The organism is Streptomyces sp. CA-278952, from assembly GCF_028747205.1.
In the GTDB taxonomy this organism is placed as follows: Bacteria; Actinomycetota; Actinomycetes; order Streptomycetales; family Streptomycetaceae; genus Streptomyces.
Genome location: NZ_CP112880.1, coordinates 4,625,348 through 4,683,018, shown reverse-complemented (window position 1 = coordinate 4,683,018; position 57,671 = coordinate 4,625,348). Strand labels below are relative to the sequence as shown.

The window sequence follows — 57,671 nt, the reverse complement described above, 5'->3', positions numbered from 1 at the left end:
ATCGACAACCGCCGCTGCGCTCCGTCGGCTGTGTTGCCGACGACGATCAGGTCGTCTACGGCACTGAAATGACTGTCCTGAAAGCGCACTTCCACCGGCGTCACTTCGTCGCCCAAAGCCGGTACTGGATCGCCTAGGAGAAGGTGAGCCAGTAGGACAGCACCGAAACGGTGCTCCAAGACCGTGCCACCGCCACCAGTCGAGTACGGGCTGGCCACCTGTTCCGCTCCGTCGCGCCCCACCATCTCTGCATCATATGGCGCACCACTGACATCGCAGACGGGTACGGCGATAGGAGGGAGTCCCGCCTTAGTCGACAGCCACCCCACGGTAGGGGCGCCCTCTCGGGCTGGAGAACGGCTGGTCACACGACCGAATGCGTGCGCGATGCGTGCGCGGACGGAGCGGCATACGGTGTCAGGGAGTACGGGCGGGCGTAAGGCCCGGTGGCGCTGACCTGCACGGACAGCACCACCCGGCATGGATGATCACCCCCGATCACGGATTCGACCCCACTCCTAAAGCGGGTGTCGCAGGTTCGAATCCTGCCGGGGGCACAACGCGTTACCACTCTGACCTGGGGTTTCCCCCCGGGGAGGGGTTCCTGCTCGGCCCCGGACCTCTCATCCGGGGCCGTTCCCGTGTCCGGCCGGGATGCGGCGGTGGATGTCCGTCACCAGGTCGCGCATCGCCAGGCGGAAGATCTCGGCCTGGTGGTCGCCCAGGAACGAGGTGTGCCCGAACACCTCCAGGACGACGAGGCCGTGCATGTGGCCCCATCCGCTGAGGAGGAGCGCGGTCGCCTGCGGGGGCAGGGCCGCCAGGCCGTCCGGTGACAGCTGTTCCAGATGGGCGCGGAACGGGGGCGACAGCGTGAGTGTGTCCGCCGCGGCCAGTTGCTCCGGGGTGAAGTCGCCGAACAGGACGCGCTGAAAGACCGCGCTCATCTGCTGCAGCGCCCGGGTGGTCGGGCCGCCGACGGGTGCCGCATAGCTCCGCAGGGGTGTCCCGTACAGGAGTTGGAACCGCTCGGGGTGGGAGACGGCCCACTGGCGGTAGCCCTCGGCCGCGATCACGAAGCGCGGTAGGGACGGGTCGGGCGGGGTGGTGTCGGTGGTGTCGGCGGCGGTCTGTACGGCGGTGGCCAGGTCCTCGTACGCCTGGGCTATGAGCACCGTGACCAGGGCGTTCCGGTCGGGGAAGTAGTGGTAGAGCGCCTGCACGCTCATGCCGAGGCTCCGGGCCACCGCGCGCAGGGACAGGGCGGCGGAGCCGTGCTCGGTGATGTGGAGCTCGGCGGCTTTCACTATCTCCTGGGTGGCGACGGCCCGGCGTCGCTGTCGCAGGGAGGGCGGAGCCGACGGCTGTTCGTCTGCGGGCATGCGGCCGAGCCTACGGCGGACCCGGCCGTACCGGGAGGCCTTGGCGATCGCCGCCCGGAAGTCCTGCGTGCTGTGCGAAAAATTTGACGGTGTCAGGTAAATCTCGCACTGCTCAACAACTCGCACTCTCACTAACGTCGTTCACGGCGACGAAGCGTGCGACACCGCGCCCCTCCCTGGTGGAGAAGGGCTCCGCGGGCACTGCACCGGCTCCCCTGTGCACCGGGCAGACACACGTCGTTCTCACCGTTGGAGGCAAAGGAGATGTGGCGTGTTTGAACGCTTGGCCGAACTGGCGATTCGCCGTTCCCGGTCGGTACTCGTCGTGGCCGCTGTGGCCTTGGTGCTCATGGGCGCGGTCGGCGCGGGCGCGTTCGGCAAGTTGCTCGGCGGGGGCTTCGACGACCCGGCGTCCCCCTCCTCCCGGGCCGCGGTGGTCATCGACGAGAAGTTCGGGGGAGAGACGAACTTGGTGCTGCTGGTCAGTGCCGCCGACGGCTCCGTCGACTCCCCCTCCGTACGGCGGAGCGGGCAGAGCCTGGTCGCCGGCCTCAAGGAGGAGAAGGGGCTGACCAATGTCGTCTCGTACTGGGACAGCGGCAGCCCGGACCTCCGTTCCGAGGACGGCCGGGAAGCCATGGTGCTCGCCCATGTGACGGGCGACGAGACGCGGCAGCAGGAAAACGCCCAACAGGTCATCGACGACTACACCGGTGCACAGGACGGTGGCCTCACGGTCCGGGCCGGAGGCGGCGCGGCCGTGGGCAGCGATCTGTCGGGTCAGGTGGTCGACGATCTGATCCTGGCCGAGGCCATCGCCATACCGCTCACCCTCGTCCTGCTCCTGTTCGTCTTCGGCAGCGTGGTCGCGGCCCTGCTGCCGCTGGTCATCGCCGTCATTGCCATCCTCGGCTCGTTCGCCCAGCTCTCCCTCCTGGGCAGTGTCACCGATGTCGCCAACACCGCGACCAACCTCACCACCGCCCTGGGTCTCGGACTCGGCATCGACTACGCCCTGTTGCTGGTCAGCCGCTTCCGCGAGCAGCTGTCGGCCGGTGCGAGCGTGGACGACGCCGTCCGGGCCACGGTGAGCACCGCGGGCCGCACCGTCGCGTTCTCCGCCGCGACCGTGGCGGCGGCCCTCGGGTCACTCCTGGTGTTCCCCCAGTACTTCCTGCGCTCGTTCGGATTCGCGGGAGTCGGTGTCGTCGCCGTCGCCGCCGTCAGCACGTTGTTCGTGATGCCGGCGCTGTTCGTCGTCCTGGGGCACCGCGTCAACAGCGGCCGGCTGCCGTGGGCGAAGCGGGGGCGCGTCGATGAGCGGACACCCTTGTGGGGGCGGCTGGCCCGCACCGTCATGCGACGGCCCGCGATCACCGCCCTGCCCGCGCTCGCCGTGCTGCTGCTCGCGGCGAGCCCGCTGCTCGGCATCACCTTCGGCACCCCGGACGAGCGTGTGCTGCCCGAGGGCGCCGAGAGCCGCCAGGTCGCCACGGCGCTGCGGGAGAACTTCGACGGCAGCGAGGAGTCGGCCCTCCATGTGGTCATCGACCAGCCGGTGGCCGAGACCCCACTGGCGTCGTACGCGGCCGGTCTGTCCGGGCTCGACGGTGTCGTACGCGTCGATACCGGTGCGGGAAGCTACGCCGGGGGAGAGCCCACCGCCACCGGCCCCGGGAACCCCGCCCTCGGCCGGCCCGACGGGCAGCGGATCACCGTGGTGAGCGCTCTGCAACCGAAGTCGGACGCGGCGCAGAGCCTGGTGAAGGAGGTACGTGCGACCGATCCGCCCGCCGGGGCGGCGAGTCCGCTGGTGGGTGGCACCGATGCCGAACTGGTCGACTCCAAGACCTCCATCGGCGACCGGCTGCCCATCGCCGTGGCCCTGATCGTCGTCACCACCTTCGTCCTGCTCTTCCTCTTCACCGGCAGCGTGGTGCAGCCGCTGCGGGCCCTGGCCCTCAACATCGTCAGCCTGGCGGCGACCCTCGGCGTGATGACCTGGATCTTCCAGGACGGCGCCCTCTCCTCCCTGCTCGGCTTCACGGCGCAGCCGATGGAGATGTCGATGACCGTCCTGATGTTCTGCATCGCCTTCGGTCTCTCCATGGACTACGAGGTGTTCGTCACCAGCCGGATCAAGGAACTCCACGATCTCGGCGAGGACAACGAGTCCGCCGTGACCCACGGCCTCGGCCGCACCGGGCGCATCGTCAGCGCGGCGGCGCTTCTGCTCGCGGTGAGCTTCTTCGCCTTCGGCACGGCGGAGATCAGCTTCATGCAGATGTTCGGCCTGGGCAGCGGGCTGGCCATCCTCATCGACGCCATAGCCGTACGCGGTGTGCTCGTCCCCGCCGCGATGCGTCTGCTCGGCCGATCGGCCTGGTACGCGCCCGGCCCCCTGCGGAGGTTCCACGACCGGTTCGGGCTCAGTGAGGGCGCGCCGGGGGCGGTTCCGGCACCCGCACCCGCCGTGAACGCGCCGCGCGTCCCGCGTGTCAAGGACTCGACGGGGGTCTGACCCGCGTACGGGAGTGGTCGGTGAGGATCTCGGCGATCACGTGCGCCGCGATCCTCGCCATCACCGGGTTCGTTTCCCGGTAGTGCGCGAGCTCCATCAGGGCGATGGAGAGCGCCCAGCCCCGCCCCCGCCGCCAGGTGGCGTCGTCGGCCGCGACCGCCGTACGGAACGTCTCCCTGGCCCCGGATGTCAGCAGGTACCAGGCCGCGATCAGGTCGACGGCGGGATCGGCGACACCGGTGCAGCCGAAGTCGATGACCGCGGTGAGGCGGTCCCCCGCGACCAGGACGTTGCCCGGCTGGAGGTCCCCGTGCACCCAGACGGGCCGGCCCGTGAAGGGCTCCGCGGCCAGGGCCTCGTGCCAGGCGGCGGTGGCGCTCGCCCGGTCCAGGACCCCGCCCAGGGCCGCGAGCGCCTCAGTCGTCTCCGTATCGCGGGAGGCCAGAGGTTCGCTGCGGTAGGCGGGCGGGGCGTCCGCCGGGTCGATCCGGCGCAGCGCCAGCACGAACTCCGCCAGATCGGCCGCGAGCAGTTCGGAGACCGAAGAGCCGTCGCCAGGACTCGGGTTCGTCCCGTCCAGCCAGGTGCAGACCGACCAGGGCCGGGGAAAGGCCTCGTCCGGAACCCCCTGGGCCAGCGGGAGGGGTACGGGGAAGGGCAGCCGCGATGCCAGCAGGGGCAGCCACCGGTGCTCCGTCGCCACATCCGCCGCACTGCCCTCGGTACGGGGCAGCCGTACGGCCTTGTCGGCGCCCAGGCGGTAGATCGCGTTCGCGGTCCCGGTCGCACCGGCCGCCTTCACGGGCAGGTCCGCCCAGTGCGGGAACTGGGCGGCGATCAGGCCGCGTACGAGCGACGGTTCGATGATCATGCGCCGATCGAACCAGGTGGCCCCGCGCGCGCACAACGGGTCCGTCCCCCGCCGTCCCGGAGAAAAGCCGGTGCGGTGCGGCGTCCCCGTACGGGAGGATCTGCGGCCATGACCCGCCCGCCGCGCACCCTCGTCCTCCCGCCCCGGCTCACCGCCTCCGCCCGGACGCTGCGTGCCGCCGCGCTGCGGCGCGGGCTGCGCACCGTGGAGGCGACGGCCTCCGCCGTACCGGAGGGGCTGGGTGGTCCGGGGTGGGCAGCGCTCCCGGGGCTCCCGGTGCTCCCGTGGCCGACCGCGTCCACCGCCGGCACCGGTAGCACCGGGAGAGCTGCCAGCACCGGGGGCACCGAGGGCACCCCGAGCGCCGAGGGCACCGACAGCACCGGGGGCACCCCGTATGCCGGAGGCACCGACAGCACCCCGAGCGGCGGAGGAACCCACCGCGCTGAGGGCGAAGGACACGCCGTGCATCTGCACGCCGGGCCCTCCTTCGCCGACGTCGTGGCCCCCGCGCTCGGGATCGCCCTCCTGGAGGCCCCCGCGGACTGGCTCGCACGGCTCCCCCGGGCGCTCACCCGGCGGGAGATCCGGGCGATGCCGATCGACGAGGCGTACCGGCTGCGACGCCCCGCCTTCGTCAAGTCACCCAACGACAAGAGCGTTTCGGCGCTCGTGTACGCGGACGGGTCCCGGCTGCCCGGACCGGATGCCGTGGACCCGGCGACCGTGGTGCTGGTGAGCGACGTGATGACGTTCGCCGTCGAGTACCGGCTCCACGTGCTCGACGGGGCCGTCCACGCGGCCGGCCAGTACGCCGAGTCCGGCCGGCTCCGGCTCGGGTCGGCGGACGGCGACGCGCTCACCTTCGGGCGGGAGGTCCTCACGGCGGCCGGGGAGACGCTGCCGTCCGCGATCGTCGTCGACGTCGGCCGGGACGACGAGGGCCGATGGGCCGTGATCGAAGCCAACGCCGCCTGGGCGAGCGGGTGTTACTCGGCCGACGCGGACCGGGTCCTCGACACGGTCCTCCGCTCCGCCGGCCCCGTCACGGAGCTGTCGCCGCACGACCGCGGCTTCGTGCGGTAGCCCGGAGGACCGGTCGGCCTCGCGGGGGCGCACAGCCGCGCGGCCGCCCAGCAATTGGCCGCCCAGCAATCAGACGCTCAGCAATCAGCCGCTCAGCGTCACTGCACCGAACGGAACACCAACGGTCAGCTCAGTTCTTCGGGGCAGGGCGTGCCCGGCTGGAGCTGGTAGGGGGCCGCCAGCCGGTACACGCCCGGTCGCGGCGCGAGCAGTTCGGTCCACTCGTCGCCGTACGGGCCCTCCTCGACCTTGTTCAGGCAGCCGTTGGTGTTGAGATAGGTCTTCGGCGCGGTCTCGTCCGCCTCCGACCGCGCCTTCGACTCCTCGGTCTCCAGCGGGCGCTTCACGCTCTTGCCCTCCTCGTCGACGAGGGCGAGCCAGCGCGTGTACGGGATGCGGATCAGCACCCGTCCCGCCGACTTCACGGTGATCGTCAGTTCGTCCGCGCCGGCCCGCTCCACCGTCGCGGGCGGGTCGGCGAGCGGCACCGGGTCCAGGACCCGGAAGAGCTTCCAGTTCGCGTCGCCCCAGATCTCGCGCAGGTACGGCTGCCCCTGCTCGACCAGCTCCGCCTCCTGGATCGCCCCGTTGTCCGGCCGGTCCTCCGGCAGCACCACGTAGTGCACGGCCCAGCGGTCCAGCCACTCCCGGTAGTTCACCGGGTCGAGCGTGTCGTCGTAGAAGAGCGGGTTGCGCTTCATGTCCGCCTGGCGGTTCCAGCCGCGCGCCAGGTTGACGTACGGGGCGAGCGCCGATGACTCGCGGTGACTGCTCGCCGGCACCACCTCGACCCGGCCGCGCTCCGCCTCCACCTGCTGGAGCTGGTTGATCAGCGGGGCCAGTTCCCGGTTCCAGGACGCGGCGGGCGCGGTCCGGACGATGTCGTCGACGCCCTTGAACCCGATCCAGAAGTTGAGGCCCACGAAGGCCAGGACCAGGGCGTACCAGCGACGGCTGCGCGGCGCCGCGTACGGCAGGGCGGCGAGCAGCGCCACCCCGGCGAACAGCATCGCCATGCGCGTGATGTTCGACCCGATCTGCGAGTCGATGACGTACGTGAGCAGCGTGCCGATCCCGTAGACGGCGGCGGCGGTGCGGACCGTGCTCCAGTCGCGCGGTACGAGGACGTACACGAGGGCCGCGAAGAGGAAGGGCAGCGACAGCGTCCCGAGCGACATCGGCTGCGTACCGGAGAACGGGAACAGCCAGGCGGACAGCCCCACCACGGCGACCGGTGCGAGCCCGATCGCGTACGCGCCGGGGCGTCGTTTGTGGAGGAACAGCGCTGCCGCGACGACGCCCAGGAAGAGTCCGGCTACGGGGCTGGACGCGGTGGCGAGCGCGGCGAGCGGGGCCGCGACGCCGGCCTTGGCCCACCGCTTGTACCGCCAGCGGTAGGGCCAGCAGAACACCGCGGCCACCGCGCCGACGGCGAACATCATGCCGAGCCCGAAGGTCACCCGGCCCGACAGTGCGTTGCACAGGAACGCGAAGACCCCGGCGAGCGAGCAGGCCAGCGGATTGCGCACGGCCGGGACCCGCACGAGGATCAGCGCGGTCAGCGCGGAGGAGACCGTGCCGACGATCATCATCGTCGTACGGACGCCGAGCAGCGACATCAGGTAGGGCGAGACCACGCTGTACGAGACGGGGTGCATGCCCCCGTACCAGGCCAGGTTGTACGCCGTGCCGGGGTGCCGGCCCACGAACTCGGCCCAGGCGTCCTGCGCGGCGATGTCGCCGCCCGTGTTGGCGAGGAAGAAGAACCAGAGGAGGTGGCCGACGGCGGCGGCGGCCGTCGCGATGGTGACGGGGTGCCGCAGCAGGCGACGGGCCCTGGCCGGCGACGGCTCGGAGACTGCGGGCCCCTCTGCGGGACCCGCGAGCCCTGGAGTCCCGGAAGTCCCGGCGGCCGTGGAGGGATCACCGGCCGCTGTGGAGGGATCGGAGGAATCACGGGAATCCGGGACACGGGGGGACGGCACGCGAACGTGCAGCGTTTCGCCCCCGGCCCCTGTGGTCTCGTCCGCCTCGCGGCCGGGCTTCGGCTCCGCGGTGGTCACTACGGCTCTCCCCGTCCTCCGCCGGCCCCGTACCTCTGCAAGGACGCGTCCCAGCGTCCCTGAGTTGTCCGGGGACGCTAACACGTACCGCCTGCACGTATCTCTGTCATATACGCCATATACAGGGAGGGGCGGCCCACAGCGTCGTCCGCCCCTCCCCGCTCCGGTGACTCAGCCGATCCTGGCCAGCTTGTCGCCGAAGGCCGGCTCGGTCAGATCGCTCTGCAGCACCACCGGTGCCGTGACCTTTCCGGTGCCGGTGCCCACGGTCACCATGCCGACCTCGCTCCCGGACTTCGCGGCGTGATCGATGCCCTCGCCGTTGTCCGTGACCTTCAGCTCGACCTCCAGGCCGGACCAGCCGACCGCCTTGAGGTTCTTGGTGGCGATCACCGGGGTCTGTCCGCCGAACCCGTTGTTCACGTACCCGACGACATCACCCTTCTTCACCACCGTCGTCGAGGTCGCGGCCTCCTGTGCGTCCTTGATCAGCTTCAGGCTGTTCTGGAGGGACAGCTCCAGACTGTCGTAGACCCGGCCCGTGCCGGCCTGCTGGCCCATGACCGCTCCGTAGATCCACAGCATCTTGCCGTCGACCTTGGTGTTCGCGGACCAGAGCAGGTTGCCGCCCGCCGGGGTGGAGGACCCCGTCTTGATGCCGCTCACGCCGGGCTGCAACAGGAGGTTGTTGTTGTTGTAGATCTTGCCGTCTATGCCCTCGATCTCGATCTCGGGCATGTCCACGATCTTCCTGAAGACCTCGTTGCGCATGACCGCCTGCGCCAGCTTCAGCTGGTCGGTGGCGGTGGAGACCGTGGTCTTCTCCAGCCCGCTCGGGTCCGTGTACGTCGACCCGGTCATGCCGAGCTCCTTGGCCGCGTCGTTCATCTTGCCGATGAACGCGTCCTCGGAACCGGCGTCCCAGCGCGCGAGCAGCCGAGCCGCGTTGTTGCCCGAGGGGATCATCAGCAGCTGGAGCATCTGCCGCTGGCTGAGCTTCTGGCCCTTGGTCAGCGGGGCCGTCGACTCGTCGGGCCGCTTGGACTCGTCCTCGGCCTTCTGGTCGACGGTGATCGTCTCGCCCTCCTCGTCACCCTTGAGGGGGTGCTCCTGGAGGATCACGTAGGCGGTCATGACCTTCGCGACGCTGGCGATCGGGGCCGGCTTCTGCGCGCCCTCGGAACCGAGCGACCCGACGCCGTCGACCATCACGGCCGACTGCCCCTGGCCCGGCCAGGACAGCTTCGTCTCGCCGCCCTCGAAGGTGTACGTCGGCTTCGCCGTGAGCTCCAGCGAGGGCTCCGGCAGCGGGCGCATCACCTGCACGATCGCAAAGACGATCAGCAGGAGGAGCACCAGCGGGGTCCAGATCTTGACCCGCCGGACGGCGGTCCGGGCCGGGGTCTCCGGGGGCGGCGGGGTGTTCGTCAGCTCGGCGAGCAGGTCGAGGGGAGGCCTCGGCGGCAGCGGCTGCTGCCGGGTCCGCTCGGCTGCCGCCCAGGACGGGGCGGCGGGTGGCGGGGAGGCGGCCTCCGGGGTGCGCACGGGCGCCTCGGATCCGGTACCGGGTCCGGGCTCCGGCTTGCGGGGCGCGGGGGCGGACCGTACGTCGTCGGAGCGCAGCGGCACGAACGTGCTCGTGCGCTCCACCTCGCTCTCGGGCTTGTTCCCGGGCTTGTTCCCGGGCTTGTTCCCGGGCTTGTTCCCGGGCTTGTTCTCGCTCTTGCCGCCGGGCAGGTCCTCGCTCGGCGGGAGCTTCAGCGCGGTCGTCGCCTGGTCGACCCGGTCGGCCGCACCGACCGGCTTGACCGCCTCGACCGGCTTGACCGCCTTGAAGATGGCGGTGGGCTGATCGATTCCTCGCAGGTCGGAGGCGTCGGACGCGCTGTCCGGCTCGGCGTCGGCCTTCGGTCCGGGCTTGGAGGTGGGCGTGGAATCGGGCGCGGCGGTGGGCGTGGATACGGGCGTGGGGCCGGCCTTCGCCGTGTCGTCGGGCTCGCCCTTCGACCCCGGCTCGGCGTCGTCCCCGTCCGCCTCGGGCTCCGCCTCCGCCTCCGCGTCCGGCTCTGCTGTCGCAGAACGTTCGTCCTCGGCGTCGGAGTCCGCGTCGTCCTCGTTGTCCGCCGCCGGTTTGTCCTCGGCATCGGCATCGGCCTCGACCTCGGCATCGACCCACGCGGCCACTGCGGCACGCAGCCGGCCGTCCCCGGGCTCGGCATCGGGCTCGGCCGACGCCTCCAAGGGGGACGCTTCCGCGCCGGACGCCTCCGTGCCCGTGTCCGGGCTCGTGCCGCCCTCTGCGACTCCCGTGCCCTCCGAAGACCTACCGGCCTCCCCAGGGGCCGTGGAGGCCGCCACAGGCTCACGCTCCGGCTCGACCTCGGGCCCGGATGCGTTCTCCGGCTCACGCACCGCGGCAGAGGATTCCGCCCCGGGCTCGCGCCGAACGGCGTCCTCCGGAAGCCGGGGACGGAAGACAGCGGTCGCCGTGTCGGACGTGGCGCCCGGACTCACGCCCGTATCCGCGTTCCCGCCCGCATCCGCATCCGCGTCCGTGTCCGCGCCGGGGTCACGGAACACGGCGAAGCGCGGGTCGCGTTCCTCCGCAGCCGTCCCCGACGACTTCTGCTGCTCCGTTTTGTCGGGGGACTCGCCCGCCACCGATGCCTCCTCCATGCGCTGCGGGGTCACCCCGCGCTGTCCGAACCATCTACCAGTGTCCTGTGTGAACCCCTGGCCGAGCTGCTAGACGAGAACGACATACCTACTGGTTCCCTTGCAAAGCAGGCAGGCGCTCTCGACAGACCAATGTGAGAGGGGTCACCCTGTCAGACATCCACGCGGGGAGGCATGGATGGGCAGGAGCCGCAGAACAATCCCGGAGGAGCTTTTGCTGCTCGCTCTGGACCCGACCACGGGTACCACAGCGCAGCCGCAGTCGCTCGACCTCGGCCTGGCCGGGGCACAGCTAGTGGAGCTGGCTCTGGCAGGACGGATAGCCCCTGACGGGGATCGTATCGCCGTGGTGATGCCACGGCCGACAGGAGATCCGACTCTGGACTCCGCACTGGAGCTGCTGCGCCGTCGTGGCAGCCCGGTTCGGGCGGTCCACTGGATCGGCGGGCCCCGCCTGGGGCTGCGCCAGATCTATCTCGCCCATCTGGAGCGGTGCGGCATGGTTCATGCCGTGGCGGGCCAGATGTGCGGAGTGCTGCCGACGACTCGCTACCAAGCGACGGAGACGGCGATCAGCCGGGACATAAGGAACCGGCTGGACAGCGCGATCCGTACCGGCGTACCGCCGGACCCGCGGACCGCGGCGCTCGCCGCACTGGCCCACGCGGTCGGACTCGGCAAGCATCTGTACCCCGGGAACGAGGGGCGCTCTTCGCGCTCCCGGCTCCGGGACCTGATCAGGCACGACCCGATGGGCGGACTCGTGGCGCACGCCGTGATGGACGTCCAGAACGGAGTGGCCGTCCAGCCACGCCGTACGCAGCAGGCAGCGGGCGTTCCGTTGCAGCAGCAAGCACAGGCCCGTCGCGGCAGCATGGCGCACACCGCCGCGAGCTGACCGCACGGACCTGGGAACAGCACAACGCCGTACCGTCGTCCGTCGTCACAGGGCCCGGTCCGGGAGCCGCACCACGCACGGGGCAGCCGGTAGTCACCACCACCGGCTGCCCCGTGCGCTTGCGCGCCCTCCCGCACTCCGGTGCGTACGCCCCCGCGCCCCGCGTGTGGCCGTTTCCCAGCGCGGCCGGGGCAAGGGGTGGCAATCTGCTGAGCAGTAGATACGCACAGCTACATAGCCGGAGGTGCCGTTTCCGTGCCGTCCAACGTCAATCCCACTGTCAGGCGACGCAGGCTGGGCCAGGAATTGCGCCGCCTGCGCGAACTCAAAGGCATGACGGCCGAAGAAGTGGCGGAGCGGCTGCTGGTCTCGCAGTCGAAGATCAGCCGCCTGGAGAACGGCCGCCGGTCCATCAGCCAGCGCGATGTACGCGACCTCTGCGGGGTGTACGAGGTCGAGGACCACCGCATCGTCGACTCGCTGATGCAGATGGCGAAGGACTCCCGTCAGCAGGGCTGGTGGCACGCCTTCGGCGACATCCCGTACAGCGTCTACATCGGTCTGGAGACCGACGCGGAGTCGCTGCGGGTCTACGAGCCCCAGATGGTCCCGGGCCTGCTCCAGACCCGGGCGTACGCCGAGGCGTTGATCAGCGGCGCGCTGCCCGAGGCCCCTGCTTCGGACATCGAGAAGCGGGTCAACGTACGGTCGCGACGGCAGGACCGGGTCAACGCGCCGGAGAACCCGCTGCGGCTGTGGGCCGTGATCGACGAGTCGGCTCTGCGCCGGGTGGTCGGCGACAAGCAGGTGATGATCGAGCAGCTGGAGCACCTCGTCGAGCAGTCCCACCTGCCGCACGTCACCGTGCAGGTCCTGCCGTTCGACATGGGCGCGCACCCGGGCATCAACGGCCAGTACGCGATCCTGGAGTTCCCGGACGCCGCGGACTCCAGCGTCGTCTACATCGAGGGCGTCACGAGCGATCTCTACCTGGAGAAGGCGAACGACGTGCAGCGCTACAGCGTGATGTACGAACACCTGCGGGCGCAGGCGCTGAACGTGGAGCAGACCCGGGAGTTCATCAGCAAGATCGCGAAGTCGTACACGAGTTGACGCGTCGGAGCCGACGCGTCGTGGATAAGCCATTCAGGGAGTGAGTGGGCGGCGGGATGATACACCGCCGCCCACGCGCCACGGAAGGCTTACCGGAGAAAGACCATCCGGACGAGTGAACGGCCATCTCATGGGCGGGGCTTGGCGAGTAGCGTCGATCACGCCAATCGGAATCAGGTTGGTGCGACCCACCCAACTCTCTGAACCGGAGTGAACATGGCAATTCTTCAGGGTGCTACGGACAAGTGGACGAAGTCGTCGTACTCCGGGGGCAACGGCGCGTGCGTCGAGGTCAAGTCCCCGGTCGCGCTGTCCATCGCCGTACGTGACTCGAAGGCCCCCGAGGGCCCCTCGCTCACCTTCGTCCCCGGTGCGTGGAACACCTTCGTGCGCGACGTCGCCACGGGCACGGTCAACGCCTGACCTCGCACGACCGCACCACCACGCAACACCGCACCACCACGCAACACCGCACCACCACGCAACACCGCACCACCTCTCAACACCGCAGCACCTCTCAACACCGCAGCACCGCACCACGCACCACCGCAGCACCGCACCACCTGATGGAGCCCTCTCGACCGGTTCGCCGTCCTGGCCGAGGGGGCTCGGCACGATCCGGGGCCGTTCCGCGGCGTCACCGCAGCCGGTCGACGTACCGGTCCGTCCCCGGCACGGTCGGCACGAACGGCGCGACCAGCTCGACCCGCCCGAGACCCGTCTCCGCGACCGCCGCGTCCAGGCCGGTGAAGCATTCCTCCCAGCGACTCCGCGGATCCTCCTGGAGGAACCACAGCAGCGTCAGCCGGGTGTCGACCCCCTCGACCTGCTTCACGTACGTCATCCGGTCGCCGGGCAGGGGCGTCGGCCGGAACACCGTGACCATGGCCGCGGGCGACCCCTTCAGCCGCTTCGGGAGATGGCGCGAGCGCAGCCATTCCAGCAGCTCCGCCCGCTGTTCGGGCCCCTGCGCGTCGACGACCTGGAGGACGAGGCCCGCGTACGGGTGGTCGAGCGCGTGGAAGTCCCGGGGGCCGGCGGCCCCGTCGCGGTAGACGGTGGCCTCGTGGTCCTGGAAGGCCGTGAACACGTGGGTCCGCTCCTGGTAGACCCGGCCGTCCCGGTTCAGCCGCTGGTTGATGGCGACGGTCCACTTCATGTGGTCGTCGTAGCGCCCCTCGGTCACCCAGTACGTCGACAGGTAGCACCCCGCGCCGACCGGCCGGGCCACCGCCGACTCCTCCGGGTACCGCAGCTCCTGGAGGTCCTTGGTGGCCACCCAGCGCCGCCCGGCGAACATCCACGGCATCGCCGTCGCACCCGCGTAGTAGTGGTCGTCCTCGTACCAGCGGTTGTACGCGTACTCATGGCCCGGATGCGGCTCGACCATGGTGATCAGGGCGTGCCCCGGGCGCACCCCGTACGGACCCGCCCCCGCCAGCTCCGCGTACCGCGCGCTCCCCGTACCGCCGCCGCTCCCCGTGCCACCACTCCCCCTGCCGCTGCTCCCCGTACCGCCGCCATCGGCCATCACCCTGCCCGCCTTCCTCTTCCGTTCTCTTCCGCCCTCTTCCATCGGCTCCCGCATCCCCCTACTCTGACGGCCCGTCAGATGAACTGCCAGGGCCGGGAGGCGCCGATGTTGCTCGCGGGGAAGACCGTCATCGTGTCGGGCGTCGGACCGGGGCTCGGGCACCGGGTCGCTTCGAGCGTCGTCCGGGACGGCGGGCGTGCGGTGCTCGGGGCGCGCACGGCGGCGAACCTGGCCAGGTCGGCGGCGGAGATCGACCCCGAGGGCCGGCACACGGCCCACCTGTCGACCGACATCACGGACGAGGCGCGGTGCGAGGCGCTGGCGGCCCTGGCGGTGGAGCGGTTCGGGGGAATCGACGCGGTGGTCCATGTCGCCGCCTGGGACAGCTACTTCGGCGGGCTCCAGGACGCGGACTTCACCACGTGGCAGTCGGTCATCGACGTGAACCTCCTGGGCACGCTGCGGATGACCCGGGCCTGCCTGCCCGCCCTCAAGGAGCGGGGCGGCTCGGTGGTGGTGATCGGTACGCAGTCCGCGGTGGCCGCACCCTCCCAGGTGTGGCAGGCGGCGTACGCGGCGTCCAAGGGGGCGCTCACCTCGGCGATGTACTCGCTCGCCCGGGAGCTGGGCCCGTACCGGATCCGGGTCAACACGGTGCTGCCGGGCTGGATGTGGGGGCCGCCGGTACAGGCGTACGTCCAGCTCACCGCGGGCTCCGAGGGCGTACCGGAGTCCGAGGTGCTGGCCCGGCTCACCGAGCGGATGGCGCTGCCGGAGCTGGCCACGGACGGGGATGTGGCGGACGCGGTCGCCTTCCTGGCCTCCGACCGGGCCCGGGCGATCACCGGCCAGTCACTGCTGGTCAACGCGGGCGAGCTGATGCGCTGACGCACGCGCCACCCAGCGCGCACGGACGCCCCGGACCCCGCCCTCCTCGTCTCCTCGTCTCCTCGCACCCGAGGCGCCCTCCCTCTCGACTTCTCGGCCGCACGGGACCCGCATCCCGTGCGGCCTTCGCGCGTTGCCGCGTACTCCCTGATCTTCTCTGTACAGCCTGACGAAGTGCCCGCCCATCGTGTGGCCGTGGTCACGTTCGCGACAACGCCCCACAAGGTCAAGAACAAGTAAAATCGTTCGCCTTGCTGACCTACGTTCACATCCATGACTGGCCTTCAGTCTTGACCGAGTACCCTCACAGGGGGTTCAATCCCCGAAGTCCCCGCTCCCGCAAGGGGACGCCGCTGAACGGCCGTACCGACGAAGTGCGCTCCCGTTCACAAGGCGGACCCCTGGAGGGGGACATGAACAGTCTCGACTGGGCTGTACTCATCGGCTACTTCGGCGTGATGGTCGCGATCGGGCTCTGGTCGCACAAGCGCGTGGACAACGTCAGCGACTTCTTCACCGCCGGCGGCAAGATGCCGTGGTGGCTGTCGGGCATCTCGCACCACATGTCCGGCTACAGCGCGGTGATGTTCACCGGCTACGCCGGCATCGCGTACCAGTACGGGATCACGTCCTTCGTGACCTGGTCACTGCCCATCGCCATCGGCATCTTCATCGGCGCGAAGCTCTTCGCGCCCCGGCTGAACCGGCTGCGCTCGCGGCTCCACGTCGCCTCGCCGCTGGAGTACCTCAAGAACCGCTACAACATCCAGACCCAGCAGGCGCTCGCCTGGTCGGGGCTGCTGCTGAAGATCGTGGACGTCGGCGCCAAGTGGGCCGCCATCGCGACCCTGTTGTCCGTCTTCACCGGCCTCTCCATCACCGAGGGCATTCTGATCACCGGGGTCGTCACCGGGATCTACTGCACCGTCGGCGGGTTGTGGGCGGACGCCCTCACCGAACTGGGCCAGTTCATCATCCAGTTGTTCGCCGGGCTGGCGATGCTGTTCGCCGTGATGAGCGAGCTCGACGGCTTCGCCACCCTGTGGACGGTCTGGGACGATCTCCCGGAAGGACACGCGGACCCGACCGCCGGCCCGTACACGGTGACGTTCCTGATGGCGTTCCTGTTCATCAAGACGTTCGAGTACAACGGCGGCATGTGGAACCAGGCCCAGCGGTACATGGCGACCGACTCGGCCGCCTCCGCCACCCGGTCCGCACGGCTGTCGGCGATCCTGTGGTTCGTCTGGCCGCTGGTGCTGTTCTTCCCGATGTGGGTCGCCCCGCTGCTGGTCGACGCGCAGAAGCCGGACGCCTCCGACAGCTACGCCCTGATGACCGAACAGCTGCTGCCCCACGGCCTGTTGGGCCTGGTCATCGTCGGCTTCTTCTCCCACACGATGGCCATGTGCTCCTCCGACGCCAACGCCATCGCGGCCGTCTTCACCCGGGACATCGCCCCGACGCTCTCGAAGGCGGCGCGCGGCTGGAACGAGCGTGCCGGGCTGATCGCGGCCCGCTGGACCACCGTGGCCTTCCTCGCGCTGTCGATGGCCATCGCGACGCAGATCAACTCCCCCGCGTTCAAGGACATCATCACCGTCGTGATCAAGTGGGTCGCCGGGCTGATGGGCCCGATCGCGATCCCGTTCATGCTGGGCCTGCTGCGCCCGTTCCGGAAGTCCGGGCCGACGGCGGCGCTGGTCAGCTGGGCCTCGGGCCTGTTCGCCTTCTGGCTGGTCAACTACCCGATCCACTGGGCCGTCGAGGGCGGGGTGCCGCTCCAGTACCAGGTGTCCGTGCCGCTCGCCGTCTCGCTCGTGCTCTACATTTTGATCGGCTACCTGAAGCCGGAGGACACCCCGGAGCGCGACGCGCTGCTGACCCGGATCAACGAGGGGGACGGGGACGACGACGGGGACGGTACGGCGACGGCCGCCGTGATCCCCGCCCAGGACGGAGGCCCGGCCCCCGCCCCTCGGCCGCGCGGGTAGTCGGCCTGCCCCGCCCCTCAGCCGCGCGGGTAGCGGGCCAGCCAGCCCGGGGCGACGGCGGCCGGACTGTGCAGGGCGGGGCCCTGGGTCATCTCCATCGCGAAGTCGTCGGCCAGTTCGAGGAGCGTGGCCCGCCCCTCCAACTCCACGAGCCAGGCCGGCGGCAGCGCGGTCTCGCCGTGCAGCGCCCCGAGCAGCGCCCCGCAGACCGACCCGGTGGCGCGGGAGGGGCCGCTGTGGTTCACCGCGAGCCGCAGCCCGTGCCGGACGTCCTCGCTGACCAGCGCGCAGTACACGGCGACGGCGAGGACCTCCTCGGCGGCATCGCTCGCGCCCAGCGTCTCGATCAGGGCCGGGCCCGGGATGCCCTGCCGCACAGAGCCGAGGGCCTGCCGCAGGGCCTCGGTCACCGGCTCGTGGCCGGGGCGCTCGGCGAGCAGGGCCAGCACGTGCTGCACGGCCCCGTCCAGGCTCTCGCCGCGCGCGAGACCGTGTACGAGTACGGCGAAGGCTCCGGCGGCCAGCTGGGCGGCGGGGTGCCCGTGCGACTGGGCCGCGCACTCGACGGCCAACTGGAGCACGAGCCCCGGCTCCCAGCCCACCAGGAGCCCGAACGGCGCGGACCGGGTGAGGGCGCCCGCGTCCCGGGCGGTGGGGTTCTTCGGCCGGTCGAGGGTGCCCATGACAGGGTCGCCGAAACCGCCCAGGCATTCCCGGGCCGGCTCGCGGCGGGCGTAGAGCCACTCCTCGGCGGCCAGCCAGCCGTTGTCCTCGCGCCGCTCGTCCGGCCCCCAGTCGTGCTGGGTGGCGGCCCAGCGCAGATGGGCCCGGTGCACATCGGTGGGCGGGTGCCAGGCCCCGGTGTCACGGCGGACCTGGGCGCGGATCAGCCCGTCGACGGTGAACAGGGTGAGCTGGGTGAGAGCGGTGACGGCGCCGCGCCTGCCGTGCACGGGGACGTAGTCGACGACCCCCTCGACACCGTGGGCGGCGCGGATCTCCTCCAGCACCAACCCGCTGACCCCGGCCCCGAGCGCGTCCCCGACGGCCCCGCCGAGCAGGGCCCCGCGGACCCGGCTGCGGAAGTCCTGCTGCTCGGCCCGGCCCCAGACCGCCGTGGTCCCTGTGCTCACCCCGCACCCTCCCCGTCACCACGTACGCGCCCGCGCGGGCCTCCGCGGGCGACCGCGCAAGCACTGTAATCGAACGGGAACGGTCGGTAGAGGGGGCCGACCCGGGTACGTACGGGTATGACGACGGACGTCCGGCAGGTCGTTTTTGGGCCGGCGCGGGGATCAGCGGCCGGGGCGCGCCTGGGCCGCCGCGGCCGCCAGCACGGCATCGGCCAGCTCCTCGACCGTGCGTCCGCCGCCCGTGTCGACCCGGGCCAGGCCCTGCGCCTGCACGGCGTCCAGCATCAGCGCCTGAAAGCGGACGGTACGGGCCAGGAACCGGCCCATGAGGTGCCGTTCCGCGTCCGTCGCCTCCTCGTAGCGTCCCGCCGACCGCACCCGGTCCCGTACGACCGTGTCGTCGGCGGTGAGCCATACGGCGGTCGTACGGGGAACCGTCAGCCGGGCGACCCACGCGGGCCAGAGCGCCGAGCCCTCGAGGACCAGGCCGGGAGCCCCGGCCCCCGCACGGTCGGTGATCAGCTCCTCGATGCGCGGCCGGAGCCGTTCGTAGTGGTCGAGGACGGAGGCGAGGAGTTCGTCGGTGGTCAGCGTGCCGTAGTGCTCGGCGACATGCGGCGGCACCTCGTGCTCGGGGGTGCGCCAGGGCCGTCCGGGGTGCCGGGCCAGGCCGTCCGTGGAGCGGTGCTCGAAATTGAGCCGCTCCGCCACCGCCTCGGCGACCGTCGACTTCCCGGTGTTCGAGGTCCCGCCGATCAGCACCACCCGCACATCGCGCATCCTCCGACCCTACGACCCGGCCACCGCCCCCAGCCGCTCCCGCTGGGCCCGCGCCCACGCGTAGTCCGGGTCCAGCTCCAACGCCCGGTCGAGGTCCGCGAGTGCCTCCGGGGTCCGGCCGAGCGCCTCCAGCGCGAGGGCCCTGCTGCCGTGCGCCCAGGCGTAGTCGGGGTCCAGGAGCAGGGCCCGGCCGTAGCAGGCGACGGCCTGCTCGGGCCGCCCCGTCGCCCGGTACACCTCGCCCCGCTCCCCCTCCGTCCCGGCCAGACCGGGGGACAGCTCCTCGGCCCGGTCCAGGTCGGCGAGGGCGCCCACCGGATCGCCCAGGACGGTGCGGACCCGGGCCCGCCGCACCAGCGCCCATGCGTACTCCGGCCACAGCGCGATCGCCCGGTCGAAGTCGTCGAGCGCCTCCTCGTGCCGGCCCAACGCGTGGCGGACCAGGCCCCGGCTGCCCAGCGGCACGGCGTCCGACGGGTCGAGGGCGTGCGCCCGGTCCAGGACGGTCAGGGCCTCCTCCAGCCGGCCCATCCGCCGGTAGGTCTCCCCCCGCTCACGGACCGCCCAGGCCCAGGAGGGCGCGATCTCCTCGGCCCGGTCCAGATCGGCGAGGGCCTCCTCGTAGCGGCCGAGCGAGCGCAGGATCACCGCCCGGCCCTGGTGGGCGCGTTCGCTGCGCGGGTCCACGGCGATCGCCCGCCCGTGGTCGGACAGCGCGGCGTCCAGCTCCCCGACGCGGAAGCGGTGCCAGGCCCGCACCACGAGGGCGGCGGCCCGGTCCGTGTCGGTCAGCTCGGCCCGGGTCAGCAGGAGGCCCAGGGCGGCGGTGGGCCGGGGCCCGTGGTCCGTTATGGCGGCCAGCAGGTCCCGGCCCCAGTCGCGCAGTACGGCGTTGTCGGCGTCCTCGCCCGCCTCCGCGAGGGTCCGGGCCCAGTGGCGGGCGCGGGCCGGCGCCTGCCCGCACAGCTCGATCCCGGCGCGCAGGGCCTCGGGCAGCGCGGTGCGGGGGCGGGCGCAGAGCCGGTGGTAGAGCACGTCCAGGGCCGCCCGGCGCCAGGGCTGTTCGGCCCAGAGGCGTCCCGGGTCGATGCCCTCGGCCGCCGCGTCCCGCCGGGCGGCGAAGGCCTCGGCCAGCCGGTCGTGCGCCGCCTTCCAGCGCCGCGGCGACCCGGTGCGCTGGAGGCGGAGCATCGGAGCCCGGACGACCGCGTGGTAGCGGGAGTGGCCGGAGTGCCGCTCGGCGACGAACGGCAGCTCGTGCAGCCAGTCGTAGAGATCGGGCACGGCGTGCGGCCCGTTCCGCGGGGCGGCCACGGCGACGGCGACCAGGTCCTCGTCGAACCGGCGCGGCAGTGCACAGGCGAGCGCCGCGGCCCGGCGGGCCGGGTCGCTCTCCCCCGCCAGGAAGCGTTCGACGGCGGTGGCGTTCGCCTCTCCGGCCGCCCCGGGGTTGGCGGCGAGCGTGGAGACCAGGACGGGCAGCCCGCCGGAGAGCCGCAGCACCTCCCGTACGACGGACTCCGCCACCACCCCCCGCCCGTGAAGGAGTTGGCGCGACTCGGCCTCCGTGAACGGCCCGAGCGGTACGTCGGCGACCAGCCGGCCCCGGTCGCCCCAGTGGACGGGGTCGAGGCGGCGCTGACCGGCCAGGGTGAGGACGAGGTTGGCGGGCAGGTCGCCGTACCGCCCGGGGGTCAGCAGGTCCGCCAGCCACCGGTCCAGTTGGGGTGCGGTGCGCTCGTAGGTGTCCAGGAAGAGGGCGATCCAGGGCACGGTGTCCGCGACCCGGTCCAGCTCGGCGACGAAGACCGGGGTGAGGACCCGTACCGGTTCCGCCAGCAGCAAGGCCTCCTCCTGCTGCCGGGCCCGGCCCCCGAAGACCGCCCGCAGGCCGCCCGCGCCCCGCGCCACGACCGCCGGGTCGATGCCTCCGGCGAGCGCCCCGACGACGGGTATCGCCCCGGCCGCGATCAGCCCGGCCTGCGCGGCGGCGAGCGCCCCGGGGGAAGGGGCCCCGGCCGGCGTCCCGCTGTCCGCCGCGAGCCGGCCGGCCGCGTCGTGGCGCGCGCGCCGGTAGGTGGCGAGCAGCCGGTCCAGCGCCTTGAGGGGGTACCCCTGCTCGGCGAACTGCGCGGCGACGTCCGCGAGTACGTCCGGCACGGAGTCGGCGCTCTCGTCGACCGACGCGGTCAGCGCTCCGAACTCCCCTGCCACCTCGAGCCATTCCCGTACGAGCGAGGTCTTGCCGACCCCGGCGTTGCCCCGGACATGGAAGACGAACCGGTGCCGGGGGTCCTCGGGCGGCCGCGCGAAATTGGCCCGGTACAGGCCGAGTTCGGTCTCCCGCCCGACGAAGGCGGCGCGGCGCTGACCCTCGATGATCTGCTGGAGGGAGAGGCGGCGGGGGCTCGGCGGATGCATGGGGCCAGTCTGTCAGCGGACCGGGGCGGCCGGGAGTCGCGGCACTCGCCCAGCCCGCACGGACCCTCGCCTGCAACGGTCAAGGCGCCTGCCATGATCGGCACCATGGGCATACAGATCACGTCGGCCGGGATGGCCGACTTCCACCAGGTCCTGGCTGATCATCCCCGCTACTGGGGCGAGCGCGACCTTCGGTCGCTGCACCTTCTGGCGCTGGTGCAGGAGTTCGGTTCAACCTGCCTGGTTGCCCGAGCCGAGGACGGAATCCGTGGGTACGTCTTCGGGTTCGTCACCCCGAACGCCACCGGGTACGTGCATCTGATCGCCACGCGGAACGACGCCCGCGGCACCGGCCTCGGGCGTCGCCTGTACGGGGCGTTCGCCGAGGCAGCGGAACGTCAGGGTGCACGGCAGTTGAAGGCGATCACGTCAATCGAGAACACCGGCTCGATCGCCTTCCACCGCAGCCTCGGCTTCGACACGAAGATCGTCGACGACTACGACGGTCCCGGCCGGACCATGGCCGTCTTCCATCGAGTTCTGCCGCTCGACGCCGCGTGACCCTGACCGGCCCACCGTCATCGAGGTGGCCGACGGCTACCCCGGCCTGATCCCCGTACGCGACAGCAAGGCCCCGCCGGCCCCGTACTCCTCGTCGCCGCTCCCGCGTGGGCGGCCTTCGTGGAGTTCACGGCCGAGCGCTGACCCTCACCGCCGTACACCGCAGGGCCCGCCCCCCAGCCCTCCCGGGGTTGTGGCGCGGGTCCTCGCGCCTACTCAACCGCCCCCTGAGTACCGGCGCTCATGATCCCGCCCCGGCCGCCGCCTAGCGTGGCGCACATGGACACGGAAGCGACCGCAGCAGACACGTCAGCCACGGATTCCTCACCCGCCGACAGCTCGCGGTGGTTCTACGGCTGCGCGATCGCTGTGGTCGCCTTCTTCGTGCTGATCATGCTGGGAGCCGCCGCGGTCGCGGATTTCGAGAAGAGCCTCGACGGCGACGGTCAGATGGAGCAGCCCGGCCTCTCGGGCAGCGTGTCCCAACCGCTCGGCCCCGGCATGACGGCCCGGTACGAGGACGGCCTGTGGGTCACCATCAGCCGCCCCGAGCCCCATGGCGACGGCACCTACAGCCTCACCGTGACCTTCAAGAACGGCACCGACGAGGAACTGCGCCTCAACGGTGACTCGTTTCCCCCGCTCCTCGTCGTCCGGGCCGGCGAATCCGCCGGCGACGACGCCGGCGTCTACAGCCTGACCCGGCTGAACTCGGAGAAGTCCGCCGCCGCCCTCGTCCCGCCCCTCCCCGAGGGCGAGGAGCGCACCGTCCCGATTCGCTTGAAGCCGGCCCGGAAGGGCACCCCGGTCACGGTCGAGGTCACCCCTCCGGACGCCGGCTACCGGGAAACGTCCTACTTCCAAACCACCCTGGGCTGAGCCCCCAGGCCACTCCGGGCCCGAGCCGTCCTCGTCAGTCCCCGACCCGCGCCCCGGCCCAGGCGCGGGCGGCCGTCACGTCCTGCGTGGCCATCGTCGGGCAGCCCCACAGCTGCTCACCGCTGTGCATCGATGCCGCGCGCTCCGCCGGGATGTCCGCCGGCGCCACGAAGGCGAGGCCCCGGCAGTGCGCCGTGAGGCCGGGCCGGATCAGCTTCAAAGTGCGGACGCGGTCGGCGGTGGACCTACCGGATGGCGACGTCACGGGAGTGCGCCCGTCCGGCGGTGCGGGCATCAGGAGGATCGCCGCGAACGGCTCGGCGCGCTCCGTGAGAGCGCGCAGTTCGTCGAGGACGAGCGCTTGCGCCTGGTCCATGGGCAGCCCCGAGGTGTCGATCTCCCGTGGTGCCCGTGCTGCTCCTTGCATGCCCATCAGCCGACGATAACAGCTTTAGCGACCACTGGTCACTAATGAGCCCCCATCCCCCGCTGCGTACGCTTGCCCCGATGAACAGCACCGGAAAGAACGGGCCCGGTCGGCCGCCGCGGCTGAGCCGGGAGCGGATCGCCGAAGCCGCCTTGCAAGGGGACGTGGAGACGCTCACCATGCGGGAGCTCGCGACGAGGCTCGGGGTCTCGCACTCGTCGCTGTACCGGTGGGTGCCCGATCGCGACGGCGTGCTGGATCTCGTCAGCGAGGTCATGGTCGGCCGGGTGCTCCCCGAGGACGAGCCCGACGCCGGGACCTGGCTCGACTGGCTGGAGCGGCTGGCGTGGGCGATGCACGACGAGTTCCTGGCGGTACCCGGATACGCCGCCCATGTGGCCCGCCCGCACCGCCACCACCTCGCGTCCTTCGAGCGGCTGCACGACAAGGCCGTCGCCGCGTTCCGCGCGGGCGGCGCGGACATCCGGCAGGCCGAGCAGAACTGGGCCCTGTTCGGCCTCGGCGTGGTCCGTTGGCTGGCTGCAGCGGGCGACGCCCCGGCCGAGCCGCCGTTCGCCCTCTACCTGGGCACCCTGCTGCGCGGCCTGCCCCGGCACGACGAGGAGTACCGCCCGCATCCATGACCTCAACCACGGCCCGCTGTCAGCGCACGGTGCCGTCCCACTGCCACTCCGCGCGCCGGGGCAGCCCGGGGAGCGCGGCCCGGCCCGTGCACCACAGCAGCGTGTCGGACGGGAGGTGCCCCGAGGGCGCGCCGGGGAAGAGGCGGGCCAGAACGGCGGCGCTGGTGGGGCCGGGCGGGGTCCAGGAGGTGCCCAGGGCGCGGGTGATGTCGTAGGTGTGGAGGGTGAGTTCGGTCATCGCCATGGCGGCGAAGCCGATGGCGTCGGAGTGACCCCAGGGGTGCCAGGCCCGTACATCCGGCGCCGTGTCGCGGATGGTGGAGCCGGCGAGGGCCGAGGCGATACGGAGGCCGTCCAGGCAGTCGGCGACGGGGGCCTCGGGGTCGAGGGAGGCGAAGAGCGTGATGTAGCGGTCGGTGGGGCGGGCGATGAGCAGGCCCGCGTAACCGGTCAGGCCGAGGGCAAGGTGGTCCAGGGTCTGGCGGCAGGTCCAGTCGAGGCCGTGGGCGGGGCGCGACCAGTCCCGCCCGGCCGCCTCCTCCAGGGCGGCCAGGCTGTCGTCGGTGGCGGACGCGAGCAGGTCCGCCCATCGCGGGGCACGAGCCATCGGGTCCGGAGACACCGCCGGGGCCGGAGACACCATCGGGTCCGGAGACACCATCGGGTCCGGAGACACCGCCGGGGGCGGAGCAGGAGATGCGCCGGTCGAACGGGTCACTGTCATGCGCCGGCCGCCCTCTTCGTCAGGACCTCGATGACGCTCGCGTAGCTGTCGGAGCCGTGGCCCGCGTCCCGTGCGCGTTCCATGGTGGCCTTGAGGAGTTCGGGCAGAGCGTTGTCGAGACCCCGCTCCGCCGCGGCGTGCAGGAGGTGATCGATGGTCGCGATCTGTACGTCGACGGTGGCGTCGTCGCCCGGGTAGCGGCCGGCGTCGACCTGGGCGGCGTACGTGGTGAGGAACCCCGTCACGGCGCTCAGCCAGCGGATCGCGACCGGGGTGAAGGCCGTGGCCTCGATCTTCTCCGCGCCGACCAGGGCGGTGCCGTGCAGCCAGCCGGTCATGGTGGACCACATCAGGCCGAGCAGCGCGGCGTCGTAGAGGGAGGCCAGACCCGGCTCGGCGCCCAGGTGCAGGGGGTCGCCCAGGGCCGCCAGGGTCGGGCGGTGGGCTTCGAGGACGGTGCGCGAACCGCTGTAGAGGAACATCATCTCGGGGCTGCCGACCCCCGGCGGAGTGGTCATGATCGCGCCGTCGAGGTAGTCCGCGGAGTGCGATCGGGCCCACTCGGCGGCTTCCTGGGCCTGCTCGGGCGACCCGGAGGTGAGATTGACCAGGGAGGTGCCCGCCAGGTCGCCCGCGACGGGGTCGAGAGTGGCGTGCAGCGCGTCGTAGTCCAGTACGCACACGATGATCAGCGGGCTCGCCGCGACGGCCTCCCCGGGGGTCGCGGCGAGCCGGGCGCCTCGCTCGACCAGCGCCCGCGCCTTGTGCGCCGAACGGTTCCACACGGTGGTCGGGTGGCCCCGCTCCAGCAGGGTGGCGGCCAGCGCCGATCCCATCTGACCCAGCCCGATGACCGTCACGGCCGAACGCTCGGTACCCATGCCTCGACAACTCCCTGTCCGTCTGCCCACGCCTGGGCCGGTTGATCACGTGACCACCACGCTCGCAGCAGGAGAAGGGCGGGAGAAGTGACAGCAGTGACGGCAACCACCAAATTCCTGCCATACGCTGCACCGTATGAGCGCTGGTTCTGTCGCCGTGGTCGTGACCGAGGAAATCCACCTTCCCTCCTGGGACCTCTACGAACTGAGCATCCCCTGCACGGTGTTCGGGAAGCCGCAGCCCGACCTGGCGGATCCCTGGTACGACCTGCGGCTGTGCTCCACGCGTGAGCCCGCTGCGGACGCTCCCGCGAACGGCGCCGGACTCTCCCTGCACACCCGCTACGGCCTCGCCGACCTCGTCGGAGCCGACACCGTCATCGTGCCCTCGGTGCCCGACCCCTGTGTCGACGAGGGCCGGCCGCTGGACCCGGCTCTGATCACGGCCCTGCGCCTCGCCCACGACGCCGGCGCCCGCATGGTCTCCCTGTGCACGGGCGCCTTCGCCCTCGCCGAGGCGGGCATCCTCGACGGCCGGCGCGCCACCGCCCATTGGATGCACACGGCTCAACTGGCCGACCGCTACCCGAAGGTGCGGGTCGACGACTCGGTGCTGTACGTGGACGACGGCTCCGTCCTGACCAGCGCCGGGCTGACCGCCGGACTCGACCTCTGCCTCCACCTCGTACGCCGCGACCTCGGCGCGCACGTGGCCAACCAACTGGCCCGCCGGATGGTGGTGCCCGCCCACCGCCCCGGTGGGCAGGCGCAGTTCATCGACCAGCCCGTGCCCGCCACCGACGACCGGGGCCTGGCGCCCGTGCTGGACTGGGCCCGGGCGCACCTCGACCAGCCGCTGACGGTGGAGGATCTGGCCCAGCGGGCCGCGATGAGCCCGCGCACCCTCTACCGGCGGCTCCAGGCGTCCACCGGGGTGACTCCGTTGCAGTGGCTGCTCAATCAGCGGCTGCGACGGGCCCAGAGCCTGCTGGAGTCGACGGACCTGCCGATCGCCAGGATCGGGGAGCTGAGCGGCCTCGGCACCGCGAACAACCTCCGCCACCACTTCGTCCGACAGATCGGGGTGTCGCCGAGCGACTACCGCCGCGCCTTTCCCCTGGCGTGACGGACGCCCCCCGGCCGGCCCGGCCCGCCCGGGCCGGGACCCGGGCGGGCCGGGACCCGGGCGGGCCGGGCCGGCTTCAGGCCCAGGGGTCGAACGGGATCCCGGCGGGCTTGGAGTTGTTGAGCAGATTGCGGAAGCGGTCGTCCCTGTCGGTGACCTTGATGGTCGCGGACCCGAAGTCGGCGTTCATGAGCTTGTCGCGCAACTCCGTGCTGGGAAAGCCGTTCCAGTCGACGACCGGCGGGTAGCGCCAGTTGCCGTAGTGGTTCTCGGGCGGCTCGTCGTTGCCGTTGGCGAGGCGGAAGAAGTGCGTGCTCGGGCCGTCCTTGTGGTACACGGCCTTGGGGTGCGAGCCGTCGAACCGCACCTGTGAGCGCGGGTAGGTCTTCACCGTGCTGTGCTGCGTCGTCGAGACGTAATCCACTTGGTCGGAGCCTTGGTTGACCCAGGAGATCACGTGTTCGAAGTCGTGCCGGTGCCCGCCGAGCCCGCTGCCGTGGACGGCCTGGTCCTTCTCGAAATAGCTCGCATAGACGATGCCGCACCAGCCGTTGTTGCACTTCGAGCGGGCGTACGTCTGGGAGTTGTCCAGGTCCCTCTGGTCCCGGCAACTGCCGTTGATCGCTCCGGTCGTCTTCAGCCCGGGCGCGAGGGTGCCGTCCGGGCCGATGGCGGGGGTGGCGTAGCAGCCGTCGCCGTCGTAGTCGAAGGCGGGTGAGAACGCCTGTTCGTAACCGCCCGCGTTCTGAGGAAGGTTGCCCGGCGGGTCGGCGTGGGCCGTGGAGGCGGTGACCAGCACGAGGAGGCCTGCGGCGGCGAGGACGGTGGCGGTGCGGGCGGTGCGCTTGCGGGCTGTACCGGTACCGGCGGCGAAGACGTTGCGGACGGGAAGCGGAATGCTCGCACCCAGGGGGTCGGCGCTGCGGTTCCCGGCGGGCGTTGCGGGCATCGGCGGAGTTCGCATGATTTCTCGCTCCTGACTCATCTGGCTCATCAGCACGTGGCGACAGGGGTCGACTCCCGCAAGAGTTGCCCTGGTCATGACAGAAAGAAACGGAAGGCCGCCTCCCACCTGCCCGCCGACACTCAGCCGCCGCCCACCCAGCAAACGATCAAGAAGCGAAGATAACGTGGGGAGCAGGCAGCCCCAGGGCGGAAGAAGAATCGACGTACGGCTTCACGGAGGACCTATGGCTTGGGACGAGTGGGAGCAGGCGAAGGCAAGGGCGCAGCAGGACGCGGCCATGCGGCTGAACCAGGTCGCCCCCGAACGCAGCGGTGGCGGCGGCGGTGACGGAAACCTGGTCGTGCACGACAACGTGCTCGGCGCGCTCGGCAACGCGGCCTACAGCCTGCGGCAGCACTTCTCCACCGCGTCCGACCACGCCCGGCAGACCACCTTCGACGCGTCCATCCAGCTGTTCAACGACGGGCTGGACATGGGCTCGGCCCTCACCGAACTCCACGACGCCTGGAACACGAAGGCGGGAACGCTCAAGGAGGCGTGCGCGCACATCTCCAACCATCTCGACTACTCCCGCGCCGAGCACGCGAAGGACTCGGTCAAGATCGCGACGGACCTGCGCACGGTCGGCGGGGACGAGCTGTCCGTGTCGCGCATCAACGACTACTACAAGTAGCGGCTACTCCCAGCAGCGGCTACTACACGTAACGAGCACGTCGGACAACGGGGGCACACATCATGGTCACCTTCCAGGACCTCAACGACCTGCGGCTGGGAAAGCTTCAGGAAGCGGTCGCGGATTGGCAGGCGATGGTCGGCAAGCTGGTCAAGGTCGCGGACGGCGGCCATGGCGAGGTCAGCGCGGCGGACCTGGACAGCAAGGCCAAAGCGGCCGACTGGAAGGGGCAGAACGCGACCGTGACCAAGGACTTCGTCACGGTCACGGCGCGGGAGTTCGACGACGTCGTCACCGTCGCCCGGAGCGTGCACACGATTCTGAGCGGCGCGCACAGCAAGCTGACGAAGCACAAGAGCGACTTGGCCGACGCGGTGAGCCGCGCGGCCAAGAAGAACATCTACGTGGACGACAAGGGCATGGTCAGATCCGCCGTCCCCTCACCACAGGCGGCCGGCAACGCGAAGATCGAACCACCGACCCAGGCCGAGATCGACGCGGTGGCCCAGGAGATCAGCACCATCCTGACCGCGGCGGGCGAGACGGACAGCACGGCCGCCACGGCGCTGCGTTTCCACGCGAAGGACAAGCACGGGTTCGAGTCGAACGGCTTCAACAGCTTCGACTCGGCGCAGAAGAGCATCGAGGACTCGAACGAGCTCATCGCCCTGGGCAAGAAGGACCCCAGTCAGCTCACCAACGAGCAGCTGGCACGCTTCAACGCCCTGATGAAGGCCCACCCCAACGATCCCGTCTTCGCCGAGCGCGTGGCCCTCGGTCTGGGCCCGGAGGGCACGCTGAAGTTCTTCGCCGGGGCGGTGGACCTGGACAGCTGGGAGAACCGGGAAGGCGGCGGCACGGGCACCCGGGAGGCGCGCGAGGAGCGCATGCAGCTGCTCGGCGCGCTGGAGAAGCAGCTGGGCACCACGCTCGCCACCGCGTCGCACTCCAACAGCGAGGGCATGGAGTCCTGGAAGGACCGGGTGGTCGGGCTCGGCGGCGAGAACGTCGGCAGCGGTCAGGGCGGGAGCCAGACCCGCGTCCACGGCTTCCAGGCCATGAGCAACCTCATGCGCCACGGGAAGTACGAGGGCGAGTTCCTCAACGACTACGGCAACGCGCTCGTCAAGTACGAGAAGGAGCACACCGGGGACGTCAAGGACCCGGGCCCCGGCGGCAGGAACCGGGAGGACGTACTGCCCTGGGACAGGCTCCCGTCGTACGCGAAGATCGACCAGCTCCACTACGGGGACAACGCCGACGCGGGTACGGACCCGATGACCGGTTTCATGAAGGCCCTGGCCCACAACCCCGACGCGGCCACCGACTTCTTCAGCTCGACGGACCCCCAGGACAACGCGCAGTACGTCCTCAAGGACCGCGAGCCCTTCAACGACGTGGTGCCCGACTCGATGGGGTACGGGAAGTCGGCAGGCGACTACGAGGGCCCGAAGGCGAGTTACGAGGCGACCGGCGACGCCCTCGTCGCGGCGGCGACCGGGGTCGACCCGAACGACAGCTCCGCGCGGCCCCCCGAGCACACCGGACAGCACCGGCAGGTGCTCGACAGCTCGCTGAAGTACCTCGCGGAGCGGGGCGACGACTTCCCCAGCGAGATGCGGGACGACATGGCGATCGTGCTGACGAACCACGGCGACACGGTTCACCACTCCGCCAGCGCGCTGGCCGATGACCCCGAGGACCCGAAGCTGCTGGACAGGGACCAGCTGCTGGAGGTTTCCAAGCAGGTCTCCCGCGACCAGAACGCCTACGGCATGCTCAACGAGGGCCTGAACCGGGAAATCGTCAGGGACATCCACGAGGACAACCCGAAGGACCCCAAGGAGACCCTGCAACGAGCGGGCGCCACCGTCGGCTTCCTGGAACAGGCCCGCTACCAGGCCCTGGTGACCGACAAGGACGACCCCTCGTGGGACGCGAAGTGGCTCTACCACGGTTTCGGCAGCATCGCGAACTTCGTTCCGGGGGTGGGTGACATCGCCCAGCGCGGTATCGACGCGGCGGCCTACCAATGGCAGACGCAGGAGCAGGAGCGGATCGACACGATCCAGCAACAGAAGAACGAAAAGGTCTTCGAAGGCAGAGAGCTGCAGTTGCAAGCACTCGCTGACACATGGATGAAGGCCAATCCCGACCACGGCAGCAGTCGCTACGTACTCACCGGCGAGATCAACGGTGCCGCCTACGACGCGAACAGCCGGGTCAGGGGCTTGGAGGGTGGAGGGTGATGCGAACCACGAAGAAGAACCTCACCGCGCCCGTGCGCGGTGCCGCACTACTTGCGGCGGTCGCGGTCGGGGCTGTGGGGTGCAGCTCCCAGAAGACGTTCGAGGTCTCGGAGCTGTGCGGGACGAAGGTGGACTCCGCCCTCGTCGCCCCGTTCCTCCCGGAAGGCGAAACACTGAAGGTCGACGACGGTATCTCGGCTCCGGAGCAACCGCGCTGCCAGGTGTACGTGGACGGCGATCTCCACCTCTACGTGCGAGGCAACATCGACAAGGCCGACTTCGACCTTCTGAAGGCCACGGAGAGGAGTATGCGGCGGCTGGGCAGCCCGGCACCGGCCGACGGCATCGGTGATGGTGCCACCATCGCGGACCGCGGAGCGATGGCCGTACAGATGTGCACGTACAACGGAGAGAGGAGCCAGTACATCCTGGAAATCGATGGGGTGGACCACCCGAAGGACACGGCTGAACGCCGTAAGGCCCTCGAAAAGCTCCTGCAAGCCCACTTGCCCGTCATCATGGAAGCGGAGGGCTGCCGCCCGTAGAGGCCCGGGGGGCAGAAGATGTGTCGGAGGCCCGGGGGACGTAGTGAGGGGCGCATGCGAAGGAACGTTCTGTGGCACGTGGGCGGCATTGCGCTGCTCACCACCCTGCTCCTCGGGGCCACCGGCTGCGGCAGCCCCGAAGCATTCAAGGTCTCGGAAGCCTGCGGCACGAAGGTCGATCCCGACCTGATCGGCCGGCTCCTCCCCAGGGGCGAGGAGCTGAAGACCAAGGACACCTTCTCCGAACCCAAGCAGCCTCGATGCGAGTTCGAGGTGGACGGGAAGGAACAGGTGGGGTTGAGAGGGGACGTCGTCGAACCGTTCGTCAAGCCACTGGAGGTCAAGGAATCGGTCATGCTCCGCCTGGGCGACCCGGCACCTGCCGACATCGGGGACGGCGCCACCATCGCGGACCACGGCGGGATGGCCCTCCGGGCCTGCACGTACCAGGGCGAGAAGATGCAGTTCGTGCTGGCCATCGACGGCGTGGAAAACCCCGAGGAGACCACGGAACGCCGCCGCCTGCTCGAAGAGTTCCTGCGCTCCCAACTGCCCGTCGCAATGGAGGCGGAGGGCTGCCGCCCGTGATGGTGCCAGGGGGCCGTGTCACGCCTGACGGGCGTCCGGCTTGTGGGCCAGGAAGCCGGCGACCGGCCGCTTCGCGCCTTCCTCGGGCTCCTGCAACGTGCGCCCCGTGATGACGAACCCCGCCCGCTCCAGCAGTTCGGCGATCCGGTCCGCCGGCAACCGGTAGCTGCCGAAGGGGACGGCGGGGCCTCCGTAGCCGTACGTCAGCTGCCGGTGCCCGTCGTCGCCGACCCGGGTGACGATCAGCAGGTGCCCGCCGGGCGCCAGCGTCCGGTGGAACTCGGCGAACGCGCCGGGGAGCGACTCCGGCGGCAGGTGGTGCGTGGAGTAGAACGCCAGGATGCCGCCCAGTTCGCCGTCCCCGGTCTCCAGCGCGGTCATCGAGCCGACGTCGAAGCGCAGTTCCGGATGGGCCGCGCGGGCCAGCCCGACCATCCCCGGCGAGAGATCGATCCCGAAGGCGGAGACCCCCAGCCCGGTCAGGTACGCGGTCACCTTGCCCGGCCCGCAGCCCACGTCCGCCGTCGGCCCGAGGCCGGACGACGTGACGAGCTCGGCGAAGGCGGCCAGTACGGCGCGCGACAGCGGGTCCAGCTCGCTCGGGTCCTTGACGGTCCGGGCGTAGTCGGCGGCGACGGCGTCGTACGACTGCCGGATCGCGTCCAGGTGCGGGGATTCCATCACCCCGTGACGTTATGCCGAACCCAGGACAGGCGGCTAGTCAGGCCGGGCAGATCCCTTCGGGCAGGCCCGAGGGCAGGCCCGAGCGCTCCTCCGCCGTGAGGTCGCGGCCGACGACGGCGCACAGGTGCCGCTTCCAGAGCTCGGGATCGAGATGGATCAGGTCCAGACGGCCGCGGTCTCCGTTGCCTCCCCCGAAGCTGCCTCCGGAGAGCGTACGCAGCAGAGTTCTGCCGTCCTTGGTGGTTGCCAGGAAGTGCTGGTGCGCCGCGAAGTCGTACGTCTGGAAGGTGTTGGGGTCCGAGAGCTGCTGGAAGCGCACCGAGCCACCGTTCGCGATGAAGAACTCACTGTCGGCTCCGGTGAAGCTGAAGGCATATCCGTCTCCGGTGAAGTGTTCGTCAGCCCCCAGCGGCCCGAGCGGTCCGACGAGTCTGGCCGGCCGTTCTCCGGTCGCCGTCGACCACAACTCCAGCATGCCGCCAGGCGACTTGGCGGCCGCGTAGCGACCACTGCTGTCCCGGATCGCCCGTTCGACCCTCGGGCCCAGGCGGACGCTCAGATCCTTGTTCTCCTCGCCGGTGCGCAGGTGAACGGCGTGCAGGACCGGGGCGCGGGCGACCATGATCTGCACATAGCCCTTCTCCGCATGGCTGTTCACCGCGAAGCCCGAGTCCTGGGCCTCCGGGCGGCCGGAGCCGAAGCGCGGCGGATTCTTCTTCGTGAGGCCCAGCGCACGGGCGTCGATGGCGGCGGACAGGCGGCGCCCGGTCCTGGCGTCCCAGTGCTCGATCCGGCTGCCGGAGAGGGTCACGAGTTCGTCGCCACCCCGGAGGAAGGTGAGCGTCAGCGCCTCCGGGCCGCCGCCCCGGTCGACCGGGGGCTCGTGTGTGGTGACCTCCGCCACCCGGCGCAGCGACGGTATCTCCCGGATGAGGACCCGGTCACGGTCGATCACGTCCGCCACGAGCGTTCCGGCGTCGTTCACCAGCAGGTCGTGCTCCACACCCCGCTCGATCACCACGCCCGACGTGGGCCGTTTCACCTCGGTGACGATCCGTCCGGTCGCCGCGTCGACGAGCGCCAGCGTCTCGCCCTTGTCGGGCTCGTCCAGCTGGTGGAGCTGAGCCAGCAGGTACTTCCCTCCGCCGACCAGGCGCGGAGAGCCGACGACGATGTCGGAGCCGTCGATGTCGCGCGGTATCAGCGGCTGGGCCGTCACATGATTGTCGCCGTAGGTGACGACCGGAACGACCGGGTGGCGCGCGTCTCCGAGGAGACGGCCGACGACCAGGTCCGGCGAGGCCACCTCGGCCCGTGTCACGCGGCTGCCGCGCCGCGTGCCGACGATCATCCACGCCTCATGGTGGTTCACCGCGAAGCGCTCGCCCTTCTCGTCGACGGCGATGTCTCCGCAGCCGCTGTTGGGCCCGGCGTAGGTATAGGTGTGCAGCGGCCGCCCGTCCCTCACGCGCAGAGCACTGTAGACAGCGACGTGGCCTTCGTCCTTCTTCACCCGACGACAGAAGGCCAGCACGCCGCCGTCACCGGACAGCGCCGTGGCCGAGCCGTACATCGCGCTGTCGTCGACGCCGTCCGCCAGTTCACGGGCCTTTCCCGTAAGGACGTCCACCGCGTCCATCACGAGGTCGCTGCCGCCCGTCCTGGTCCGGCTCACCAGCAGAGTGTTCTCGTCGGGTCCGAACCACACGGACTCACTCCTCTCGACCGGTCGGCCCGGCACGTCCTGTCGGCGTCCCGTCGCCAGGTCCCACAGCGTCAGTCGGCCGTTCACCATCGTGACCAGGCTTCCGGCGTCCGGCGAGAGGGCCATCAGTCTCTCCTCCTTGCTCACCCAGGCCAAGGTGTCGGCCATCTCCTCGAACTCCGGTCCTCGCAGAGCGCGTTGCGGGCGGAGCAGGTCCTCCGGACGGTCGGCTGCGGGATCGACCTCGTACCGGACCAGCACGCCCGTCCCCGACACATGAGCGATCTGCCGGCCGTCCCGGCTGACCAGCGGATGGAAGGCCATCTCGTCGAGGTCGAGCTGGAGCCGGTGGATGCGTCCTCCGGTCTGGCGGACGAACAGGGTGGCGCGCCCGTTCTCGGTCGTCACGAACGTCACCGTGCCGTCCACGCTCATCGCCACGTCCCGGATGCTCCCCTCGGTCCCGCTCAGGACCCACGCGGCGTTCTTGACCTGGTCGTACCTGCGGAGCACGGCGTTGCGGGCCTCGTTCGTGGGCGCGAGCCCGTAGGCGCCCAGGGCGATCAGTGCGCCCTGTCCCGGATCCTGCTTGGCGACCTCGTCGGAGTAGTTGGCCAGCAGCCGCGACCGCCCGTCCTCCTCGCGCTGCGTGCTGACGCGCTGCTGATAGACGAGGAACGTGCCGAGGCCGACGATCAGCGCGAACACCGCGGCCGCCGCGGTCCAGGCCGCGCGGCCGCGGGCCCGCCGCAGACGTCGCCGCTGCCGCGCGCGCTCCAGAAAGTCACGCTCGGCCGCGTCGAGTTCCGTCTCGCGGCCCTTCACCCAAGCTTGAATGTAGGCGAGCTGTACCTCTCCTGGCAGCAGGGCGGACGGCCTCTCCTGCTGCGTCCAACGGTCGAGGTCATGGTTCAGCTCCGCGCGGCCCGTCAGGAAGCGTTCGTCCTCCCGCACCTGATCCCTCAGCGCGGGCCACACCTCGATCAGCTTCTCGTGGGCCAGCTCGGCGGTCTCCGGCTGTCCGTGGCCGCCGCGCAGCACGAGCAGCCGGAACGGCTGAGCGCCGAACGACCTGGCGAGCTCCCATCCCGCATCGCCCGCCTCCTTCCGCGTGATCCTGCGGCGCAGCGGCTTCCCGCTCCCGGGCGGCACTCTCACCAGGCCCCTGAGCAACCTGGCGGCGGCGATCCGCTCGCCCTCGCCGACGTACTGCTTCCAGGCGGTTTCGCAGTGCTCCTTCAGCGCACCCTTGACCCCGTTCAGCGCCTGGTACGTCGAAGTACGCAGCCGGCCGCCGGACCGGTTGTCCCACAGCTTCTTCAGCAGGAAGCCGAGGAGCGGCAGATTCTCCGGCTCCCGGCATGCGTCCTCCAGGATGCGGTCGGCCAGTCCCGGGTCGTACTCCACCGCCGGAGCCTTCTCCACCGGTCTGGTGATCACGTCCTTGAGTTGGTCCCGTGACATCGGCGCCAGCGGAAGCAGTTTGCTGCCGCCCACCAGGGGGCCGAGGCGAGGGTGTCTGAGCGCCGCGTCCATGAAGTCGGACCGAAGCGTGACGAGCAGCCGGGATCCGGCCGTCGGGCCGCCTTCCGGAAAGAGGAGCCCGGCGACTTCGCCGAACTCCTCGTCGCCGATGTGCAGGAGAGCCTCGGCCTGGTCGAGGACGACGAGATACCTGCCGTCGGAAGCGCCTCGCAGAATGTTCAGCGTCCTCACCAGGCCCTTGCCCGCGAGCCACTCCTCCACCTGGTCGACGCTCTCCGCGCGTCGGTCCCCGTACCGGCCGGTGCGTACGGCTTCGTAGAGGTCGACGGCCAGTCGGGAGAGCAGGGAGCCGTCGGCACCGGCGTTCACCACGACCGCTTCGTAGCCCGGCCGGTCGTCGTCGCCCTCCCCCTCGCCGCTCCCGCGCCGCATCCGGGGAACCACTCCGGCCAGCGCCAGCGAGGACTTTCCGCAGCCCGACGGTCCGAAGAGCGTGACGGTTCTGCGCCGCGGCCGTTCCAGTTCAGCGGCCACGTCCTCGATGGCGCTGTCGCGGCCGAAGAAGATGTCCTCGTGTCGCTCCTGAAAGGTGTCGATGCCCCGGAACGGATGCGCGGCCAGCTCGCGATCGAGATCGGGCAGCTTGGCCAGCGCCGCCTTCACACTGATCGCGAAGGACTGCTGGGTGTCGTCTCGCTTCCGCTGGGCCGCGACGACGATGCCGACCACCGCGCCGCGCTGCTCGTCCCAGACAGGACTGCCGCTGTAGCCGCCGGTGATGTGGGTCGTCCGGCTGTCCGCGCGGGAGAGCTGGATCCAGTCGCCCGACGACTTCCCGCTGAGCTCTCCCCGGTGCCAGACCACGCCCAGTTCGTCGTCCGGAAACCCGACGACGCGCACCGGCCGGTGCGACACCGCGGCGGAAGCGGCCAACGGCAGCGGACGCGTGCCGGGAACCACGTCGCGCAACCGGAGCACCGCCACATCCCCGCACTGCTTGGGCGCCTCCGGTATCCACTGCTCGACCTCGGCGACGACATGCCGTTCAGCGGCCCCGTCGACGAGCGGGAAGTCGATCAGCACCTCGGCACCGACAGGGACGGCGAGGTCCCGTCTCCTCCCGAGCGCGTCGGACACGACATGCGCACAGGTCAGCACCCGGTCCGACGTGACGAGGAAGCCGCCTCCGGCGATCGTGCCGTTCTCTCCCCCGACCCGGACGACCGCCGCGTTCAATGCCTCGTCGGCGCTCAGCGCCTCTTCGCCCGACACCATGGACTCCGCGTCCCCCCGTGAGCCGGTCATCTCAACCCACTCAACTCACGGCCGGAGCAGGCTCGTTCGGATCGACCGCGTCACCCTTGTGCCACGTCAGACTCACCGAGAAGTTCGCCGCCGTCGCGGTACTGGCGATCACCACGTCCGCCTCGGCCGACAGCGACACACCGAACTCCAGCGTGATCTCGTCCGGCGCGTTGGCCATTCCCCGGAACCTGCCGACGAAGCTCTCCGCCACCGGCCGTACCGTATCCAGCATCTGCCCGAACGACCGCTCCGCACGGGCTACGGAGCGGTCTCCGCGGCCGACCCGCACCAGGGATTCGTCCACCTCACGGATCTGCACACGGATCGCCTCGTCGCTGCCGTCCTCCAACGGCACCTCGACCGTGCGGACAGGGCTTTCGCTCACTTCGACCTCCAGCGTTCGGGAGGGGCGATCCTAGCGAAGGCAACTGTCCACACAGTCAGGGTGGTTGAGGTTCGGCGCGGCTGCCGCACCTCACCGCCCCCGCTCTCAGCCGGGCAGCACCGGCAGCAGTTCCGGCAGATGCCCGTCCGAGGCCGTGGCCGCCGCGACGCGTTCGGCCGGGACCTCCCCGTACAGGGTCGTACGGGGGCGGGACGGGCGGCCCGCCAGTTCGGCGATGGCCTCCAGGCCCTGGATCGAGCGGTACGAGCCGTAACTGGACCCCGCCATCCGGGAGATGGTCTCCTCCATCAGCGTGCCGCCCAGGTCGTTCGCGCCCGAGCGCAGCATCTCCGCCGCGCCCTCCGTGCCGAGCTTCACCCAGCTCGTCTGGATGTTGGTGATGTGCGGGTGGAGCAGGAGCCGCGCCATCGCGGTGACGGCCCTGTTGTCGCGGTCCGTGGGGCCGGGGCGGGCGATGCCGGCCAGGTAGACCGGGGCGTTGGTATGGATGAAGGGGAGCGTCACGAACTCCGTCAGGCCGCCCGTCTCCTGCTGGAGCCGGGAGAGGGTACGGAAGTGGCCGAGCCAGTGGCGGGGCTGGTCCACATGCCCGTACATCATCGTCGAGGACGAGCGCAGGCCCACCTCGTGGGCGGTTTTGATGACCTCCAGCCAGGTGGCCGTGGGCAGTTTGCCCTTGGTGAGGACCCAGCGGACCTCGTCGTCCAGGATCTCCGCCGCCGTGCCGGGGATCGAGTCGAGCCCGGCCTCCTTGGCGGCGGTCAGCCAGTCGCGGATCGACAGGCCGGTGCGGGTCGCCCCGTTGACGACCTCCATGGGCGAGAACGCGTGCACGTGCATGCCGGGTACGCGTTCCTTCACCGCGCGCGCGATGTCGAAGTACGCCGTGCCGGGCAGGTCCGGGTGGATGCCGCCCTGCATGCAGACCTCGACCGCGCCCACGTCCCACGCCTGCGCCGCCCGGTCCGCGACCTGGTCCAGGGAGAGCGTGTACGCGTCGGCGTCGGTGCGGCGCTGGGCGAAGGCGCAGAAGCGGCAGCCGGTGTAGCAGACGTTGGTGAAGTTGATGTTCCGCGTGACGATGTACGTGACGTCGTCGCCGACCACGTCCCGGCGCAGCGCGTCCGCGATCCGGCACAGCTCGTCCAGCGCCGGACCGTCCGCGTGGAGCAGGGCGAGCGCCTGGTCGTCGGTGAGCTTCGTCGGGTCGTCGGCGGCCTGGCTCAGCGCCTGGCGTACGTCGGCGTCGATGCGGGACGGGACCATGCCGGGGGCCGCCGCCTCGCGGAGCGCCTCCCAGTCCCCGTACACCTCGTCGAAGTCGTCGCGGCGGTCGCCGGTGCGGCCCTCGGTGTCGATGGTGGTGTGGAGGTCGGTGCGGCCGAAGGAGGTGAAGCCCTCGTCCGGCTCCTGCCAGGGCAGTCCGGCGGGGATCGCGTCCTCGCGGGCCAGGCCCGTCTCCGGGTCGGCCAGGGCGCGGACGTGCGGGAGGAGGCGGGGGTCGAGCCAGGGCTCCCCGCGCTGGATGAACTCGGGGTAGATGGTGAGGCGTTCGCGGAGCTGGAACCCCGAGTCCGCCGTCTTCCGCGCCAGTTCGTCGATGTGCGGCCAGGGGCGCTCGGGGTTCACGTGGTCGGGGGTCAGCGGCGAGACCCCGCCCCAGTCGTCGATGCCCGCGCCGATGAGGAGGCCGTACTCGGCGTCCACCAGGTTCGGCGGGGCCTGGATCCGGGCGGACGGGCCGAGGATGTGCCGGGCCACCGCGATGGCGGCGGCCAGCTCCTCCAGCTCCGCGTCGGGCATCCCGCGCATCGCCGTGTCCGGCTTGGCGCGGAAGTTCTGCACGATGACTTCCTGGATGCCGTGGTAGGCGCGGGCCGTCTTCCGCAGCTCGAAGAGGGAGTCGGCCCGCTCCTCGTAGGACTCGCCGATCCCGATCAGGATGCCGGTGGTGAAGGGGACGTTGGAGCGGCCGGCGTCCTCCAGAACGCGCAGCCGTACGGCCGGTTCCTTGTCCGGGGAGCCGTGGTGCGGGCCGCCCGGCTCGGACCACAGGCGGGTCGCGGTCGTCTCCAGCATCATCCCCATCGAGGGGGCCACGGGCTTGAGGCGCTGGAGGTCGGTCCAGGTCAGCACGCCCGGGTTGAGGTGGGGCAGCAGGCCCGTCTCCTCCAGGACCCGGATCGCCATCGCCCGTACGTACGCGAGCGTGTCGTCGTACCCCTCCGCCTCCAGCCACTCCCGCGCCTCGGGCCACCGGTCCTCGGGGCGGTCCCCCAGCGTGAACAGCGCTTCCTTGCAGCCCATCGCCGCACCCTCGCGGGCGATGGCCAGCACCTCGTCGGGCGACAGGAACATGCCGTGGCCGGCCCGGCGGAGCTTGCCGGGGACGGTGACGAAGGTGCAGTAGTGGCACTTGTCACGGCAGAGGCGGGTGAGCGGGATGAAGACCTTGCGCGAGTAGGTGATTACGCCCGGCCGGCCCGCCGCCTCCAGGCCCGCGTCACGGACGCGGGCGGCGGACGCCGCCAGATCCGTCAGATCGTCGCCGCGCGCCTGGAGCAGGACGGCGGCCTCGGTCACGTCGAGGGCGACACCGTCGCGGGCGCGTTTGAGTGCGCGCCGCATGGCGTTGGAGGTGGGGCGTCCGCTCTGAGCATCGGTCATGAACCGAGCATACGAGCGAGCTGCGCGCGCCGGACCAGGGCCTCGGGGGTCGCTTGTCGAGGAATCACCGGTCGCGACATGCCCATGACCATGCTCGTGATCATGCCTGTGGTCGTGCCCATGGTCGTGCCCGTGGTCACTCGTGCGTGCCGACTCACCCGGATGAGACCCCGCCGACGGCGTTCTCACGCTTAGTGTCGGAACGGTGATGGAAACGATCGTCCTCGACATCGGCGAAACCCTCGTACGCGACGACCGGCACTGGGCGTCCTGGGCCAACTGGCTCGGCGTACCACCGCACACGCTCAGTGCGCTGGTGGGCGCGGCCGTCGCCCAGGGCCGCGAGGCCACGGACGCGCTGCGCGTCCTGCGGCCCGACATGGACGTCGAGGAGGCCTACCGCGCGCGGGCCGCCGCCGGGCGCGGAGAGCACCTCGACGAGTCGGACCTCTACCAGGACGTCCGGCCCGCGCTGGGCGAGCTGCGGGCCGCGGGTATCCGGATCGTGGTGGCGGGGAACGGCACGGTCCGGGCCGGGGAGCTGCTGCGGGGCCTGGACCTGCCCGTCGATCTGGTGGTCACCTCGGACGAGTGGGGCGCCCGGAAGCCGGACCCGGATTTCTTCGCGCGGGTGGCCGAGGTGGCGGGCGCGGCCCCGGAGGCGACGCTGTACGTGGGCGACCACCCGGCGGAGGACCTGTTCCCGGCCGCGGCGGCGGGGATGCGGACGGCGCACCTGCGACGGGGCCCGTACGGGCACTGGTGGGCGGAGCACCCGGACGTGGTGGAGACGGCGGACTTCCGCATCGACGCGCTGACGGAGCTGGTGGGCCTGCCGGGGGTGGGCGGGCCCGACACGTCGGCCGTGTCGGACTCGTCGGACCCGCCGTCGGGCGAGGGGGCCAAGGTGGTGCGGCGGGGGACGCTGCGGTCGGTGCGGTGACCTCACGGCTGGTGCGGTGGCCTCCGGTCGGTGCGTGGCGTTCCCGGCCCGCCCGGCTGACGGCCCGCCCGGCTGACGGCCCGCCCGGCGGACGGCCCGCCCAGCTGACGGCCCCCTCCGCCCTCCGGCGCCCCGGAGCAAGGGTTCCGTCCTCGAACGCCGGGCGGGCCGGCTACCGGGCACCTGCTAGTTCCCCAGCACCGCCTGCATCACGCTCTTCGCGATCGGGGCGCCGAGGCGGCCGCCCGAGATGTCGGAGCGGGAGATGTCCATGTCCGTCGGGTCGATGAACACGGCGACCGCGACCGAACGGCCGTCGTCCTTCTTGCCGTAGCTGACGAACCAGCCGTACGGGACCTCGTCGCGGACGTTCACGCCGCGCTGGGCGGTGCCCGTCTTGCCGCCGACCGTCACACCGTCGATCAGGGCGCGCTTGGCGCTGCCCTCCTTCGCGGTGTACTCCATCATCTCCTGGACCTTCTTCGCCGTCTCGGACGAGACGGCCTGGCTCATCTCCATCGGCTCGTTCTTCTCCAGCGTGGAGAGGTCCGGGCCGCGCAGCTCGTCGACGATGTAGGGCTGCATCAGCTTGCCGTCGTTGGCGAGGGCCGCCGTGACCATCGCCATCTGCATCGGGGTGCTGGTGAGACTGCCCTGGCCCATGCCGGTGAGGGCCGTACCGGGCTTGTCGAGCTTCTGCGGGTAGAGGCTCTTCGTGGCGAGCATGTCGCCGAACTCCTCCGCGTACACATCCTCGTTGAAGCCGAACTTCTCCGCCGTCTCCCGCATCCGGTCCTCGCCCAGTTCGGACGCCGCGTCGAGGAAGACGTTGTTGCAGGAGTACTGCATGGCGGTCTTCATCGACGCCTTGTTGCACACCGCGTCGCCCGCCTCGCTGCCGATCTTGTTGGTGGAGAGCGGGAGGGGATACGGCGAGACCGCGTCCGTCTTGGCGTCCACGTCCGTGACCACACCGTGCTCCAGCGCCGCGGCGGCCGTGAGGATCTTGAAGGTGGAGCCGGGCGGGTAGGTCTCGCGCAGCGGCCGGTTGGCCAGCGGCTTGCCCTTCTTCTTCTCCAGCGCCGTGAAGCGGTCGCTCTCCTTGAACGAGATCCCGGCGAAGGTCTCGGGGTCGTACGAGGGCGTGGAGACCAGGGACAGCACCTTGCCGGTGCGCGGGTCCAGGGCGACCACCGCGCCCCGGGCGCCCAGGTCGGTGAGCCCCTTGTAGGCCGCCTTCTGCGCCTTGGCGTCGATGGTGGTGATCACGTCGCCGCCGCGCCGGGGCTGCCCCGTCAGGATGTCCTTGGCGTGCCGGAAGGCGAACCGGTCGTCCTGGCCGCTGAGGACGCTGTCGTAGGTCCGCTCCAGCAGCGAGGTGCCCCGGGACTGGGAGGCGTACCCGGTGACGGGCGCGTACATCGCACCGTCCTTGTTGGTCCGGAGGAACGCGTAGTCCCGGCTCTCGGTCTCCTTCGATCCGGTGATCGCCTTGCCGCCGACGATGATGTCGCCGCGCGGGGTGGCGAACCGCTCGAATCGCACCCGGGCGTTCTTCTCGTGCTGGGCCAGCTCCTGGCGGTCGACGTGCTGGAGCCAGTTCGCCCGCAGCAGCAGGGCCAGCACCAGCAGCCCGCAGAAGATGGCTATGTGCCGCAACGGCCTGTTCATTCCACTCCCCACCCGGGCGGGCTCCGGTCCGCACGGCGGGGTGCCCGCCGACCGGGCCCGCGTATGCGTTCCCCGATGAACAAGGATGCCCTGTGGGCGCGCCCGGTTGCACCGGCGGCCCCGGGCCCCCCTCCTCGGCGGTACTCGGCGTGACCGCCGGAGGTACGCGGTGTGACCGTGAGAGGTACGCGGTGTGACCGTGAGAGGTACGCGGTGACCGTCAGAGGTACGCGGCGTAGCCGTCCAGCGTCCGCAGGACCTGCGCCTCGTCCGCCGGGGGCAGCTGGAGCACGACCTCCTCGATGCCCAGCTCCGCGTAGTGGGCGAGCTTCCCCGGGCTGGGCAGCACCGCGTACGGCACCACCTGGAGGCCCTTCGGGTCGCGCCCGGCCTGCTCCCAGGCCGTCCGCAGCTTCGGCAGGGACTCGGTGAGGCCCCCGCCGCCGATGGGCAGCCAGCCGTCCGCGTACTCCACGATGTGCGCGAACAGTTTCGGGCCCGCCCCGCCGCCGATCAGGGTGCGCGGGCCGTTGACCGGTCCGCGCGGCCGCTGGGCCGGCTTCGGGTGCGCCTCGCTCGCCTGTACGGAGCCGAACGCGCCCTCGTACCCGGTCGGCTCGTCCGCCCACAGGGCCCGCATCAGGGCCATCCGGTCCCGCCCCAGCTCCCGGCGCGTCGACCACTCGACCCCGTGGTCGGCGGCCTCCTCGACGTTCCAGCCGTAGCCGACGCCGAGGGTGAACCGGCCGCCGGAGAGGTGGTCCAGGGTGGCCGCCTGTTTGGCCAGGTCGATCGGGTCGTGCTGGGCGACCAGGGTGATGCCGGTGCCCAGGGCGAGGCGCTCGGTGACGGCGGCGGCCTGGCCGAGGGCGACGAACGGGTCCAGGGTGCGGCCGTACTCCCGGGGCAGCTCGCCGCCCATCGGGTACGGCGTGCTGCGGATCACCGGGATGTGCGTGTGCTCGGGCAGATACAGCCCGCCGAACCCCCGCTGTTCCAGCTCGCGGGCGAGCCTGACCGGGGTCACCGTCTCGTCGGTGAGGAAGATCGTTGTGGAGATCCGCATCGAGAACACCTCCGTCGTCCGTCAGCGCGTCATGCGTGCGAAGGGCCAAGGTATGCCGTACGACAAGGAAATCCGAGACCGTCGTCCGTGTGCGTCGGGAGCGGACGGAGAGGAGTTGCGATGGGGCCGGGACTGGGGCTGGGGCCGGGGCTGGGGTACTTCCTGTTGCCTGCGGGCGGCGCGCTGAGCCTGACCGGGGTCGTCACCGGCAACGGCACGCTGATCAGCCTGAGCTGGATCATGTGGGTGCTCGGGATCCTGCTGCTGTTCCGGAGCCGTTCCCGCCGCCCCGTCGATCCGGGGAAGCTCGCGGCGGCGGCCGCTGCCGGGGACGCCCGGGCCGTGCGGGGGCTGCGGGCGCTCGCGCTGACCGCGCGGGCCGAGGGGCGCCCCGACACGGCCGAGCGGCTGCTGAGGCAGGCGGTGCGGGCCGGCGACGTGGAGTCGATGTGGGAGCTGGGCCGCCTGGTCGAGCAGCGCGAGGGGTTGGCGGCGGCGGAGCCGTGGTTCCGGATGGCGGCGCAGGCCGGGCACGCGGTGGCCAAGCGGCTGTTCCGGCCGGGCGGCGCGCTGCACCCCGACGGGGCGGACCCGGCCCCGTAGGGCCCTGTGCGCCAGGCGACCCGTCGGGCGCTCAGGCGAGTCGCAGCGCGGCCTCCCGCGTCAGGAACGCCAGCCGGGCCGTCTTCTCCGGCTTCACGATCTCCGGGCCCAGCTCGAATCCGGCCCGGACCATCCGGGCGAGGGCCTTCTCGTTGCGGGCGTCGGGCTCGGCGACGACCCGCAGACGGGCCGGGTCGCCGAAGACGAAGCCGATGAACGCGGCGAGGAGGGCCTCCGTGTGCCCCCTCACCGCTCCCTCGCCCTCGGCGGGCGCGATCAGCAGGTGGACGCCGAAGTCGCCGGGGCGTACGTCGTAGCACTCGCCGACCGGGTCGGCGTCCGGCTCGTACGTCTGGAAGAGCGCGGCCGGGACCCCGTCGCGCAGGGCGAGGTAGGCGTGGTGCGTGGGCAGCGAGCCGACGAACTCGTAGATGTCCCGGACCTGTTCGCGGGTGTGGCCGCCCATGCCCCAGAACCGGGCCCGCTCCTCGGTGACCCAGCCGTGCAGCAGGTCCGCGTCGGCCTCGGGGTCGACGGGGACCAGGCGCACCGTCCCGAAGCCCTCGACCTTCTGCTCGTGGACGGCCGCGCGGAGGGCCGGGACGGTGGGGTCGGCGGCGGTGGGGTCGGCGGCGGCGATGTTGGCGGTGGCGGCGGCGGTGTTGGCGGCGGCGGTCATGGCGGGGGGCTCCTCCGGGTGGCGGGTCGTCGGGTGCAGCAGGTTCCAGTCCGTGACGACCGGGATGAGCGCGCCCCGCGCCCACAGCGGCGTCTGGTCGCGGTGGTGGGCGGATCCGGGGACTCCGGACGCGCCGAACGGTACGACCCACCGGCTGTCCTCGCGGCGGGCCAGGTCCCAGACGTAACGGGCGGCCGGGCCCCGGGCGAACAGGTCGGTGACGCCGGGGACGGCGGAGGTGGACAGCACGCAGTCGTGGTCGCCCGCGAGCCCCGGCCGGGCCTCCTCGTCGTCGGGCGTGAGGTCCGGCAGGGCCTGCCAGGGGGACAGCCGGTGCTGCTCGCCCCACGGGCCGGGCGGAGTCTCCTCGGCCGCCGCGGCGACGGCCTCGGCCGAGGCCGCGACCAGCGCCAGCCGGTCCTCGTAGGTCAGGAGTCCGACGGTGAGCAGGCTCTCCAGGGCGTAGCCGATGCGGGGGACGGCGGCGAGCCAGGGGCGGAAGAGCGCCGGGTGGGCGGCCGAGCGCCACGGGTCGGCCGCGCCGGTGACGCCCTTCAGGGCGGGGTGGCCGGCCAGCCGGTGGACGACGTCGGTGCGGAGGCGGGCATAGAGGGTCGCGTCGGTGCTGTGCGCGTCCATGTGGCGGTCCCAGCGCAGCAGCCGGTCCCGGAGGCGTCTCGCGGCCGGGCCGAGGCCGGGGGACCGGGCCAGCAGGGACAGCAGGGGGCGGGACGAGGCGAGGAGGGTGTCGGTGTGGACGGCGGCCAGAGCGGCGGGCGACCAGTCCGTGCGTGCGGCGAGCAGCTCCCGGATGCGGCGGGCCCGGTGCCGGGGCGCGAACTCCACCCCGAGCGGGGCGGCGAGGCCGCGCTCATTGGCCATCACGGCGATCCCGTCGGGGCCGACCGCCTCGGTACGGGGCAGGGGTGCGGCCCGGCCCTCGCGCCAGGCGTACGTGGGGTCCTCGGCGGGGACGACCCGCAGCCGGTTGGCGTACGGGCGCACCGGGACGTGTCCGGCGACCCGGTGCAGGGCGCCGCCGGCGGTGTCGGCGGCCAGGACCACGTTGACCGGTTCGACCCAGCGGTCGAGGGCGGCGTCGAGGTCGGCGACCGTACGGGCCCGGAGCAGGGCGGGCAGCACATCGAAACCCAACTCGCCGGTGACGCGGGGCGGGTGGCGGAGGCTGATGGAGAGGCCCTCGGCGGAGGCGTCGGCGTCCGGGCCACCGCCGTGGCCACCGCCCGGGCCGCCGTCCACCCCGCCGCCCGGGCAACCGTCCGGGCCGCCGATGATCAGCGGTCCCCGGTCCGTCTCGATCACCTCGACCGTCTCCGGGTCCGCCCCCGCCACCTCGATCGTCTCGGTGTGGGCGTGGGCCCGGCGCCAGCCGTCCGGGCCGAGCGCCTCCACCCCGCCGTCCGGGGTGCGGCGCAACCGCTCCCGGTAGAGGTCCTGGTAGTCGGCCATGGCGTTGGTGATCGCCCAGGCGACGCCGCCGCTGTGCCCGAAGTGGGCGATGCCGGGGATGCCGGGGACCGCGAGGCCGACGACGTCGAACTCGGGGCAGGCGAGCCGGATCTGCTGGTAGACGCCGGGGGCCTCGATGAAGCGGTGCGGGTCGCCCGCGAGGAGCGGGGCCCCGGTGGCGGTGCGGGCGCCGGTGAGCAGCCAGCCGTTGCTGCCGGCGGTGCCGGGGCCGTCGGTCGCGAAGAGGGTCATCCGGTCGTCGCCGAGCCGGCGGGCGACCTCTTCGCGCCAGAGTTTGGTCGGGAAACCGGCGAACAGGATGTGCGTGGAGAGCCAGACGCCGAGCGGGGTCCAGGGCTCCCAGCGGCCCGGGGCCAGGCCCACCGCGGCGAACTCGGGTGCGCGGGCGGCCCCTCCGGCGAGGCCGTCGTTGACGCCGTCGACGTACGCCCGCACCCAGGCGGCGGTCTCCGGCGCGAGGCGGTCGAAGCAGCGGCGGGCGGTGTCGGCGATCCGGGCCCGCCGGACGAACCGGTCCCAGTCGACGGCTTCCGCACCGAGACCGGAGGCGCTGGTACCGAGCAACCGGTGCCGCTCGGTCTCCAGTTGCCAGGCCCGGTCGAGGGCGGTGACGTGCCCCTGGGCGCGGGCCAGGGCGAGGGCGTCGGCGGCCCGCAGGTGCGGTATCCCCCAGTCGTCGCGGAAGACCTCGAAGTCCTCGAAGTCCTCGAAGTCCTCGCGGGCCGCTTCCGGGCCACCCTGGAGGGCCTCGGAACGGGCACCCGCGCCCGTGCCCGGTCTCTCGCTGTCGACGCCGGTCGTCATCGTTCCGCCCATCCCCTGCATCCGGTGGTTTTCAGCCACTCCCCAGCCCTCGAAATTTAGGTTAGCCTAACCTAAAGTGACCTTCTGGCAGTGGGCCGGGGCACCGGGGCGAGGCAGGAGACACCGTGGGGCATGGCTGGGAAGGCGTCGTTCTCAAACTGCTCAGGGGGCGTGACTTCACGTTCACCGTGACCGGCACGGAACAGGTCACGGACTGCTTCCGCCGGGTCCACGTGACCGACGGCGGGCTGCTCGCCGCGACCGGCGGGGCCCACCCGACCATGTGGCTGCGGCTCTGGTTCGAGAAGGACGGCAAACCCCATCAGCGCGCCTACACCCTGGTCGACCCCGATCCGGAGACGGGCACGTTCAGTCTGGAATTCGCCCTGCACGAGGGCCCCGCCTGCGACTGGGCGAAGACCGTCGGGATCGGCGAGACGATCGACGCGACGCTCCAGGGCACCGGCTTCACCCTGCCCGACCCGGCGCCCTCGCGGCTCTTCGTGATCGGTGACGCGGCGGCCCTGCCGGCGATCAACTCCCTGCTGGACGCGGTCCCGTCGACCCCGGCGACGATCTGGTTCGAGACCGCGCACGAGGAGGACCGGAAACTCCCGTTCCGCCTCGACGGGGCCCACCACACCCTGCACCACGTGGAGCGCCGCGAGGCGGGCGCGCATCTCGTCTCCGAGGTGAAGGCGGCCCTGCCGGAGCTGCTGGGCGAGGACCGCACGGACGCGTACGTCTGGGTCGCCTGCGACACGGCGACCACCCGGACCCTGTCGGCGTACCTCCGCAAGGAGCTGGGTCTGCCCAAGGACCGGGTGAACGCGCTGGGTTACTGGCGGCCGTAGACCTCGGACTCTTCGACGCCGGGGCGGCGGCCCCGGGGGTCCGGCAGCTCCGGCGACGCTCACCGTGCGCGCCTACGCGTCTACGTGCCTACGCGCCCCCGGACCGCAGCGACCTGCGCAGCAGGACACCGCCGATCCCCACCAGGCTCGGGAACCCGCTCTTCGGCATGGCCACCGTGCCGACCACGCCGACGGCGGTCAGGGCGATGCCCGCCGCACGCTGGGCCGGGATGTCGTCGTGCTCCTCCGCCGAGCGCAGCAGCCGGCCGCCCAGCCACAGGGTGGGGGCGGCGGCCATGAACCAGAAGGCGGCGGCACGGTCGCCCCGGTCGGGCACGGAGTCGACCACGTCCCGCCCCATCTCGGCGAGCACGTCACGGTAGATCACCGCTCCGACTGCGCCGTGGGCGATACCGACCACCTGGAGCCAGTGCCCCATCGAACGTCGCGTCATGGCCTCAGCGTACGGGCCCCCGCACGGCCCGACGGATCAGTCCTCGACCACGAGGGCCGGGGTCTCCTTCGTCAGGATCTCGCCCCGGAAGAACGCCGGGCTGCGGCGCTCCATCGCGACCATCAGCACGACGCCGAGGAGCAGCAGCCCCACCCCGATGACGAACACCGACCCGACGCCGAGGACCGAGGACCCGGAGCCGTACGCCGGGTCCCACATGTCGTAGAGGGTCTTGGCGAAGACGGCGGCGAGCAGGGCTCCGCCGAGCAGCGGGAAGAGGCCCTTGAAGACCAGGTCCCGGACGGAGCGGGTCAGTTCGGCGCGGAAGTACCAGGCGCAGGCGAAGGCGGTCAGCGCGTAGTAGAAGCAGATCATGAGGCCGAGCGCGTAGATGGTGTCGACCAGGACGTGCTCGCTGACCAGGGTCATCACGGTGTAGAAGACGCCGGTGCCGATGCCCGCCGTGATCGTCGCCCGGCCGGGGGTCTTGAAGCGGGGGTGGACCTTGGCGTACGAGGCCGGCATCGCCTCGTACGCGGACATCGCGAGCACCGTGCGGGCGACCGGGATGAACGTGGTCTGGAGGCTGGCGGCGGCCGAGGCGAGGACCGCGAGGAAGAGCAGGACGCCGAGGCCGGGGCCCATCACCGGTCCGGCGAGGGCGGCGAAGACGTTGTCGGAGGTGTCCGGGTTGGCGAGGCCGAGCCCGGAGGTGCCGGAGCCGACGGCCATCTGCGCGGCGATGCCGGTGGCGAGGTAGGAGCCGACCAGGACGACCATCGCGATGAGGGCCGCGCGGCCGGGGGTCTTCTCGCTGCCGGTGGTCTCCTCGTTGGCGGTCAGGCAGGCGTCCCAGCCCCAGAACATGAAGATCGAGAGGGACAGCCCGGCGGTGAAGGCCGCGAAGGACTGGACGGCGAAGGGGTTCAGCCAGGACCAGGAGAAGTCGAGCGAGGAGGCGAAGTCCGGCCCGCCGCTGCCCGCCTTGCTCAGGGCCATCGCCACGAACACGGCGAGGACGGCCAACTGGAGCCCGACCAGGGCGTACTGGATGCCCTTGGTGGCGGTCATGCCCCGGTAGCTGATGGCGGTGGCGACGGCGATGAGGACCAGGCAGGTGAGGATGTGGACCGGCTTGCTGTCGTCCAGGGCGGCGACCGACGCGCTGCCGGTGAGCTCCCCCGCGAGCAGCCAGAAGTACGAGGTGGCGACGCCCGCCAGGTTGGACAGCACGATGATCGTCGCGATCACCAGGCCCCAGCCGCACATCCAGCCGACGCGCGGGCCGAACGCCTTCACCGTCCAGGTGAAGGAGGTGCCGCAGTCCGGCATCGCCCGGTTCAGCTCGCGGTAGGCGAAGGCCACGAGCAGCATCGGCAGGAACCCGGCCAGGAAGACGGCGGGCATCTGCACGCCAACCTCTCCGGCGGTGGAGCCGAGGGTGGAGGTCAGGCAGTAGACGGGGGCGACGGTGGAGACGCCGATGACGGCGCTGCCCATGAGCCCGACGGAGTTCCCGCCGAGTCCCTTGCCCCGTACGCCACCGCGGCCGTCACCACCGTCGGCCGGGGCACTTCCCCGTACCGTGTCTCCGGCCCCTGGCCGCGCGTCCAGCTGAGTCATGAGGAGGACGCTATGCGCTGCGATATCCACATCCGGAGCGTGAGACTCCAACGTCTCACCCTTGGATATATCAGCCAACTCCCCCGAAACGCTTGACCAATTCAAGGCGACATTCACATGACGCCTTGCAATGCATGCCACTCAGCCAGGCGTGGCGACGTACGGTAATCGCAGCACTGTCCGTTTCGTACGGGTTCAAAATTTTCCCGCGCCCCGCGGAAGTGCCCTCAGCCGGGCCAGACGATCGCCTGTGTCTCGCTGTAGGCGTGCAGCGCGTACGAGCCCACGTCCCGCCCCACCCCGCTCTTCTTGAACCCGCCGAACGGGGCCTCCATGTTCCGCCCGACCGTGTTGACGCCGACCCCGCCCGCGCGCAGCCGGCGGGCGATCCGGAAGGCGCGGGCCACGTCCCCGGACCACACGTAGTCGATGAGGCCGTAGTCGCTGTCGTTGGCCAGGGCGACGCCCTCCTCCTCGTCGTCGAAGGGGACGACCACCACGACCGGCCCGAAGATCTCCTCGCGGACCACCCGCATGTCCGGGGTGCAGTCGGCCAGCAGCGTGGGCGCCACGTAGAAGCCCCGGTCCAGGTGGCCGGGCCGGACGCCGCCCGTGACGACCCGCGCGCCCTCCTTCCGGCCCAGCTCCACGTACGCCTCGACACGGTCGCGGTGGGCCGCCGAGATGACCGGGCCGACGACGGTGGCCCGGTCGCGGGGGTCGCCGACGGTGAGCCGGTTCGCGTACGCGGTGAGCGCGGCGATCAGCTCGTCCTGCCGGGACCGGTGGACCAGGACGCGGGTCGGAGCCGTACAGATCTGTCCGCTGTAGAACGAGAACGTCGTGCCGATGCCCGCGACGGCCACGTCCACGTCGGCGTCGTCGAGGACGAGCGCCGCCCCCTTGCCGCCCAGCTCCATCAGCTGCCGCTTCATCCCGCGCCCGCACACCTCCGCGATGCGCTGCCCCACGGCGGTGGACCCGGTGAAGCTGACCATGTCGACCTCCGGGGCGTCGACCGCGGCCTCCCCCACCTCCGCGCCCGACCCGGTGACGACGTTCACGACGCCCGGCGGAACACCCGCCTCCGCGAGGGCGGCGGCCATCCGGTAGACGGAGAGCGGGTCCTGCGGGGCAGGCTTCACCACGACCGTGTTGCCCATCGCGAGCGCGGGCGCGATCTTGCCCGCCGGGTTGGCCCAGGGGTTGTTGTACGAGGTGACGCACGTGACCACGCCGACCGGCTGGCGGACGGCCAGCGCCCCGAAGACCCCGGCCCGCCCCATCGGACCGGCCTCGTTGATCTGAGGTACGACGGCCTCCTCGACGGGTTCCAGCGCCCCTCGCGCGTACCGCCGGAAGCGGGCGATGCCCACCCCCACCTGCAGGGACCGGGCGGTGGAGGCGGTGGCGCCGCTCTCCGCCCGCGCGACCTCGGCGTGGGCGGCGAAGTCCCGCCGGACGAGGTCGGCGGCCCGGTCGAGGATCGCGGCACGCTCCTCGGGCCGGGTCCGCGACCAGGGCCCGAAGGCGGCGCGCGCCGCCGCGGCGGCCTCGTACACCTGGGCGCGGCTCGCCTCCGGGGCGAGGCCGACGACCTCCTCGGTGGCGGGGTCGATGACCTCGTAGTGCCCGGCGGCGGGCTCGGTCCACTCCCCGCCGATGAAGAGCTTGCCGGGGCTGCTGCCGCTCACGCCGTACTCACCGTCCGGGTGTCGCGGCCCGAGCGCAGCACCGTGCCCGGCACCGCCCCCGTCACCTTGTCGTCGCGCAGGGTCTCGACCCCGTTGACGCGTACGGAGACGATCCCGATGGCCTTGGAGTCCAGGCGCGGGCTGTCCCCGGGCAGGTCGTGGACGAGCGTGGCGGGCCCGGCGTCGATCCGCTCGGGGTCGAAGAGGACGAGGTCGGCGTGGAAGCCCTCCTCGATCCGCCCGCGCTCACGCAGCCCGAAGAGCCGCGCCGGGTCGTCGGTGAGCATCTTGACGGCGGCGGTCAGGGAGACGAGTCTCCGCCCCCGCAGACAGTCCCCGAGGAAGCGCGTGGTGTACGGGGCCCCGCACATCCGGTCCAGGTGCGCGCCCGCGTCCGAGCCGCCGAGCAGGACGTCCTCGTGCTCCCAGGTCCGCTGCCGCAGCGCCCAGGAGTCCGGGTCGTTGTCGGTGGGCATCGGCCACAGGACCGTCCGCAGGTCGTCGGCGGCGCAGATCTCGACCAGGCAGTGGAAGGCGTCCTGGCCGCGCTCGGCGGCGATGTCGTTGACGACCCGCCCGCTGAGCCCCTCGTTGGCGGCGCTGTAGGTGTCCCCGATGACGTACCGGCCGAAGTGGGCGAGCCGGCGGAAGACCCCGGCCTCCTTGCTGTCGGCGCGGCGCAGCATCTCGGCGCGGGTGCCGGCGTCCCGGAGGCGTTCGATCCGCTCGGGGACGGGGAGGGCGAGGATCTCGCCCCAGCCGGGGATGAGGTTGAGGGCGCAGAAGGTGCCGAGCGACATGTTCATCGGGGTGAGGATCGGCATGGTGAGGGCCACGATCCGCCCGCCGGCGCGGCGGGCCCGCTCACTCGGGATCAACTGGCGCGGTACGCGTTCGGGGACGGCGGCGTCGATGGTGAGGACGTTCCAGTTGAGCGGGCGTCCGGCGGCGGCGGTCATGTCGACGAAGAGGTCGATCTCCTCGTCGGAGAACTGGTCCAGGCAGCCGGCGACGATCGCCTCCAGCTGCGTCCCCTCGTGCTCGCCGACCGCGCGGGACAGGGCGAGCAGCTCCTCGGGCCGGGCGTGCCGGGAGGCGACGGGCTCGCCGTCGCCGTCGGAGTGGGTGGAGGACTGGGTGGTGGAGAGCCCCCAGGCCCCGGCGTCCATCGCGTCGTGGAAGAGGGCGAGCATGGCGTCCAGCTGCGCGGGCGTGGGCTGCCCGCCGACCGCGTCCGCGCCCATGACGTGCCGGCGCAGGGCGCAGTGCCCGACCATGAACCCGGCGTTGACGGCGATGCGGCCTTCGAGGGCGTCGAGATACTCGCGGAAGGTGGACCAGCTCCAGTCGACGCCTTCCTCCAGCGCGGCGAGCGCCATGCCCTCGACCCGCGACATCATCCGCCGGGTGTAGTCGGCGTCCTCGGGCCGGTCGGGGTGGAGCGGGGCGAGGGTGAACCCGCAGTTGCCGCCCGCGACGGTGGTGACGCCGTGGTTCATGGAGGGGGTGGCATAGGGGTCCCAGAAGAGCTGGGCGTCGTAGTGGGTGTGCGGGTCGACGAAGCCGGGGGCGAGGACGAGCCCGTCGGCGTCCTCGCCGGTGACGGCCTCTTCGGTGATCGTCCCCGGCTCGGCGACGACGGCGATCCGGCCGCCCCGGATACCGACGTCGGCGGTGTACGCGGGCCCGCCGGTGCCGTCCACGACGGTCGCACGGCGGATGAGGTGGTCGAGCATGACGGTTCCCTTCTCGGGGTTCCTTCTCCGGCTCGGGTTCCTTCTCCGGCTCGGGTGCGTGGGACAGCCGGGGTGCGCACGCTTTCGGCCGCGGTACGCACCCCGGCTCATCAGGGCGACGGTCCGGGAAGACGCCGCCCGGCCTATCCAGCCCCGCCGGCGCTTGAGGCGGGCGTTTCAGCCCCGCCGGCGCTTGAGGAGCGGGGCCCGGGGCGGAGCCCCGAACACCAGCCCCGCCGGCGCTTGAGGCGCGGGGTCCGGGGCGGAGCCCCGTGCGGGTCAGCCCGCGGCCCGGAACCGCGAGGTCCGATGCACGGGATCCGTATCGATCCGCGGAATCACGTGCTCCCCGATCAACCGGATCGTGTTCATCGTGTCCTCGGGACTGATCCCGATCGGCAGCCCGAAGCTCAACTGGTCCGCCCCCGCCCGATCCCACCGCCGGCACTGCTTCAGCACCTCGTCGGGATCCCCACAGATCATCAGCTCCTCCGCGATGAGCAGCTCGACGATCTCCTCGGTGTACTCCGGCAGCAGCTGAGGCCACTCCGGGATCCCCTCCGGCCGGGGGAACGTGTCGTGGTAGCGGAACAGCAGCGACTGGAGGTAATTGAGCCCCCCGCCGACCGCGATCTCCACCGCCTTGGCGTGCGTCTCGGCGCAGATCGCGGTGGACGTGACCATCACGTTGTCGTTGACGAACGCGCCCACCGGCTCGGCGTCCTTGACCGCGTTCTTGTAGGACTCGACGACCCACTCCATGTCGGAGACCTTCTGCACGCTGAAGCCCAGCACGCCGAGCCCCTTCTTGCCCGCCATGGCGTACGAGGACGGCGACCCGGCCGCGTACCACATGGCCGGGTGGGACTTCCCGTACGGCTTCGGCAGGATCTTGCGCGGCGGCAGGGACCAGTGCTTGCCCTGGAAGCCGACGTACTCGTCCTGGAGCCACATCTTGGGGAACTCGGCGATCGTCTCCTCCCACAGCTCCTTCGTGTGGTTCATGTCGGTGATGCCCGGCATGAACCCGAGGATCTCGTGGCTGCCCGCGCCCCGCCCGGTGCCGAACTCGAAGCGCCCCTCGGAGAGGTGGTCGAGCATCGCGACCTTCTCGGCGACCTTCACCGGATGGTTGACGGGGGCGAGCGGGTTGAAGATGCCGGAGCCGAGGTGGATGCGCTCGGTGGCGTGCGCGAGATAGCCGAGGTACACGTCGTTGGCGGAGAGGTGCGAGTACTCCTCCAGGAAGTGGTGCTCGGAGGCCCAGGCGTACTTGAAGCCGGACTTGTCCGCCTGGATGACGTACTCGGTCTCCTCGATCAGCGCCTTGTGCTCTGCCTCGGGGTCCACCTTGGCACGCGCGGCGGGCACGTACCCCTGAACAAAGAGCCCGAATTCCACGGAGGTTCACCGTCCTCAAGTCTTCCGACAGCTTTTCTGACGCACCGTCAGATTGTGGTGCGACCGACTGTTCCACCGCCACCGCGACCCGTCAATACCTGACGCTCCGTCAGAACGGGCTGACCCCCGCCAGCCATCCCCCGTCCACGACGAACGGCTGCCCGGTGACGTACGAGGAATCCGGGCCGGTCAGGAACAGCACCAGCGCGGCGACCTCCTCGGGCCGGCCGATCCGCCCCATCGGCACGAGCTTGCGGTAGTACGCGTCCAGGGCCGCGCTCGACGTCGACAGGTCGGCGTCCGCGTCCAGCAGCGCCGGATTGCTCATCGCGGTATCGACGGCCCCGGGGCAGACGGCGTTGACCCGGATACCCTTGCCCGCCAGCTCCATGGCGGCGACCTTGGTCAGCCCCAGCACCGCGTGCTTGGTCGCGGCGTACGCACCGACCAGGGGCATGCCGGTCAGACCGGTGTACGAGGACGTGTTGACGATCGTCCCGCCGCCCGCGGCCTCGATCTCGGGTGCGACGGCGCGTATCCCGAGGAACGCACCCGTCATATTGACGCGCACCACCTGCTCGAACTCGGCCAGCGGGGTGTTGACCAGCTCGTTGAAGCGCAGGATGCCCGCGTTGTTGACGAGCCCGTCGATCTTCCCGAAGGCGTCCTTGGCCGCGGCGACGGCTGCGGCCCAGTCCTCCTCGCTCCCGACGTCCAGCCGCACGAACCGGGCGACGCCCTCACCGAACTCCTCCCCCAACTCCGCGGCCAAACCCTCCCCTTGCTCGACCAGCACATCGGCGACGACGACCCGCGCGCCCTCGGCGGCGAAGAGCCGCGCCTCCTGCTCGCCCTGCCCGCGCGCCGCCCCGGTGACCAGGACGACCCGCCCGTCCAGCTTGCCCATGTCCGTCTCCTTCACGTACCGAGGTGAGGGGCCACGTCCGCGCCGAACGCGGCCATCTGATCGGTCAGTTCGTCCACGCTCCGGCTCCGGAAGCGCACCTGGATCTGGTGCACGCCGATCGCCGCGTACTCCCGCAGCGACTCCGCGAGAACCTCCGGCTTCCCGGTGAGCGTCCGCCGCCCCACGGACCACCCGGGCTCACCCACGTACAGCGGCTCGGTGATCGCACCGACGACGATCGGCGCCTCGACCCCCGCCTCCTCCCGCAGGGCGTGCACCCGAGCGATCTGCGCGGGCAGCCGGTCCCGGGCATCACCCTGCGGCAGCCACCCGTCCCCGCGCACGGCGGCCCGACGGGTGGCGGCGGGCGAGGAGCCGCCCACCCAGATCGGCACCCGCTCCTGAACCGGCCGGGGCCGTTGCCCGAGCCCACGGAACGAGAACCGCCGCCCCGCGAACTCCGGGTACTCCTCGGGCCCGAGCGCGGCCCGCAACGCGTCGATCGACTCGTCCAGCACACCCCCGCGCCCGTCGAAGTCCGCCCCCACCGCCTCGAACTCCTCCCGTACGTGCCCGGCCCCGACCCCGAGGATCAGCCGGCCGCCGCTGAGGTGGTCGAGGGTGGCGTACTGCTTGGCGGTGACGAGCGGGTGGCGCAGTCCGACGACGGCGACATGGCTCATCAGGAGGACGCGCTCGGTGACCCCGGCAAGAAAGGCGAGGGTGGCGACAGGGTCGTACCAGACGGTGCTCATGCCGTCCGCCAGCCGTCGCGGGACGGCGACGTGATCGCAGCCGGCGATGTAGGCGAAACCGCCGTGATCGGCGGCGCGGGCTATGCGGACGAGATCGGCGGGGGTCGCCGCCGCCTCCCAGGGTTCCGCGTAGATGACGCTCTGCGACTGGACCGGCAGCTGCATCCCGTACGACAGCGGCCCGCCGGGCAGTATCGGCACGGCGCCCTCCTTCCCCTCCGGCCCGGAAAGGTCCCACCCCGGGCGACGGCCGCCATCGTCATACCTGACGGCCCATCAGACAAGGGGTGGGGGCACATCGGGGCGCATCGGCGGCGGGGGCCGATGAGTTTCACGGCCGCCGGCGGTCAGAAGTGGTAGGCAGGACAGCCCGACAGCCCGACCGGGGAGCCCCGGCCGGCACGCAGCACGCGGCACGCACGATCGACCGAGCAAGGAGAACGACCATGACGGCTCCCACCGACGACAGCAGCGACACCACCGGCACCGGCACCGGCACCGGGGGCATCACCGGCCTCGGGATCATCATCGGCAGTACCGACTCCGCCGCCCTGATCGCCTGGTACCGCGCCGCGCTGGAGCCCCTGGGCGCCCGCTGGGCGGAGCACTTCCTGATCGTCGGCCCCGGGGCGATCATCGGGTTCGACGAACGGGACGACGTGGCGGACGAGGCCGCCGAGCCGGGCCGGCAGCTGATCAACCTCACCGTGCGCGACATCCGGGCGGCCGAGAAGCACCTCAACACGCTCGGGGTGACGTGGGTGCGGCCGGTCGAGGACACCGGGGGCGGCTGGTTCTTCTCCACGATCGTGGACCCGGTGGGCAACTACCTCCAGCTCCTCCAGGGCCCGGGAACACCCTGAACCCCTTCCTCGCACGGCACGGGCGGCTACGTTGTCGAGGCCATCCGAACCAAGGGGATTCCAGCGAACATGCCGAACACGCCATCGACGACGACATTCCGTATCGGCGGAGACCTGGCCGTGGGGCGGCTGGGGTTCGGTGCGATGCACCTGCCCACCGAACGGCCCGAGGACCGCAAGGCGGCCATCGCCGTGGCCCGCCGGGCGGTCGAACTGGGCATCACGCTGATCGACACGGCCCACATGTACGG

At 71.5% G+C, this 57,671-nt stretch carries 46 protein-coding genes and 1 pseudogene (2 of these 47 running past the window's edge); 20 read left to right on the top strand and 27 right to left on the bottom strand.

All coding sequences use genetic code 11. From position 1 onward, the window contains the following. Both N7925_RS21030 and N7925_RS21025 read right to left on the bottom strand, forming a co-directional pair. A protein-coding gene (locus N7925_RS21030) for a hypothetical protein (RefSeq protein WP_274344780.1) crosses the window boundary here: on the bottom strand, nt 1-245 show its 5' portion. The gene continues 4,768 nt to the left of window position 1, outside the view; only the first 245 of its 5,013 coding nucleotides appear in the window; its start codon is at nt 243-245; its stop codon lies beyond the left edge, outside the window. 378 nt (nt 246-623) lie between these two features. Further along, a complete protein-coding gene (locus tag N7925_RS21025; protein WP_265601060.1) occupies nt 624-1,382 on the bottom strand; it encodes a TetR/AcrR family transcriptional regulator in 759 nt (252 codons plus the stop codon). A 271-nt stretch (nt 1,383-1,653) separates the two neighbouring features. On the opposite strand from N7925_RS21025, the gene N7925_RS21020 reads away from it, so the two are divergent. Next, nucleotides 1,654-3,903 (top strand): MMPL family transporter, encoded by a 2,250-nt coding sequence (locus N7925_RS21020; RefSeq protein ID WP_274344779.1) that lies wholly within the window; start codon nt 1,654-1,656, stop codon nt 3,901-3,903. Here the strand turns inward: N7925_RS21020 and N7925_RS21015 are convergent. After that, the gene (locus N7925_RS21015; protein ID WP_274344778.1) at nt 3,881-4,774 is read right to left on the bottom strand and encodes an aminoglycoside phosphotransferase family protein; all 894 of its coding nucleotides are present in this window, start codon (nt 4,772-4,774) and stop codon (nt 3,881-3,883) included. The two genes, N7925_RS21020 and N7925_RS21015, sit on opposite strands and share 23 nt — an antisense overlap. Before the next feature lie 108 nt (nt 4,775-4,882). Here N7925_RS21015 and N7925_RS21010 point away from each other — a divergent pair, with 108 nt between their 5' ends. After that, entirely contained in the window at nt 4,883-5,860 is a 978-nt protein-coding gene (locus N7925_RS21010) for an ATP-grasp domain-containing protein (protein WP_274344777.1), read from the top strand. Between the two features lie 125 nt (nt 5,861-5,985). On the opposite strand, the gene N7925_RS21005 is transcribed toward N7925_RS21010, so the two are convergent. After that, on the bottom strand, nt 5,986-7,923 hold the full coding sequence (locus N7925_RS21005; protein ID WP_274344776.1) for an MFS transporter: 1,938 nt from the start codon (nt 7,921-7,923) through the stop codon (nt 5,986-5,988). Nucleotides 7,924-8,094: 171 nt separating this feature from the next. Continuing rightward, nucleotides 8,095-10,584 carry a D-alanyl-D-alanine carboxypeptidase gene (locus N7925_RS21000; RefSeq protein WP_274346515.1) on the bottom strand — a complete coding sequence of 830 codons (2,490 nt, stop codon included), beginning with the start codon at nt 10,582-10,584 and terminating at the stop codon, nt 8,095-8,097. A gap of 193 nt (nt 10,585-10,777) precedes the next feature. Between N7925_RS21000 and N7925_RS20995 the strand changes: the two genes are divergently transcribed. The 3 genes from N7925_RS20995 (at nt 10,778) to N7925_RS20985 (ending at nt 13,033) form a co-directional block, all read left to right on the top strand. Next, a complete protein-coding gene (locus N7925_RS20995) occupies nt 10,778-11,497 on the top strand; it encodes a GOLPH3/VPS74 family protein (protein WP_265601055.1) in 720 nt (239 codons plus the stop codon). Between the two features lie 255 nt (nt 11,498-11,752). Next, nucleotides 11,753-12,610, top strand: coding sequence for a helix-turn-helix domain-containing protein (locus tag N7925_RS20990; protein WP_265601054.1), 858 nt, complete (start codon nt 11,753-11,755; stop codon nt 12,608-12,610). 216 nt (nt 12,611-12,826) lie between these two features. Beyond that, nucleotides 12,827-13,033, top strand: a complete 207-nt coding sequence (locus N7925_RS20985; protein WP_265601053.1) for a DUF397 domain-containing protein — start codon at nt 12,827-12,829, stop codon at nt 13,031-13,033. Nucleotides 13,034-13,247: 214 nt separating this feature from the next. Here N7925_RS20985 and N7925_RS20980 read toward each other — a convergent pair whose 3' ends face one another. Beyond that, nucleotides 13,248-14,141, bottom strand: coding sequence for a hypothetical protein (locus N7925_RS20980; RefSeq protein ID WP_265601052.1), 894 nt, complete (start codon nt 14,139-14,141; stop codon nt 13,248-13,250). 108 nt (nt 14,142-14,249) lie between these two features. On the opposite strand from N7925_RS20980, the gene N7925_RS20975 reads away from it, so the two are divergent. Together N7925_RS20975 and N7925_RS20970 are read left to right on the top strand one after the other, a co-directional pair. Next, nucleotides 14,250-15,032, top strand: coding sequence for an SDR family oxidoreductase (locus N7925_RS20975; RefSeq protein WP_274346514.1), 783 nt, complete (start codon nt 14,250-14,252; stop codon nt 15,030-15,032). Nucleotides 15,033-15,445: 413 nt separating this feature from the next. Continuing rightward, a complete protein-coding gene (locus tag N7925_RS20970) occupies nt 15,446-17,026 on the top strand; it encodes a sodium:solute symporter family protein (protein ID WP_265601050.1) in 1,581 nt (526 codons plus the stop codon). 17 nt (nt 17,027-17,043) lie between these two features. On the opposite strand, the gene N7925_RS20965 is transcribed toward N7925_RS20970, so the two are convergent. The 3 genes from N7925_RS20965 to N7925_RS20955 all read right to left on the bottom strand — a co-directional run bounded on the left by N7925_RS20965 (nt 17,044) and on the right by N7925_RS20955 (nt 21,360). Further along, nucleotides 17,044-18,159 (bottom strand): ADP-ribosylglycohydrolase family protein, encoded by a 1,116-nt coding sequence (locus N7925_RS20965; protein ID WP_274344775.1) that lies wholly within the window; start codon nt 18,157-18,159, stop codon nt 17,044-17,046. A 162-nt stretch (nt 18,160-18,321) separates the two neighbouring features. After that, on the bottom strand, nt 18,322-18,939 hold the full coding sequence (locus N7925_RS20960) for a hypothetical protein (protein WP_274344774.1): 618 nt from the start codon (nt 18,937-18,939) through the stop codon (nt 18,322-18,324). A 9-nt stretch (nt 18,940-18,948) separates the two neighbouring features. Next, nucleotides 18,949-21,360: a tetratricopeptide repeat protein gene (locus N7925_RS20955; protein ID WP_274344773.1), complete on the bottom strand. Its 2,412-nt coding sequence runs from the start codon at nt 21,358-21,360 to the stop codon at nt 18,949-18,951. A gap of 93 nt (nt 21,361-21,453) precedes the next feature. On the opposite strand from N7925_RS20955, the gene N7925_RS20950 reads away from it, so the two are divergent. Both N7925_RS20950 and N7925_RS20945 read left to right on the top strand, forming a co-directional pair. Next, complete coding sequence (locus tag N7925_RS20950; RefSeq protein ID WP_265601046.1) at nt 21,454-21,921, top strand: GNAT family N-acetyltransferase; 468 nt, start codon at nt 21,454-21,456, stop codon at nt 21,919-21,921. A gap of 279 nt (nt 21,922-22,200) precedes the next feature. Then, nucleotides 22,201-22,800, top strand: a complete 600-nt coding sequence (locus N7925_RS20945) for a hypothetical protein (protein WP_274344772.1) — start codon at nt 22,201-22,203, stop codon at nt 22,798-22,800. A gap of 34 nt (nt 22,801-22,834) precedes the next feature. Here the strand turns inward: N7925_RS20945 and N7925_RS20940 are convergent, their stop codons facing one another. Beyond that, on the bottom strand, nt 22,835-23,233 hold the full coding sequence (locus tag N7925_RS20940) for a hypothetical protein (RefSeq protein ID WP_265601044.1): 399 nt from the start codon (nt 23,231-23,233) through the stop codon (nt 22,835-22,837). Nucleotides 23,234-23,307: 74 nt separating this feature from the next. On the opposite strand from N7925_RS20940, the gene N7925_RS20935 reads away from it, so the two are divergent. Next, nucleotides 23,308-23,871, top strand: a complete 564-nt coding sequence (locus N7925_RS20935; protein WP_265601043.1) for a TetR/AcrR family transcriptional regulator — start codon at nt 23,308-23,310, stop codon at nt 23,869-23,871. A gap of 19 nt (nt 23,872-23,890) precedes the next feature. Here the strand turns inward: N7925_RS20935 and N7925_RS20930 are convergent, their stop codons facing one another. Together N7925_RS20930 and N7925_RS20925 are read right to left on the bottom strand one after the other, a co-directional pair. Next, nucleotides 23,891-24,478: a maleylpyruvate isomerase N-terminal domain-containing protein gene (locus N7925_RS20930; RefSeq protein ID WP_265601042.1), complete on the bottom strand. Its 588-nt coding sequence runs from the start codon at nt 24,476-24,478 to the stop codon at nt 23,891-23,893. Nucleotides 24,479-24,591: 113 nt separating this feature from the next. Beyond that, nucleotides 24,592-25,476, bottom strand: coding sequence for an NAD(P)-dependent oxidoreductase (locus N7925_RS20925; RefSeq protein ID WP_265601041.1), 885 nt, complete (start codon nt 25,474-25,476; stop codon nt 24,592-24,594). Between the two features lie 157 nt (nt 25,477-25,633). Here N7925_RS20925 and N7925_RS20920 point away from each other — a divergent pair, with 157 nt between their 5' ends. Continuing rightward, a complete protein-coding gene (locus tag N7925_RS20920) occupies nt 25,634-26,602 on the top strand; it encodes a GlxA family transcriptional regulator (protein ID WP_416222997.1) in 969 nt (322 codons plus the stop codon). 76 nt (nt 26,603-26,678) lie between these two features. On the opposite strand, the gene N7925_RS20915 is transcribed toward N7925_RS20920, so the two are convergent. Further along, nucleotides 26,679-27,566 (bottom strand): NPP1 family protein, encoded by an 888-nt coding sequence (locus tag N7925_RS20915; protein ID WP_274344771.1) that lies wholly within the window; start codon nt 27,564-27,566, stop codon nt 26,679-26,681. Between the two features lie 226 nt (nt 27,567-27,792). On the opposite strand from N7925_RS20915, the gene N7925_RS20910 reads away from it, so the two are divergent. From N7925_RS20910 to N7925_RS20895, 4 genes are all read left to right on the top strand, one after another. After that, a complete protein-coding gene (locus N7925_RS20910) occupies nt 27,793-28,242 on the top strand; it encodes a hypothetical protein (RefSeq protein ID WP_274344770.1) in 450 nt (149 codons plus the stop codon). Between the two features lie 62 nt (nt 28,243-28,304). Further along, entirely contained in the window at nt 28,305-30,491 is a 2,187-nt protein-coding gene (locus N7925_RS20905; RefSeq protein ID WP_274344769.1) for a DUF6571 family protein, read from the top strand. After that, entirely contained in the window at nt 30,491-31,036 is a 546-nt protein-coding gene (locus N7925_RS20900) for a hypothetical protein (protein ID WP_265601036.1), read from the top strand. The genes N7925_RS20905 and N7925_RS20900 overlap by 1 nt, the downstream gene beginning before the upstream one ends. A 54-nt stretch (nt 31,037-31,090) precedes the next feature. Further along, on the top strand, nt 31,091-31,624 hold the full coding sequence (locus N7925_RS20895; RefSeq protein ID WP_265601035.1) for a hypothetical protein: 534 nt from the start codon (nt 31,091-31,093) through the stop codon (nt 31,622-31,624). 18 nt (nt 31,625-31,642) lie between these two features. Here N7925_RS20895 and N7925_RS20890 read toward each other — a convergent pair whose 3' ends face one another. The 4 genes from N7925_RS20890 to N7925_RS20875 form a co-directional block, all read right to left on the bottom strand. Next, nucleotides 31,643-32,305 carry a class I SAM-dependent DNA methyltransferase gene (locus N7925_RS20890; RefSeq protein ID WP_443032352.1) on the bottom strand — a complete coding sequence of 221 codons (663 nt, stop codon included), beginning with the start codon at nt 32,303-32,305 and terminating at the stop codon, nt 31,643-31,645. A gap of 40 nt (nt 32,306-32,345) precedes the next feature. Continuing rightward, complete coding sequence (locus tag N7925_RS20885; protein ID WP_274344767.1) at nt 32,346-36,803, bottom strand: serine protease; 4,458 nt, start codon at nt 36,801-36,803, stop codon at nt 32,346-32,348. Nucleotides 36,804-36,813: 10 nt separating this feature from the next. Beyond that, nucleotides 36,814-37,188: a CU044_2847 family protein gene (locus N7925_RS20880; protein WP_274344766.1), complete on the bottom strand. Its 375-nt coding sequence runs from the start codon at nt 37,186-37,188 to the stop codon at nt 36,814-36,816. A gap of 105 nt (nt 37,189-37,293) precedes the next feature. Then, nucleotides 37,294-39,876 carry a bifunctional FO biosynthesis protein CofGH gene (locus N7925_RS20875; RefSeq protein ID WP_274344765.1) on the bottom strand — a complete coding sequence of 861 codons (2,583 nt, stop codon included), beginning with the start codon at nt 39,874-39,876 and terminating at the stop codon, nt 37,294-37,296. Nucleotides 39,877-40,084: 208 nt separating this feature from the next. Between N7925_RS20875 and N7925_RS20870 the strand changes: the two genes are divergently transcribed. Beyond that, on the top strand, nt 40,085-40,819 hold the full coding sequence (locus tag N7925_RS20870; RefSeq protein WP_274346513.1) for an HAD family hydrolase: 735 nt from the start codon (nt 40,085-40,087) through the stop codon (nt 40,817-40,819). 186 nt (nt 40,820-41,005) lie between these two features. Here the strand turns inward: N7925_RS20870 and N7925_RS20865 are convergent, their stop codons facing one another. Beyond that, nucleotides 41,006-42,490 (bottom strand): peptidoglycan D,D-transpeptidase FtsI family protein, encoded by a 1,485-nt coding sequence (locus tag N7925_RS20865; protein ID WP_265601030.1) that lies wholly within the window; start codon nt 42,488-42,490, stop codon nt 41,006-41,008. Between the two features lie 220 nt (nt 42,491-42,710). Beyond that, nucleotides 42,711-43,556, bottom strand: a complete 846-nt coding sequence (locus tag N7925_RS20860) for an LLM class F420-dependent oxidoreductase (protein WP_274344764.1) — start codon at nt 43,554-43,556, stop codon at nt 42,711-42,713. Between the two features lie 120 nt (nt 43,557-43,676). Between N7925_RS20860 and N7925_RS20855 the strand changes: the two genes are divergently transcribed. Then, a complete protein-coding gene (locus N7925_RS20855) occupies nt 43,677-44,159 on the top strand; it encodes a sel1 repeat family protein (protein WP_274344763.1) in 483 nt (160 codons plus the stop codon). 31 nt (nt 44,160-44,190) lie between these two features. Here N7925_RS20855 and N7925_RS20850 read toward each other — a convergent pair whose 3' ends face one another. Beyond that, the gene (locus N7925_RS20850) at nt 44,191-47,145 is read right to left on the bottom strand and encodes a GNAT family N-acetyltransferase (RefSeq protein ID WP_443032351.1); all 2,955 of its coding nucleotides are present in this window, start codon (nt 47,143-47,145) and stop codon (nt 44,191-44,193) included. A gap of 113 nt (nt 47,146-47,258) precedes the next feature. On the opposite strand from N7925_RS20850, the gene N7925_RS20845 reads away from it, so the two are divergent. Beyond that, nucleotides 47,259-47,987 (top strand): siderophore-interacting protein, encoded by a 729-nt coding sequence (locus N7925_RS20845; RefSeq protein WP_274344762.1) that lies wholly within the window; start codon nt 47,259-47,261, stop codon nt 47,985-47,987. Between the two features lie 88 nt (nt 47,988-48,075). Here the strand turns inward: N7925_RS20845 and N7925_RS20840 are convergent, their stop codons facing one another. The 7 genes from N7925_RS20840 to N7925_RS20810 form a co-directional block, all read right to left on the bottom strand. Next, nucleotides 48,076-48,441 carry a DUF6463 family protein gene (locus N7925_RS20840; RefSeq protein WP_274344761.1) on the bottom strand — a complete coding sequence of 122 codons (366 nt, stop codon included), beginning with the start codon at nt 48,439-48,441 and terminating at the stop codon, nt 48,076-48,078. A 36-nt stretch (nt 48,442-48,477) separates the two neighbouring features. Beyond that, on the bottom strand, nt 48,478-50,064 hold the full coding sequence (locus N7925_RS20835) for an APC family permease (protein WP_274344760.1): 1,587 nt from the start codon (nt 50,062-50,064) through the stop codon (nt 48,478-48,480). A 227-nt stretch (nt 50,065-50,291) separates the two neighbouring features. Continuing rightward, nucleotides 50,292-51,758: an aldehyde dehydrogenase family protein gene (locus N7925_RS20830; RefSeq protein ID WP_274344759.1), complete on the bottom strand. Its 1,467-nt coding sequence runs from the start codon at nt 51,756-51,758 to the stop codon at nt 50,292-50,294. Beyond that, nucleotides 51,755-53,494: an N-acyl-D-amino-acid deacylase family protein gene (locus tag N7925_RS20825; RefSeq protein ID WP_274344758.1), complete on the bottom strand. Its 1,740-nt coding sequence runs from the start codon at nt 53,492-53,494 to the stop codon at nt 51,755-51,757. The genes N7925_RS20830 and N7925_RS20825 overlap by 4 nt, the downstream gene beginning before the upstream one ends. Nucleotides 53,495-53,773: 279 nt before the next feature. Then, a complete protein-coding gene (locus N7925_RS20820) occupies nt 53,774-54,895 on the bottom strand; it encodes an LLM class flavin-dependent oxidoreductase (RefSeq protein ID WP_032753493.1) in 1,122 nt (373 codons plus the stop codon). A 109-nt stretch (nt 54,896-55,004) separates the two neighbouring features. Beyond that, the gene (locus tag N7925_RS20815; protein WP_274344757.1) at nt 55,005-55,802 is read right to left on the bottom strand and encodes an SDR family NAD(P)-dependent oxidoreductase; all 798 of its coding nucleotides are present in this window, start codon (nt 55,800-55,802) and stop codon (nt 55,005-55,007) included. A gap of 11 nt (nt 55,803-55,813) precedes the next feature. Continuing rightward, a complete protein-coding gene (locus tag N7925_RS20810; protein WP_274344756.1) occupies nt 55,814-56,758 on the bottom strand; it encodes a TIGR03619 family F420-dependent LLM class oxidoreductase in 945 nt (314 codons plus the stop codon). A gap of 245 nt (nt 56,759-57,003) precedes the next feature. On the opposite strand from N7925_RS20810, the gene N7925_RS20805 reads away from it, so the two are divergent. Continuing rightward, complete coding sequence (locus tag N7925_RS20805) at nt 57,004-57,420, top strand: VOC family protein (protein ID WP_274344755.1); 417 nt, start codon at nt 57,004-57,006, stop codon at nt 57,418-57,420. A 69-nt stretch (nt 57,421-57,489) separates the two neighbouring features. Then, nucleotides 57,490-57,671 (top strand): annotated as a pseudogene (locus tag N7925_RS20800) (aldo/keto reductase) (its annotated part continues 40 nt past the right edge of the window); the annotation flags it as partial.

Excerpts from the sequence above, each read along its gene's own strand:
- N7925_RS20930 (WP_265601042.1), bottom strand. The coding sequence starts at position 24,478 with ATGGCTCGTGCCCCGCGATGGGCGGACCTGCTCGCGTCCGCCACCGAC.
- N7925_RS20895 (WP_265601035.1), top strand. The coding sequence starts at position 31,091 with ATGCGAAGGAACGTTCTGTGGCACGTGGGCGGCATTGCGCTGCTCACC.
- N7925_RS20935 (WP_265601043.1), top strand. The coding sequence starts at position 23,308 with ATGAACAGCACCGGAAAGAACGGGCCCGGTCGGCCGCCGCGGCTGAGC.
- N7925_RS20970 (WP_265601050.1), top strand. The coding sequence starts at position 15,446 with ATGAACAGTCTCGACTGGGCTGTACTCATCGGCTACTTCGGCGTGATG.
- N7925_RS20900 (WP_265601036.1), top strand. The coding sequence starts at position 30,491 with ATGCGAACCACGAAGAAGAACCTCACCGCGCCCGTGCGCGGTGCCGCA.
- N7925_RS20980 (WP_265601052.1), bottom strand. The coding sequence starts at position 14,141 with ATGGCCGATGGCGGCGGTACGGGGAGCAGCGGCAGGGGGAGTGGTGGC.
- N7925_RS20860 (WP_274344764.1), bottom strand. The coding sequence starts at position 43,556 with ATGCGGATCTCCACAACGATCTTCCTCACCGACGAGACGGTGACCCCG.
- N7925_RS20950 (WP_265601046.1), top strand. The coding sequence starts at position 21,454 with ATGATCGGCACCATGGGCATACAGATCACGTCGGCCGGGATGGCCGAC.
- N7925_RS20955 (WP_274344773.1), bottom strand. The coding sequence starts at position 21,360 with ATGCATCCGCCGAGCCCCCGCCGCCTCTCCCTCCAGCAGATCATCGAG.
- N7925_RS20870 (WP_274346513.1), top strand. The coding sequence starts at position 40,085 with ATGGAAACGATCGTCCTCGACATCGGCGAAACCCTCGTACGCGACGAC.
- N7925_RS20865 (WP_265601030.1), bottom strand. The coding sequence starts at position 42,490 with ATGAACAGGCCGTTGCGGCACATAGCCATCTTCTGCGGGCTGCTGGTG.
- N7925_RS20805 (WP_274344755.1), top strand. The coding sequence starts at position 57,004 with ATGACGGCTCCCACCGACGACAGCAGCGACACCACCGGCACCGGCACC.
- N7925_RS20945 (WP_274344772.1), top strand. The coding sequence starts at position 22,201 with ATGGACACGGAAGCGACCGCAGCAGACACGTCAGCCACGGATTCCTCA.
- N7925_RS21010 (WP_274344777.1), top strand. The coding sequence starts at position 4,883 with ATGACCCGCCCGCCGCGCACCCTCGTCCTCCCGCCCCGGCTCACCGCC.
- N7925_RS20985 (WP_265601053.1), top strand. The coding sequence starts at position 12,827 with ATGGCAATTCTTCAGGGTGCTACGGACAAGTGGACGAAGTCGTCGTAC.
- N7925_RS20825 (WP_274344758.1), bottom strand. The coding sequence starts at position 53,494 with ATGCTCGACCACCTCATCCGCCGTGCGACCGTCGTGGACGGCACCGGC.
- N7925_RS20905 (WP_274344769.1), top strand. The coding sequence starts at position 28,305 with ATGGTCACCTTCCAGGACCTCAACGACCTGCGGCTGGGAAAGCTTCAG.
- N7925_RS20915 (WP_274344771.1), bottom strand. The coding sequence starts at position 27,566 with ATGCGAACTCCGCCGATGCCCGCAACGCCCGCCGGGAACCGCAGCGCC.
- N7925_RS20910 (WP_274344770.1), top strand. The coding sequence starts at position 27,793 with ATGGCTTGGGACGAGTGGGAGCAGGCGAAGGCAAGGGCGCAGCAGGAC.
- N7925_RS20925 (WP_265601041.1), bottom strand. The coding sequence starts at position 25,476 with ATGGGTACCGAGCGTTCGGCCGTGACGGTCATCGGGCTGGGTCAGATG.
- N7925_RS20890 (WP_443032352.1), bottom strand. The coding sequence starts at position 32,305 with ATGGAATCCCCGCACCTGGACGCGATCCGGCAGTCGTACGACGCCGTC.
- N7925_RS20975 (WP_274346514.1), top strand. The coding sequence starts at position 14,250 with ATGTTGCTCGCGGGGAAGACCGTCATCGTGTCGGGCGTCGGACCGGGG.
- N7925_RS20840 (WP_274344761.1), bottom strand. The coding sequence starts at position 48,441 with ATGACGCGACGTTCGATGGGGCACTGGCTCCAGGTGGTCGGTATCGCC.
- N7925_RS21025 (WP_265601060.1), bottom strand. The coding sequence starts at position 1,382 with ATGCCCGCAGACGAACAGCCGTCGGCTCCGCCCTCCCTGCGACAGCGA.
- N7925_RS20960 (WP_274344774.1), bottom strand. The coding sequence starts at position 18,939 with ATGCGCGATGTGCGGGTGGTGCTGATCGGCGGGACCTCGAACACCGGG.
- N7925_RS21015 (WP_274344778.1), bottom strand. The coding sequence starts at position 4,774 with ATGATCATCGAACCGTCGCTCGTACGCGGCCTGATCGCCGCCCAGTTC.
- N7925_RS20940 (WP_265601044.1), bottom strand. The coding sequence starts at position 23,233 with ATGGGCATGCAAGGAGCAGCACGGGCACCACGGGAGATCGACACCTCG.
- N7925_RS20850 (WP_443032351.1), bottom strand. The coding sequence starts at position 47,145 with ATGGGCGGAACGATGACGACCGGCGTCGACAGCGAGAGACCGGGCACG.
- N7925_RS20855 (WP_274344763.1), top strand. The coding sequence starts at position 43,677 with ATGGGGCCGGGACTGGGGCTGGGGCCGGGGCTGGGGTACTTCCTGTTG.
- N7925_RS20995 (WP_265601055.1), top strand. The coding sequence starts at position 10,778 with ATGGGCAGGAGCCGCAGAACAATCCCGGAGGAGCTTTTGCTGCTCGCT.
- N7925_RS20875 (WP_274344765.1), bottom strand. The coding sequence starts at position 39,876 with ATGACCGATGCTCAGAGCGGACGCCCCACCTCCAACGCCATGCGGCGC.
- N7925_RS20815 (WP_274344757.1), bottom strand. The coding sequence starts at position 55,802 with ATGGGCAAGCTGGACGGGCGGGTCGTCCTGGTCACCGGGGCGGCGCGC.
- N7925_RS20885 (WP_274344767.1), bottom strand. The coding sequence starts at position 36,803 with ATGACCGGCTCACGGGGGGACGCGGAGTCCATGGTGTCGGGCGAAGAG.
- N7925_RS20835 (WP_274344760.1), bottom strand. The coding sequence starts at position 50,064 with ATGACTCAGCTGGACGCGCGGCCAGGGGCCGGAGACACGGTACGGGGA.